Origin of the sequence: Ruegeria intermedia, assembly GCF_900129345.1 — a bacterium.
Lineage (GTDB): Bacteria > Pseudomonadota > Alphaproteobacteria > Rhodobacterales > Rhodobacteraceae > Ruegeria > Ruegeria intermedia.
This window is the reverse complement of the sequence record NZ_FQVK01000011.1, coordinates 1-56,073: the sequence shown is the minus strand read 5'-3', so window position 1 is coordinate 56,073 and position 56,073 is coordinate 1. Positions and strand designations below refer to the sequence as shown.

The window sequence follows — 56,073 nt, the reverse complement described above, 5'->3', positions numbered from 1 at the left end:
ACCGGTCTGCTGATCGGCGCGGGCGTCGTGTTCGCCTATGCGGTGTTCGGCGGCATGAAGGGCGTGACCTACACCCAGGTCGCCCAATACTGCGTGCTGATCACCGCATACACCATTCCTGCGATCTTCATCTCGCTGCAGCTGACCGGCAACCCGATCCCGGCCCTGGGCCTGTTCGGAGACACCGCCGGCGGTGAGCCGCTGCTGACCAAGCTGGATGCCATCGTGGCCGAGCTGGGCTTTGCCGAATACACGACCCATCACGCGAACACGCTGAACATGGTTCTGTTCACCCTGTCGCTGATGATCGGTACCGCTGGCCTGCCCCACGTCATCATGCGCTTCTTCACCGTTCCCAAAGTGTCGGACGCCCGCTGGTCGGCCGGTTGGGCGCTGGTGTTCATCGCGCTGCTGTACCTGACCGCCCCCGCGGTTGGCGCCATGGCCCGTCTGAACATCACCGACATGATGTGGCCCAACGGCGGCATCGAAGGCGGCGCCGTCACCGTCGATCAGATCGACAATGACGCGCGCTATGACTGGATGGCCACATGGCAGAAAACCGGCCTGCTGGACTGGGAAGACAAGAACGGCGACGGCAAGATCCAGTACTACAACGATCAGAACGCCGAAATGCAGGCGCTTGCCGAAGAAAAAGGCTGGGTCGGCAACGAGTTGACCAAGTTCAACCGCGATATCCTGGTTCTGGCCAACCCCGAAATCGCCAACCTGCCGGGTTGGGTGATCGGTCTGGTCGCGGCCGGTGGTCTGGCGGCGGCTCTGTCGACCGCTGCGGGCCTGTTGCTGGCGATCTCGTCGGCGGTGTCGCATGACCTGATCAAGGGCTCGATCAACCCGAACATCTCGGAAAAGGGCGAGCTTCTGGCGGCGCGGATCGCAATGGCCGTGGCCATCGTGGTTGCCACCTATCTGGGCCTCAACCCTCCGGGCTTTGCGGCGCAGACCGTGGCGTTGGCCTTCGGTCTGGCGGCGGCCTCGATCTTCCCGGCGCTGATGATGGGGATCTTCTCGACCCGCATCAACAACACCGGCGCGGTCGCGGGCATGCTGGCTGGTCTGACCGTCACCCTGGTCTACATCTTCCTGCACAAGGGCTGGCTGTTCATTCCGGGCACCAACTCGTTCACCGATGCAGACCCGCTGCTGGGTCCGATCAAATCGACCTCGTTCGGTGCGATCGGCGCCATGGTCAACTTCGCCGTCGCCTATGTGGTGGCCGGCATGACCAAGGAAACCCCGCAGGAGATCAAGGATCTGGTCGAAAGCGTGCGCATTCCCCGTGGTGCGGGCGCGGCTCAGGACCACTGAGCCGGATGCGGTCCGCGATGATCCATCACGGGCCGTTTCCCTCGACCAACTTTTCCCGCCCGGCTGAACCCCGGGCGGGGCTTTTCATTCAAGCGAACGGGCGAACCCATGGCGCTTTCACCTGATCAGATCACCCGATTCCTGAAATCCGTGCACCCCTACGACGCGCTGCCGGTCGAGGAACTGGCCGACATCGCCGCCCGGATCGAAGCGCGCGAGATCGCAAAGGGCACCGTCATCTATCACCGCGGCACGCGGTTGCCCGGCCTGTTCATCATCTACGAAGGCCAGGTCGAGATCACCGACGAAAACGGCGCGGTTGTTTCCCATCTGGGCCTGCGCAACTCGTTCGGCGAGCGTGGTCTGATGCGCGACGGGCGCGCGGTGACCACGGCCACGGCTGACGCGCCCTCGGTTCTGCTGATCATCCCCTCCGACCTGTTTTCCGATCTGCTCAAGCGTCACGTCGTTGTCGCCAAATTCTTCAACCGGGCCCGCCCGGCGCGGCCCGAACAGCAATCGCTGGCCACCACGCGGGTCGAGACTCTGATGGCGCGCAAGCCGGCCACCTGCACCCCGGAAACGAGCGTTCAGGACGCCGCGTGCCTGATGCGCGACCGGGGCATTTCGTCGGTCTGCATCACCCAGCGCGGCGCGTTGCGCGGCATTGCCACGGTTCGGGACCTGTCGGGCAAGGTCGTGGCGGGCGCCCTGCCCCCGACGACCCCGGTGTCACAGATCATGACCCCGGACCCGCTGACCCTGTCGCCCGGCGACATCGGCTCGGACGTGCTGCACGCGATGCTGGAACGCGGCATCGGCCATATTCCCATCACCGAGGGCGGGCGTCTGGTCGGAATCGTCACCCAGACCGACCTGACCCGGTTCCAGGCCGTCAGCTCGGCCGAACTGGTCGGCCGCATCGCGCAAGCCGGGTCGGCGACCGAGATGGCCGCGGTCACGGCCGAGATCCCGAACCTGTTGGTTCAACTGGTGGCGGCGGGCAACCGGCACGAGATCGTCACCCGCCTGATCACCGACATTGCCGACGCCGCAACGCGCCGGTTGCTGGCGCTGGCCGAACGCGACCTCGGCCCGGCGCCCGTGCCCTATCTGTGGCTGGCCTGCGGCTCGCAAGGCCGGCAGGAGCAGACGGGCGTATCCGATCAGGACAATTGCCTGATGCTGGATGACAGCGTCACCGATGCCGACCTGCCCTATTTCGAGGCGCTGGCCAAATTCGTGTCCGACGGGCTGGATAGCTGCGGGTATTTCCATTGCCCCGGCGACATGATGGCGACCAATCCGCGCTGGCGGCAGCCGGTCCGGGTCTGGCGCGACTATTTCAACGGCTGGATCGCCAAGCCCAACCCCGAGGCGCAGATGCTGGCCTCGGTCATGTTCGACCTGCGCCCCATCGGTGGCCGGTTCGAGCTGTTTTCCGACCTGCAGGCCGAAACCCTGCGCGCGGCGCGGGCGAATTCGATCTTCGTCGCGCACATGATCTCGAATTCTCTGAAGCACACGCCGCCGCTGGGCCTGCTGCGCGGGATCGCCACGATCCGCTCGGGCGAGCATCGCAACACGCTGGACCTCAAGCACAACGGCGTGGTTCCCGTGGTCGATCTGGGCCGCATCTACAGCCTGCAGGGTGAATTGACCGGGGTGAACACCCGCGCGCGCCTCAAGGCCGCCGAGGCCGCGGGCGTGCTGAGCCCGTCAGGCGCGCGGGACCTGCTGGATGCCTATGACCTGATCGCGGAAACCCGGTTGAACCATCAGGTCAAACAGATCAGGAATGGCGACAAGCCCGACAACTATCTTGCGCCGTCGGAACTGTCGGACTTTGAGCGAAGTCATCTTCGGGACGCGTTTGTCGTGGTAAAGACGATGCAATCCGCGGTCGGGCACGGCAAAGGGATGCTGGGGTAAAGACCCAGGCCAGGAAGAACGGAAGAGGAAGATGTTTCTTGAGCTGATCGGCACGATTTTCGCGGGTTTTGCCATCGCGGGCCTCGTGATGGGGCTGAACCGGCTGACCGGTGGCCGCCTGCCGAAATGGTCGGCTCCGGTTGCGGCCGGTTTGGGCATGATCGCGGTCACGATCATCAGCGAGTATTCCTGGTACGACCGCACCCGTGACGCCCTGCCCGAGGGCCTGACCGTCGTGCAAGAGGTCGAAAGCCGCGCGCTCTATCGCCCCTGGACCTATGCGGTGCCCTATGTCGACCGGTTTGCGGCCGTCGATACGGCCTCGCTGCGGACCAATGCGCAGGTGCCGGATCAGCGCCTGATCGACCTGTACTTCTTTGGCCGCTGGGCGCCGGTATCCAAGATGCCAATCGCGGTGAACTGCGCCGAGCACAGCCGGGCAAGTCTGGCGGATGGGGCCGAGTTCTCGGATGACGGGCGTCTGGTCGGTGCCGATTGGGTGCCCGTTGGCCCGGATGATCCCGTCGTGTCTGCCACCTGCGGAGCCTGACCATGCTGACCCGCCTGAGCCTGCGCCTGAGAATTTTTCTGTTCTTCTGCCTGCTTGCCGCGGGAGGCATCGCCATCACCGTGATCGCCCTGTGGCTGGGGCTGCGCCGGGCCGACACCGCGGACATGGCCAGCGCCTTCGTGTTCAGCGGCCTGCTGATCTCGTTTGGCTTTCTGGGGCTGGTCGCCGGTGTCTGGCTGCTGTTCGACGACAACGTGGCCAAACCGATCGAACGCCTGTCGGCGCAGCTGCGCGCACGTGCACATGCGGGAGTGGATACCGATCTCGACCTGCAGGCGGCACGCTATTTGGGTGATCTGGCCCCCGCCGCCGCCAGCCTTGCCGAACGACTGGCCAGCACCGCCCTGTCCACGGCCGAGGCTGTGGCTGCTGAAACCGCGCATCTCGCGTCAGAGAAGGAACGTCTGACCGAGCTTTTGTCCGAGATCCCTGTCGCGATGCTGCTCGCGGGGCCAAACCACCAGATCGTTCTGTATGATGCGCAGGCCGCCGAGGTTCTGGCGCAGATTGCCCATCCCCGCCTGAACGCCTCGCTGTTCGACTATCTCGAGCGGAAACCCTTGCTGGACGCCTACGAGAAGCTGGCGAAAGCCGGCATGGATGTCTATTGCACCCTGGCCAGCGTGGACGGGCGGCAGACCTATACCGCACGCATGAAGCCGCTGGGCGACGCGCCGGGCTACATGCTGATCTTCGAGGACAGCGTCGCCCGCATCCCGCCCGAGGCCGCGCGCCCTCTGGTCTATGATTTCGACCTTCTGGACACCCCCGGCGACGAGGCCTTTGAAAACCGCCCCCTGTCGCAACTGTGCTTTGTGGTCTTCGACACCGAAACCACCGGGTTGCTGCCGCACAAGGACGAGATCGTGCAGATCGGCGCCGTCCGTGTCGTCAAGGGGCGCATCGTCGAGGGCGAGCAGTTCGACACGCTGGTCAATCCGGGCATTCCGATCCCACCCGCTTCGACCAAGGTTCACAAGGTCAGTGACCACATGGTGCAGGACGCGCCAGATATCGTGACCGCCGGCCGCAAGTTCCACCATTTTGCCCGCGACGCGGTGATCGTTGCGCACAACGCCCCCTTCGACATGGCGTTTCTGCGCCGTCACGCCAAGCGGATGCAGGTCGAGTGGGATCACCCGATTCTTGACACGGTTCTGCTGTCGGCGGTTCTGTTCGGCGCCAGCGAAACCCATACGCTCGACGCATTGTGCGAAAGGCTTGGCGTGGAAATCCCCGAGACGCTCCGTCATACGGCCTTGGGGGATGCGGTTGCGACCGCTGAAGCGTTGGTGCGCATGCTGCCGATGCTGGCCGCGCGCGGCATGCGGACCTTCGGGGACGTGATCGCGGAAACCCGCAAGCACGGTCGGCTGCTGGAAGACCTGAACTGACCCGACCTGTCGAACGCGAGACAGCTTTTCGTGGACAAATTCGCCGTGGCATGGCACCCCGTGCCCGGCCACCAAACGAGCGCGCGATGACCGAAAGAACATTCAAACCCGGACCCGATCAAAGCATGGCCTTCCGCGAGGCCTTGGGGTGCTTTGGCACTGGTGTGACGGTCGTCACGACCAACACCCCGAACGGGCCGTCGGCCATCACCGTCAACTCGTTTGCATCAGTGTCGCTGGATCCACCATTGGTCCTGTGGTGTCTGGCAAAAGAATCGAACCGTTACCGGGCCTTTCAAGCGGCGCAACACTACGCAATCCATGTCATGGCCGAGGATCAGCAGGATCTGGCCCTTCGTTTTGCCTGCAATGGCCTCGATTTCTCGCATGCAGACTGGTCCCCGGATCACAAGGGTCGGCCGCAGCTGAGCCAGTGTCTGGCCCGATTTGACTGCACATTGTCTGCCCGCCACGAGGCCGGGGATCATCTGATTCTCGTGGGAGAGGTCGAACAGGTCATGTACCGCACCGGCAAGGGCTTGATCTTCAAGCGCGGACAGTTCGGCGGTTTTGCCGACCTCTTGTAATCACTCGTCCAATGACCCGTGGACGGCAAAGGCCTCCAACTCGGCCTCTTGCGGCGTGATCACGCGAAAAGCCTCGTGAACGCCGGACTCGGTCAGGCTGCGGGCGACGGTCAGCAGGGTGTTGGGGGGATGATCGTCGCACATCTCGGACATATGGGCCAGCTCGGCCCGGGCCACGTCCAGCGCCACCTCGACCGAGGGCGCGCCGTAAAGGCGCACGAAATGCTCGGCCAGGTTAGTGGCCAGCCGCTCCATCTCGGCCGGTTCGATCTGCGTCACCGCCACGAAGGTCACGCGCCCGAAGGTTTCAAGCCCCAGCCACCCATTGGCAAAGGCCTGGCGCGCCTTGCCGGCCAGGTCGGCCTCGCCCCAGTTCGAAAACTCGAACCCGCCCGAGATGCACCACTCGCCCGTTCGGGCTGGAGAGTGGAAGACGTTCAGGTCGCTTTCGTCGAAATGGATGGCGCGGGCCAGGTTCAATGGGCGTCCTCCAGCAGATGGGTCAAGGGAACGATCTGCGTGTCCGCCCCGTTCCGCAACAGCATGCCGAACCGCTCATCGGCCCCGAGAAACACGCCGCGATCACCATAGGGCTCTCCCACCCCCTGCAGCAAGCCCATCCATTCCCCGTGCAGGGGTGCGTTGCCATCCTCGGACCAGCGGTTCAGCCAGGTCAGCATGTGGCGCGACCAGCTTTCGACCAGCTGCACCGGGGACACGTCCGCGCAGCCTTCGTCATACAGGGCCGTCACATCGGGCGACTTGCCGGGCTCGTCCCCGGTTTGCAGCAAGGCCAGTTCCCAGCCGACGACCAGCCAGTCGGGCTCGGTTTCCGGATCCGAGGTCGACGCGGCCACACGAAACCGGCCGCACCGGGCCCCGTTGACGAAAATCGGACCATCCCAGCCCAGATGCACCGCCACCTCGGGCGGAGCCAGCGCGCCCAGCGCGTTCTGGAACCCGACGGTGCACAGCGGCAGCATGGTCATGGCGTCCTGCAGTGGCACCTCGGGCGCAAAGACGATGGCCGCGCGCAGGCGATCCGCCTGGATGTTGTAGACGACGCTGCCCGCATCGCAGCCCAGCGCCGCCATGGCCTGCGCATGGTCGAACGGGTCTTCCCCACCCTGCACCGGGTGCCCGGACAGCAACGGGGGAAAGACCGGCTGCGTCATGCCTTGCCCGCGGCGATCAGATCGCGGGCGATCTTGCGGAAGGCCTCGGCCTGCGGGCTGTCGGGTTTGCTGACCACGATCGGCGCCCCGCCATCGGCGGCCACGCGGATATCCAGATGCAGCGGGATTTCTCCCAGCAACGGCACACCCAGTTCGGCAGCTTCGGCGGCGACGCCTCCATGACCGAACACATGTTCCTCGTGCCCGCAGTTCGAGCAGATATGCGTGGACATGTTCTCGATCATGCCGACGATCGGCGTTTTCAACTGGCGGAACATGTCGATGCCCTTGCGCGCGTCAATCAGGGCCACGTCCTGCGGGGTCGAGACTACGATGGCCCCATCCACCTTGAACTTCTGGCTCAGCGTCAGTTGCACGTCACCGGTGCCGGGCGGCAGGTCGACGATCAACACGTCCAGCGCGCCCCACTGCACCTGGTTCATCATCTGCTGCAGCGCGCCCATCAGCATAGGCCCACGCCAGACCACCGCTTGACCTTCGTTGGTCATCAACCCCATCGACATCATGGTGACGCCGTGATTGCGCAGCGGCAGGATGGTTTTGCCATCGGGGCTGGCGGGTCGACCGGACACGCCCAGCATGCGCGGCTGCGATGGGCCGTACACATCGGCATCCAGAAGGCCGACCCGTCGCCCCTCGGCCGCGAGCGCACAGGCCAAGTTGGCCGAAACGGTCGACTTTCCGACCCCGCCCTTGCCCGAGGCCACGGCGATGATCCGGTCGACCCCCGGCACCGCCTGCGGCCCGGTCTGCGAGGGCTTGGGCTTGGGTTTTAAATCCGGCGGCGCCTTGTCGGAATGCGCTGTCAGCAGGGCCGAGACCTTAGCCACCCCGTCGACCATCTGCGCCGCCTTTTCGGCAGTGGCGCGCACCGGCTCCATCTTGTCGGCATTCCTGGGGTCGATCTCGAGAACGAAGCGCACGGTGTCGCCCTCGACATTCAGCGCGCGGACCACGCCCGCGCTGACGATGTCCTGCCCCGAAACCGGGTCGGTGATCTTCTTCAGGTTCGCCAGAACCGCGTCGCGGATGCTCATGCGTCGCCATCCTTGATCTGGCCGGTCACCACGTGTTCGACATCCAGACCGTCGATCGTCAGGACCATCTTGGCCTCAAAGCTTTTGCCCGTCGGATCGCCCGCCTTGCGCAGCGCGTCTTCGATGGCCTGCTGGCTGGTCACGCCAACCTGTTTGAGGAATTTGCGCATCGACATGTTGTAATCGCCGCTCATCGCCGTTGTCTCCGTCTTGTTCGTTCATTTGACGCATTCGCCCTGTCGCCGTTAGGCTGGGCCATGCGCTTTGTTCTTTTGTGCCTGAGCCTGACGCTCTTCGCCAGCCCCTCTTGGTCGCAGGAGGAGATTGGTCTGGCCGCGCCGGACGATGTCGCACGCTCGGGTCTTTTGAAACATATTCTTCCGCGCTTCTCGCTCAAGACCGGAATCCGCGTTGTCGCGGATGATGCGGGCGCGATGGTTCTGGCGGGCGGGCCACCGGGACAGCCGGTGTTTCAGCGCGGCGGCGACATCTATCACCTGCGCATTCAGGACGACCCGCGGCAGGCCCGCTTTCAAGACTGGCTGTTGTCCGACGTGGGCAAGCGCACCGTCGAAAGCTTTGCACCGGCCGAGGGCGACCCGTTCTCGGCCAGTTTCGAAACGGTTGCTGCGCCCGAGTCGGATGCCATCGAAGGCGATGCGGTGCTGGGCGAAAAGCTGTCGCTGACCCATTGCGGGCGCTGTCATGTGATCGGGCCGCAGAACCGGATGAACGGGTTGGGCTCGACGCCGTCCTTCGCGGTGCTGCGCGCGATGCCGGACTGGTCGAACCGGTTCCAGGCATTCTTTGCCCTGAACCCACACCCATCCTTTACCCAGATCGAAGGGATCACTGCGCCCTTCGACCCCGAACGCCCCCCGCCCATTCACCCGCTGAGGCTGACGCAGGACGAGCTTGAGGCGATCCTCGCCTATGTCTCGGTCATCCGCGCGGCTGATCTGGGGGCACCGCTCAAGCTTCAGTGATCCTTGCGCTTGCTGAAGTAGTCATCGGTGGTGACCACCTTGGGCTTAGGCTTTGAGGCAAATGGGTTGTACTGGCTGTGGAACTGCGCCTGCACACGGCAATCGTCACACATCTGGATCATCTTCGCCTGCTCGGACGAGGCGAACATCGGGTGGCTGCCCGCCAGCTTCTCCATGATCCGCTCGACCGTCGATTTCACCCCGAACAGAGCACCGCATTCAATGCAGGCAAAGGGCTCTTCTTCGTTCAGAACACGCGGCGACAGCGCACGGTCGGACAGGTCCAGTTCGGGCACCAGGGTGATCGCGCTTTCGGGACAGATGGTCTTGCACAGCCCGCATTGCAGGCAGGCATCCTGTTGAAAGTTCAGCTGTGGCATGTCGGGGTTGTCGATCAATGCGCCTGACGGGCACAGCGACACGCAACTCAGGCACAGGGTGCAGGCCTCGGTGTCCACCACCACCGCGCCATAGGGTGCGTGTTCCGACAGAGGCAGCGGCTGAGACGCATCGGGGCGCAGCGCCTGCGCCGCCAACCGCGTAATCTGGCGCCGGTTGCCCAGCGGCAGAACCGGCTGGGCCAGTGGCTGCGGCACGTCCTGCGCAAAGAGCAGATCGGCCAGCGCATCGGGATCGGATTCGTCGATCACTCCGACGACGTCCGCGCCGGCGATTGCCAGCGCCAGCGGCAGTTCGCGCTCCAACGCATCCCGCTCGGTCGTCGGGGCCAGCAGGATGTCGACTCGGGCAAAGCCATGAGCCAAGGCAGCCAGCATCTCGGCATGTCCAAAGCCGGACACCACCCCCTGTTCCAGAGGGATCACATCGGCAGGCAGCCCGCGTCCGAACCGCGCGGCCAGCCGGATCATCTCGGCCCCGTGGGCATCATGCACCAACAGGCGCGGGGCGCTCCCTCCGGCCCGACGGAAGGTCGCCGCCAGGGTCTGCATCCGCGCCAGCAGGGCCGCCACCGGCGGATCCTCGTAGCTGATCGCGGTCGAGGGGCACAGGGCCGCGCATTCACCGCAGCCCGCGCAGGCCATCGGGTCGATGGCCACGTGATCTCCGACCGGGGTGATGGCCCCGGTGGGGCAGATGTCCAGACAGTTGGAACAGCCCACCTGCCCGGCCCGCGAATGGGCGCACAGGGTTTCTTCGAGCCGGACATACAGCGGCTTTTCGAAGGTCCCGACCAGCTGCGCCGCGTCAAAGGCCAACCGGGCAACCGCCACCGCATCACGCGGATCGGCGCGCAGGTAGCCTTCGCGCTTGTCCGGGGCCGTCACGAAGGGCGTACCCCCCGCCAGATCGATCAGCACATCGCAGGCCGACACCGCACCGTCGCGCGGCGGGGTCCAGGCAAACGCACCGCGCCCCGCCGGATCAATCTGCTGCAACGCATCCAGCCGCAGGGTGAACCCGCCCAGCGCCCCCGAGACCGACCGGACCCGCGCGCGCACCACGTCAAAGGCCCGGCTGTCAGGCTGCGCATCTTCGGTGACGACCACTGTCACCGCCATCGTGTCCGACAGCCGGTGGGCCAGCTCAAACGCAACCTCCCCCGGCCCGATGATGCAGGCGGTGCCTTCGCTGATGACATCCACGCTGGGCGTGATCGGCTGCTGCAACAATGCCTCGGCCGCCAGCGCCGCCATCTTGGGCATCGCCGCGCGCCCCTGCTCGGACCAGCCGGCCCGGTCGCGTAGATCGACAAAGCCGGGGTGATCCACGCCCAGTTCCTCGGCCAGTTCGCGGAACACTTGGGCCTCTTGCCCACAGGCGATGACGATCTGGTCATCCGACTGCAGCAGCTTGGCCGCAGCGGTCAGTTCGGTGGTGCACAGCGCCGTGTGAACCCTGCTGCATTCAGCACCGCAGGCAGCCGATATCCCCTGCCCGTCCAGGGCCAGACTTCCGGCGCAATCGCACAAGACCAATTTGGTGACCATGTTCCCCCCGCATCTCTCCCTTGCCCCCAACCTTAGACCCAAACGCCGCCCATGCAACGTGTGGCGGCCGGTTCTGGTCAGAAACTCTGTGTCGCCCGCCAAAGTCGGCTGATCGCCGCCGCGACCCATTTGCGACGACTTTTTTCCAGATCACGACCATTTCAGGCCGCCGCGGGCTTGGCACATGGCCCTTTTGTGTACCATAGTGAACCTAAGGGAAAGCAGGGCAGAGCTTTTCCGGGGAGGATCAAAGTGGCCGAGGCTGCAAAACAGATCGAAATGCCGGTTGGCGTCGTCGTGCGCAAGACACCGGGGGTCACGCGCTGGGCCCGGTGGAATTGGCGCGCGGTCGCGGTGCTGCCCGGCGCCCCTCCCGCTGACTGGGTCGAACTGCGCCGCGAGGGCGATGCGGTCGAATACCACGCCGCCACCCTGCCCTTGAAACTCTGGTCCGATGAAACCGAGGCCTATATGGCCAATCTCTCGGACAGCCAGCCATCGCTGTATCTTGTCCTGCGGGACGATGCCGAAGGGGATCGCCCGCTGAACGCGTTTCTGATCACCGCTTCACCTTATGAAGGCCAGGACTATGCCGATACCGGTGAAGAGATCGTGGAAAAGATCCCGATGACCGAAGGCCTGATTGCCTGGGTGCGCGATTTCACTCTGGCCCATCACCGCGATGAGGTGTTCATCAAACGCCGCCGCGACAAGAAACGGGTGGATCTTGTGGAAGACGGCAAGGGCGATGCGCGCATCCGCCAGACCTCGGACGTCTACCGCGCCCCGCGGAGGGCCGTGCAATGAGCGCCCGACAGGATTTCTGGTCTCGCCGCAAGGCCGCCGTGCAGGCCGAAGCGCATGCCGAACAAGAGGCCCTGACCGCGCAGGAGATCGCCGCGCAGCAGGCCGAACTGGAAAATAAGACCGACGCCGAGATTTTGGCCGAGCTTGACCTGCCCGACCCGGACCTGCTGCAGGCGGGCGACGATGTTTCGGGCTTCATGGCCAAGGCCGTGCCGGACCGTCTGCGCCGCCGCGCGTTGCGGCGCTTGTGGCGGTTGAACCCTGTGCTGGCGAATGTAGATGGGCTGGTCGATTACGGCGAGGATTACACCGACGCCGCCTGCGTGGTCGAAAACCTGCAGACGGCGTATCAGGTGGGCAAAGGCATGTTGCGCCATATCGAGGCGTTGGCCGAGCAGACGGAAGCCGAAGGACACCCGGTCGAGGCCGAAGCCGAGCCGGCAACCGAAACGCCCGAGCCTGAAGCCGAGCCCGCGCCCCCTGTCGAAGTGGCAGATGCCATCCAACCGGATGAGGATGAACGCCCCCCGGCCCCGCGGCGCATGAAATTCGAATTCGAAGGATGACCCAATGAACATTCGCGACCCGCAGACGTTCGAAATTTCCCCCGAGGACCGTCTGCGCGCGGATTTCTACAACTTTCTGGGCCTTCTGCTGGCTACGCCACCGGACCAGACCCTGCTGAGCCAGATCGCCGCGCTGTCAGGGGACGAGACCGATCTGGGCCAGGCCATTCAGGCCATGGCCCGCGTGGCCAAAGTGACCAAGCCTGAAGCGGCCGAGCGCGAGTTCAACGCATTGTTCATCGGGCTGGGGCGCGGAGAACTGCTGCCTTATGCCAGCTTCTACCTGACCGGGTTCCTGAACGAGAAACCGCTGGCGCAGCTGCGCAACGACATGGCAGCGCGGGGCATCACCCGGGCGGCAAACGTGTTCGAACCCGAAGACAACATCGCCTCGTTGATGGAGATGATGGGCGGCATGATCGTCGGCCGTTTCGGCGGCCCGGCCACGCTGGAAGATCAAAAGACGTTCTGGAACAAGCACATCGGTCCCTGGGCCGAGCACTTTTTCTCGGACCTGGAAGCAGCCGAGCATTCGGTTCTCTATGCCTCGGTCGGCACCGCCGGCCGGGTCTTCATGGAGATCGAACGCGAGGCCTTCCGCATGACGACGCACTAGGCGGTCGTCATTCGCTGGCGCCCCGACGGGCGCTGAACCGCAAATGGGAAAGGAGGATCCCATGAGCAAGACCAAGGAGACCGGCGCCAGCCGCCGCGACTTCCTGAAACTGGCGGGCACCGCGGCCCCGGCAGCCGTTGCAGCGGCCAGCCTGGGAACCGAGGCCGAAGCGGCCGAGCAACCCTCGGACGAGACCCGCATTCAGGACACGGCGCATACCCGCGCCTATTTCAACAGCGCGCGCTTCTAGGGCGCCCCGGCGACGCCCGGCATCGGTCCGGACGTGGTCACACTCGGCTGACGGTTGCGATTGGCCCTGACGTCGATTTCGAAACACCAAGCCAGCCATTATCAACATGGCCAGCAAGGGAGGAAGGAAATGCTTAGGAAAAAGACCAACGGGGTTGCGAGACGCCCCCAGCGGACAAGTATCCTGTCCCGGATCGGCGAAAAAAGCGTCGATCGCCGCGCGTTCTTGCGTGGCTCGGGCTTGACGATCGGCGGCCTGGCCGCGATCAGCACCACGGGTGGAACCGTGTCGCCCGCCAGCGCCCAGACCGCAGCCAACACGGCTGTCGAGAACATCAAATCCGTCTGCACGCATTGCTCGGTCGGCTGTACCGTGGTTGCCGAGGTGCAGAACGGCGTGTGGATCGGGCAGGAACCCGGTTGGGACAGCCCGTTCAACCTGGGCGCCCATTGCGCCAAGGGGGCTTCGGTCCGGGAACACGCCCATGGCGAACGCCGCCTGAAATACCCGATGAAGAAAGAGGGTGGCGAGTGGAAGCGCATCAGCTGGGAACAGGCGATCGACGAGATCGGCGACGGCATGATGAGCATCCGCGAGGAAAGCGGGCCTGACAGCGTCTATTGGCTGGGCTCGGCCAAGCACAACAACGAGCAGGCCTATCTGTTCCGCAAGTTCGCGGCCTACTGGGGCACCAACAACGTGGACCACCAGGCGCGGATCTGCCACTCGACCACCGTTGCGGGTGTTGCGAATACATGGGGCTACGGCGCCATGACCAACAGCTACAACGACATCCACAATTCCAAGGCGATCTTCATCATCGGCGGCAACCCGGCCGAGGCGCACCCCGTCTCGCTGCTGCATGTTCTGCGCGCGAAAGAGCAGAACAACGCCCCGCTGATCGTCTGCGACCCGCGGTTCACCCGCACCGCGGCCCATGCCGACGAATATGTCCGCTTCCGCCCCGGCACCGACGTGGCGCTGATCTGGGGCATCCTGTGGCACATTTTCGACAACGGCTGGGAGGACAAGGAGTTCATCCGCACCCGTGTCTGGGGCATGGACCAGATCCGCGAAGAGGTCGCCAACTGGACCCCCGAAGAGACCGAGCGCGTCACCGGCGTGCCGGGATCGCAGCTGAAACGCGTGGCACGGACGCTGGCCAACAACCGTCCCGGCACCGTGATCTGGTGCATGGGCGGCACCCAGCACACCAACGGCAACAACAACACGCGCGCCTATTGCGTGCTGCAGCTTGCCCTGGGCAACATGGGCACCTCGGGCGGCGGTACGAACATCTTCCGCGGCCATGACAACGTGCAGGGCGCGACCGACCTTGGCGTGCTGTCCCACACCCTGCCCGGCTATTACGGCCTGTCGGCCGGGGCCTGGGGCCATTGGGCGCGGGTCTGGGGCGAGGATCTGGACTGGCTGAAAGGACAGTTCGACACGATCAAGGACAAGGACGGCAAGGACAAGCCGCTGATGAACGAGCGTGGCATTCCGGTGTCGCGCTGGATCGACGGTGTGCTGGAAGATCCCGAGAACATGGATCAGCCCAACAACGTCCGCGCCATGGTTCTGTGGGGCCACGCGCCCAACTCGCAGACCCGGATGGTCGAAATGAAGACGGCGATGGAAAAGCTGGACATGCTGGTCGTGATCGACCCATATCCCACCGTTTCCGCCGTGCTGCATGACCGGACTGATGGCGTTTATCTGCTGCCGGCGTGTACACAGTTCGAAACCCGTGGCTCGGTCACGGCGTCGAACCGTTCGCTGCAGTGGCGCGACAAGGTGGTCGATCCGCTGTTCGAAAGCCTGCCGGACGAGGTCATCATGGCCAAGTTCGCCAACAAGTTCGGCTGGGCGGATCGGTTCTTCCGCAATATCGAGATGGAGGACCCCGAAACCCCGAATGTCGAGAGCATCACGCGCGAGTTCAACGCGGGGCTGTGGACGATCGGCTATACCGGTCAGTCGCCAGAGCGGATCAAGAGCCATATGGCCAACCAGCACACGTTCGACAGAACGACGCTGCAGGCCGTGGGCGGTCCGAATGACGGCGAATACTACGGTCTGCCGTGGCCGTGCTGGGGCACCGCCGAGATGGGGCATCCGGGGACGCCAAACCTCTATGACATGTCCAAACCGGTGGCCGAGGGTGGCCTGACCTTCCGTGCACGTTTCGGCGTCGAGCGTGACGGTCAGAACCTGCTGGCCGAAGGGGTCTACAGCGTCGGCTCGGAAATCCAGGACGGATACCCCGAGTTCACGATGCAGATGCTGATGGATCTGGGCTGGGATGGCGACCTGACGGCCGAGGAACGCGCGGCCATCGACGCCGTGGCCGGGCCCAAGACCAACTGGAAGACCGACCTGTCGGGCGGCATCCAGCGGGTGGCCATCAAACATGGCTGTGCACCCTTCGGAAACGCCAAGGCCCGCACCGTGGTCTGGACCTTCCCGGATCCGATCCCGCTGCACCGCGAGCCACTGTACACGCCGCGGCGCGATCTGGTGGCCGACTATCCCACCTACGAGGACCGCCAGGCCTATCGCCTTCCGACCTTGTATGCTTCGATCCAGAAGAACGACTTTTCAAAGGATTACCCGATAATCCTGACGTCAGGTCGTCTGGTCGAATATGAAGGTGGCGGTGACGAGACACGGTCGAACCCGTGGCTGGCCGAGCTGCAGCAGGACATGTTCGTCGAGATCAATCCGCGTGACGCCAACAACCTTGGCATTCGCGACGGATCGCAGGTCTGGGTCGAAGGTCCCGAGGGTGGCAAGGTCAAGGTGATGGCGATGCTGACCGAAAGGGTCGGTGCCGGCGTGGCCTTCATGCCCTTCCACTTTGGCGGCCATTTCCAGGGCGCGGACCTGAGGGAGAAATACCCGAAAGGCGCCGACCCGTACGTGCTGGGTGAAAGCACCAACACCGCCCAGACCTATGGCTATGATTCAGTGACCCAGATGCAGGAGACCAAAGCGACTCTCTGCAAGATCTGGGCAGCGTAAGGAGGACGACAATGGCTAGAGCAAAGTTTCTCTGCGACGCTGAACGCTGCATCGAGTGCAACGCCTGCGTGACTGCGTGCAAGAACGAACACGAGGTTCCGTGGGGTATCAACCGCCGCCGGGTGGTGACGATCAATGACGGCAAACCGGGTGAACGTTCGATCTCGGTCGCCTGCATGCATTGTTCGGATGCGCCCTGCATGGCTGTGTGCCCGGTCGACTGCTTCTATCAGAACGAAGAAGGCGTCGTCCTGCACTCCAAGGACCTGTGCATCGGCTGCGGCTATTGCTTCTATGCGTGCCCGTTCGGCGCGCCGCAATACCCGCAGGCCGGCAACTTCGGATCGCGCGGCAAGATGGACAAATGTACCTTCTGCGCCGGCGGCCCTGAGGAAACGCACTCGACCGCAGAGTTCGCCAAATACGGCCGCAACCGGATCGCCGAGGGCAAACTGCCCATCTGCGCCGAGATGTGTTCGACCAAGGCCCTGCTCGCCGGTGACGGTGACGTGGTCTCGGCCATCTACCGCGAACGCGTCGTGGCGCGCGGGTTCGGCTCGGGCGCCTGGGGTTGGGGCACGGCCTACGACCAGAAGGACGGCTGAGACCTCAGCCTGACAACACGGGTGACCCGCGCAGGTGGGTCATCCGATTTTGGATTGATACCGAGGTTTTCGATGCTGCGCATTCTACTGGCCTTGACGTTGACACTTGGGATCGCGCAGGGCGCGCTTGCACAGGACACGACCGGCACGGACGAACCAGCCGCTGCCCCGCGCGCGCAGACCGGTGGCGCCACGACGCTCGAGGATATTCTGGCCCGACAACGCGGCGAGAAGGTCGACAACACCTATCGCGCACAGAATACCGGGCAAGGCAATGCCGAAGGGCTGCTGGGTCAGTTGGGCACGCGCGGCGTCGCCTCGGACAGCGATGTGTATCGCGCCATCCGCTATGGCTCGGCCGATGTCACCGTGTCGACCAAGGGGCCGGCTGCCGGCGTGCTGATCCAGGATGGCGGCATGTGGTGGTGGACTTTTCGCACCGGTCCGCTGCGCGAATACGGAACCTATGTTCTGGGCGGAATGCTGGTCGTTCTGCTGCTGTTTTTCCTGATCCGAGGGCGCATCCGCATCGATGGCGAAAAAACGGGCCGCACGGTCACCCGGTTTTCAGGATATGAAAGATTCGGGCACTGGCTGTTTGCCGGCTCGTTCCTGATCCTTGGGCTGACCGGCCTGCTGACGCTCTACGGTCGCGATTTCCTGATCCCACTGTTCGGCAAGGAAGGGTTCGCCACCATCGCGCAGGGCAGCAAGTGGCTGCACAACAACATCGCCTGGGCCTTTATGCTGGGGTTGGTCATCGTGACGGTGAACTGGATTGCCTACAACCTCCCCGACCGGACCGACCTGAAATGGCTGGCGGCGGGCGGCGGATTGTTCACCAAAGGCAGCCACCCCCCGGCCAGGAAATTCAACGCTGGTCAAAAGATCATTTTCTGGCTGTGCATCCTGCTTGGCGTCTCGATCAGCCTGTCGGGTCTGTCGCTGCTGTTCCCGTTCGAGCTTCCGATGTTCGCCAAGACGTTTTCAATCGCCAACGCGACCGGGTTGCCGCAGCTGCTGGGGCTGGACCTGCCCACGCAGATGTCTCCGCAGGAAGAGATGCAATATGCCCAGGTCTGGCATGTCATGGTCGCCTATGCCTTCATCGCCATCATCCTGGCGCATATCTACCTCGGCTCGGTCGGTATGGAAGGCGCGTTTGACGCCATGGGCACCGGCGAGGTCGAAGAGCAATGGGCGCGCGAGCACCATTCGCTGTGGCTGGAAGAGGTAAAGGCGCAACAGGCCAGCGACGGCGCAGCCTCGCCTGCCGAATAGATGCGCGGGCTGGCTTTGGCGCTGGCCCTGCTGCCGCTGCCGCTGGCGGCGGATTTCTACACGCTCAAGGGCCATGGCGGACCGATCATGGACATCGCCGCCGCCCCGGACGGGCGCATTGCCACCGCCAGTTTCGACAATTCCGTGGGCCTGTGGTCCGGGCAGCAGCCGGACTGGCTGGAAGGTCACGAGGCTGCCGTGAACGCGGTTGTGTTCAACGGCACCTCGATCTATTCGGCCGGCGACGACTTTACCCTGCGCCGTTGGCCCGGTGGTCAGGTCGTGGGTCAGCACAAGGGCAAGGTCGTCGGGCTCGCGGCCTCAAAGAAACTCGTTGCGACTGCCAGTTGGGACGGGACCATCGGCCTGTGGCCCACCGAGGGCGGGGCCGCCATGCTGCTGGGCCCCACGGGCAGCGGTGTCAATGCGGTGGCCTTCGCGCCGGACGGGCGGACGCTGTATTCCGCCGGGGTCGACGGCAGTTTGCGGATCTGGGACGTGACCACAGGCACCGAAACCGCGCGACTGGTCGAGCATGGTTTCGGCATCAACGAACTGGTCCTGAACGCGCAAGACGGTTGGATCGCCTATGGCGCGGTCGATGGCGTGACCCGCATTCTGGACCTGACCACCGGGGCCGAGCGTGATTTCACGCTGGACCGCCGCCCGATCCTGGCGCTCGCCCTCAGCCCGGATCGGTCGCTGCTGGCGGTGGGCGATGGCGAGGGCTACATCATGGTCATCGACACTCAGGACTGGCGGATCGCGCAGGATTTCCGGGCAACGCTGCGCGGCCCGGTCTGGGCACTGGCCTTTTCGCCCGATGGTGAAAACCTGCACGCAGGCGGGCTGGATCAGGCCATGTACAGCTGGCCGGTGGCCGCCTTGGGGTCGCAGGAACGTATGGCCGGCCAAGAGCCGAGTTTTCTGAAAGACCCCGACGAAATGCAAAACGGAGAACGCCAGTTCGCCCGGAAATGCTCGATCTGCCACAGCCTGACGCCGGACGATCAGCGCCGGGCCGGGCCGACCCTGCATGGCGTATTCGGGCGTCAGGCCGGGACACTGCCCGGCTACATCTACTCGGAAACGCTGCAAGGGTCTGATATCGTTTGGAACGAACAGACGATAAACGCTCTTTTCGACCAAGGGCCGGACCACTACATTCCGGGGTCGAAGATGCCGATGCAGCGGATCACGCAGGCGCAGGACCGCGCCGACCTGATCGAATTCCTGCGCAGCGCCACGGCGCCCGCGGACTAAGCCGGAGGATAAGATGAAAGCCTTTCTTGCCGCTGTTGCCACGATGGCTGTCGTGACGGCCGCCGCTCCGTTCGTGCTGACCCAGATGGGCCTGTCTTCGGCCGAACGCGGCGCGGCCGTGCGGCTGGACTGAATGACCGACTTCCTGACCACGCGCGAGCTGGCCGACCTGCTGCGCATCGGCGAGCGCAAGGCCTATGACCTGGCCGCATCGGGCGAGGTGCCCTGCGTGCGCGCCATGGGCAAGCTGCTGTTTCCTCGGGCCGAGGTGCTGGCTTGGCTGAATGCGTCGCGCTCGGGTCCGCAGACGGCCGAGCCGCCCCTGCCCCCGATCGTCGCCGGCAGCCACGATCCGCTGCTGGACTGGGCGTTGCGCGAAAGCGGCTCGGGGCTGGCCACCTATTACGACGGATCGTTCGACGGGCTGCGGCGGCTGGCCGACCGCGCGGCGCAGGCCGCGGTTCTGCATATTCACGAACCCGGCGGGTTCAACACCGGCGCGCTGCGCGACACGCTGGGCGAAGCGCCCGTGGTTCTGGTGCAGATCGCCCATCGCCAGCGCGGCCTGCTGTTGTCGCCCGGCACGCAAGACATCGGCGGGTTTGCCGACCTGAAGGGCCGCCGGGTTCTACTGCGACAGGACAGCGCCGCCAGCCAGCATCTGTTCGACCGGCAACTGGCCGAACACGACCTGAGCCGCGACGACCTTAACACCCTGCCCAATTGCGCCCGCACCGAAGAAGAACTGGCCATCGCCCTGCACGACGGCAAGGCAGAGGCCGGGTTCGGGCTGGGGGCGCTGGCCCGCCTTTATGGGCTGGGCTTCGTGCCGACTCATTCCGAACGCCTGGATCTGGCGATCTGGCGTCGGGCGTATTTCGACCCGCCCTTGCAAAAGCTGCTGTCCTTTCTGCGCTCGGACGGGTTTGCCGCCCGCGCGGCCGAGATGGGCGGCTATGACCTGACCGATCTGGGCGCGATCCACCACAACGGCGCCAGCGGCTGAGGGCCGGTCACCTGGCGTTGGGAAAGAACAGCTGCTGCCCCTCCAACCGATAGGACGCGATGGCCGCCTGACCATCCGGTCCGGTGAGCCAGTCGATGAACCTCTGGCCCGCGCCAGCACGAACGCCGGAATGTTTTTCCGGGTTCACGAGGATCACGCCGTATTGGTTGAACAGACGCGGATCCCCCTCGACCAGAATCGCCAGGTCGCCCTTGTTGGCAAAAGCCAGCCATGTTGCCCGGTCGGTCAGCGCATAGGCCCCCATCCCCGCCGCCAGGTTCAGCGTGGCGCCCATGCCCGAGCCGGTCTCGCGGTACCAGGTGCCCGAGTCAGCGGTCGGGTCGAGGCCGGCGCTTTGCCACAGGCGCAATTCGGCCTGATGGGTGCCGCTGTCATCCGCGCGCGAGGCGAAGGGCGCCCCGGCATTCGCGATGGCGACCAGGGCAGCGGCGGCATCGGTCATGCCCTTGATGTGCGCCGGGTCGGATCCGGGGCCGACGATGACGAAATCGTTGTACATCACGTCGCGGCGCTCGATTCCCCAGCCTTCGGCCACGAAGGCCTCCTCGGCCGGTTTGGCATGCACCAGCAGAACGTCGCCATCGCCGTTCCTGGCATTGCGGATCGCCTGCCCCGTTCCCACGGCCACCACGCGCACCTCGATTCCGGTTTCGGCCTCGAAACCCGGCAGGATGAAGTCCAGAAGGCCCGAGTTCTGCGTCGAGGTCGTGGATTGCACGATGATGAACGGCTCGTCGGCCGCCACAAAGTTGGCGACAAGTCCGAACAGGACCAGGGCGCTTGTGAGGGCTGCGCGAAACATGGATTGCCTCCAGTTTTTTTAAGTGACCAACCAGCCCGCCAGATACTGGCGCGAGGCCTGGCATTTCGGCGCCTCAAGCACCTGTCTGGCGGCGCCGTGTTCGACGACGCGCCCGCCTTGCATCATCACGATGTCCGCCGCCAGACGCCGGGCCTGCCCGACGTCGTGCGTGACCATCACGATCCGCACCCCACGGTCTGACGCGCGCAGGATCATCGCCTCGATCGCCTGCGTGGCGCTGGGGTCTAGCGCGCTGGTGGGCTCGTCCAGAAAAAGCGTCTCGGGGTCCAGCGCCAGCGCGCGCAGGATGGCCAGACGCTGCGCCTCGCCCCCCGACAGAGACCGCGCCGATTGCCGGGCCTTGCCGTCCAGCCCGCCTTCGGCCAGCAGGTCGGCAATCCGCGCCTTGCGCGCAGAACGGCCCAGCCGCTTGCGTTTCAAAACGAAATCCAGATTGGCCGCAACCGATCGGCGCAGCAGAACCGGCTGCTGGAACACCATGGCTTGCCGGGCCTTGTGATCGGCGGTCAGGTCCAGACCGTCCTGCAGGACCCGACCCCTGTCGGCCTGGATCAGCCCATGCAGACAGCGCAACAGCAGGCTTTTGCCCGCTCCGTTCGGCCCCAGGATCAGCGTCGGCCCGGGCCCGTCCAGCGACAGCCGGGGAACATCCAGCAGGACCCGCCCCTTGCGTTCGATAGCAAGGCCCGAAATTTCCAGCCGGTTCGGCATGTCGGGCATCAGGTCACGCATGGCGCAGCCCTTCCTGTTCGGCCCGCAGGGTCAGGGCGCTGACCATGGCATTCACGGCCACTGCAATCCCGATCAGGATCGCACCAAGCGCCAGCGCCAGGGCCAGGTTGCCCTTCGAGGTCTCGAGCGCGATCGTCGTCGTCATCACACGGGTCACGTGATTGATGTTGCCGCCCACGATGATCACCGCGCCGACCTCGGCAATCGCTCGACCGAACCCGGCCAGCAGCGCGGTGACCAGCGCCAGCCGCGCGTCCCACAACAGGGTCGGAACCGACGCCAGCCGCGACACCCCCAGCGACCGCAGCTGTTCCGAATATTCCTCGGCCAGCAATTCCACCACCTGCCGCGTCAGCGCCGCGATGATCGGCGTGACCAGCACGGTCTGGGCAATGATCATCGCGGTCGGCGTGTACAAAAGCTCGAGCACGCCGAGCGGGCCGGACCGTGACAGCATCAGATAGACCAGCAGACCGACGACGACGGGCGGAAACCCCATCAGCGCGTTCATCAGAATGATCAGCGCCCGCCGCCCGGGAAACCGCGCCACGGCCAGAGCGGCCCCGACCGGCATCCCGATCACGGCCGAAATCAGCACCGCACAGACCGACACCTGCAGAGACAAGACCACGATCGCCCACAGGTCGGGGTCTCCTGTCAGGACAAGCTGCGCTGCGCGACTGAATTCTGATGCAAAGTTTTGCACTTTCTCCAACCCGGTCTGAGTTTCGTAGAAAACTCGGGGAATTACAGAAGAATACTAGCGCAAATGGCGCTTCGGCCCCACAGAAATCCGACATTCACAACGACAAACGCGGCCCCGCCAAGGGCCGCGTTTTCATCCCGAGCGTTCGGCGGATCAGTTCAGAGCCGCATCCGTGATCTGGTGGGTCCAGGCACCTTCGGGCTTTTTGGTGATCACCGGATCCGAGCCGCCGGCCAGCAAGGTGTTCACCGTGCGCTCGAAATCGGCCGGGTCCAGAGCGCCGTTCGAGCCCGCGGTCAGCTTGGCGATCTCGCGCATCATGCGCTTCTGATGTTCCTCGGTCTGGGCGCCGGTGGCATCGTTTTCCAGCACGATCTCGGCGGCCTCGTCCGGGTTCTCCTCGGCGTACTTCCAGCCCTTCATCGAGGCGCGCACGAAGCGGACCATCTTGTCGACGAAGGCCGGGTCGCTCAGGTTGTCCTCGAGCACATAGAGCCCGTCTTCCAGCGTGGCCACGCCCTGGTCTTCATACTTGAAGGTCACCAGCTCGTCGGGGCTGACGCCGGCGTCGATCACCTGCCAGTATTCATTGTAGGTCATGGTGCTGATGCAATCGGCCTGACGCTGCAGCAGCGGGTCAACGTTGAAGCCCTGCTTCAGAACCTCGACGCCGTTCTCGCTCTTGCCGCTGGTGTCGATGCCCAGCTGGCTCATCCAGCTCATGAACGGGAATTCGTTGCCGAAGAACCAGACGCCCAGCGTGCGGTTCTTCAGATCCTCGGGCGAGGAAATGCCCGCATCCTTCCAGCAGGTCAGCATCATGCCCGAGCGTTTGAACGGCTGCGCGATATTGACCAGCGGCAGGCCCTTTTCGCGCGCGGCCAGCGCGGCGGGCATCCATTCCACGGTGACGTCGGCGCCACCGCCCGCGATCACCTGCGTGGGCGCGATGTCGGGGCCACCGGGCAAAATGGTGACGTCCAGCCCCTCTTCTTCGTAGAACCCCTTGTCCTTCGCGACGTAGTAGCCCGCGAACTGGGCCTGGGTGACCCATTTCAACTGCAGCGTCACCTCATCCGCCGCAAAGGCCGATCCGGCGGTCAGGGCCAGGGCCGTGATTGCCCCGCTGATAAACTTCTTCATCTTCATTTCTCCTAGTTGTTGTTGCGCCCCGTTTTCGGGGTCTTTTGAATGATTTATCCCCGCTGCGAAGGGTGCCAGAAGGTCACCAGTTTCTCGATCATGGCGACCAGACCGTAAAACGCGGTCCCGGCCAGCGCCGCGACCACGATTTCCGCCCAGACCATGTCCAGCGACAATTGCCCGACACTGGTCGAGATCCGGAACCCCATGCCCAAAGTGGGCGAGCCGAAGAACTCTGCCACGATAGCGCCGATCAGGGCCAGCGTGGTGGAAATTTTCAACCCGTTGAAAATGAACGGCATGGCCGCAGGCAAACGCAGCTTCAGAAAGCTTTGCCAATAGGTTGCGGCATAGGTCTCCATCAGGTCGCGCTGCATCGCAGTGGCCTCGCGCAGGCCGGCCACCGTGTTGACCAACATCGGGAAAAAGACCATCACCACGACCACGGCCGCCTTCGAGTGCCAGTCGAACCCGAACCACATCACCAGAATCGGCGCGGTCCCCACGATCGGCAGCGCGGCCACGAAATTGCCCACCGGCAGCAGGCCCAGGCGCAGGAAGTCCCACCGGTCCACGGCGATTGCCATCAGGAAGGCGGCGCCGCATCCGATGACATAGCCGCTGAGCGCGCCCTTGATGATGGTCTGCACGAAATCGGCCCACAGGATCGGCAGGCTGTCCCAGAACCGGTCCCAGATCACCGAAGGCGCGGGCAGGATGACCAGAGGCACCTCGAGCCCGCGCACCAGCAGTTCCCACACCCCGATGACGGTCAGGCCGAAGATCAGCGGCGCCAGAATACGCACCGCCCGCGTGTCGGCATAGGGTCCGCTGGCCAGGCGGGTGTTCAGCCACCAACCGGCCAGCCATAGAAGGATTGCCAGACCGACCATCATCTTTGCGCCATCCCCATGCGTTTCAACACCGCGCGTTCAATCAGCCCCAGCAGGCCCACCAGACAGGCCGCCAGAATGGCCGCGGCAAACAGCGCCGACCAGATCTGCACCGTTTGGCCGTAATAGCTGCCGGCCAGCAGACGCGCGCCCAGCCCCGCCACGGCGCCGGTCGGCAATTCGCCGACGATGGCCCCCACCAGCGACGCGGCGATCCCGATCTTGAGCGAAGCGAACAGATAGGGCATCGAGGCCGGCAGGCGCAGTTTCCAGAACACTTGGCTGTTGCTGGCATTGTAGGTGCGCAGCAGGTCCAACTGCATCGCGTCAGGGCTGCGCAGGCCCTTGACCATGCCCACGACCACTGGGAAGAAACTCAGATAGGCCGAGATCACCGCCTTGGGGATGATCCCCTGAATGCCGATAGAATACAGCACCACGATGATCATCGGCGCCAGCGCGATGATGGGGATGGTCTGGCTGACGATAGCCCAGGGCATGACCGACAGGTCCATCACCCGGCTGTGCACGATCCCCACCGCCAGCAGGATGCCCAGCCCCGTACCGATGGCAAAGCCCAAGATCGTCGCGCTGAGCGTCACCCAGCCGTGATAGACCAGCGACCGTTTCGAGGTGATCTTCTTCTGAACCGTGGTCTCCCACAGCTCGATCGCGACCTGATGCGGCGCGGGCAGACGCGGCCGGTCCTGCGCCCAGGTCGCCGGAATGGCAAAGCTGTTGCGCAGCGCCAGACCGATTTCCCCCATATCGCGGCGGTCTTTGGCCGAGGGTGGAACCACTTCGGCCCCGGCGCGTTCCTGTTCGGTCAGAACGCCCTTGATGTTCATCGGAATGCAGGCCGCGTACCAGATGACGACGATGGCCAGCAAAACGGTCAAAACGGCAACAAGCTGCTTCATGCGTGCCACTCCATCCGCACCACGGGGACGGTCTCGGGCGGCGTTGCGGCCTCGGCCCCGGTTTCGACAAAGCCCTCGCGGCGATAGAACCGTTGCGCGGCGGCATTCGGTTGATGGGCCGTCAGCCACAGAAAGCTGCGCCCCTGTTTTGCCCGGTCCAGCAGGCGCTTGCCGATGCCCTGCCCGGTCCGCAGGCAATACAGCGCGCCGACCTTCTGCGCCTCGGGATCGACCGACATGTAGCAATCGACGGGTTCACCCACGACCCACATCTCGCGGTCCGGGAAAGCCTGCGCGATCAGCGCCTCCAATTCCTGCCGGGGCAGTTCATCCGTCATCCACTCGGTCTGGCGGACCCAAGCCGAGACCACCGCCGCGCAGGCCGGCACATCCGCCTCGGTCGCGCGTCTGATGTCATCCCGGCCCATCACACATCGTCCTCATGCCCGGCGCGCAGCCCTTCGCGCACGCGATGCGCGACCTCGATGAATTCGGGCGTGTCGCGGATGTCCAGCGGCCGTTCCTTGGGCAGAGGGCTGTCGATCACATCGGTGATCCGCCCGGGGCGCGGGCTCATCACCACGATCTTGGTGCTCAGATACACCGCCTCGGGGATCGAGTGGGTGACAAACCCGATCGTCTTGCCGGTGCGCGCCCACAGCGCCAGAAGCTGTTCGTTCAGGTGATCGCGCACGATCTCGTCCAACGCGCCGAAAGGCTCGTCCATCAACAGGATATCGGCGTCGAAAGCCAGTGCCCGGGCGATGCTGGCCCGTTGCTGCATTCCACCCGACAACTGCCACGGAAACTTCTCACCAAACCCTGCAAGATCAACAAGTTCCAGAACGTTCTTTACACGCTCTTCCTGTTCCTGCGCCGAATATCCCATGATCTCGAGCGGCAGTTTGATGTTCTTGGCGATGGTCCGCCACGGGTACAGGCCCGCCGCTTGGAACACATAGCCATAGGCCCGGTTCCGGCGGGCCTCGTCCGGGGTCATTCCGTTGACGGTCAGCGTGCCGCCCGTAGGCGTTTCCAGCGCAGCGACACAGCGCAGAAAGGTCGTCTTGCCACAGCCCGAAGGGCCAATGAAACTGACGAATTCGCCCTTGTCGATGGCCAGGTTCACGTCCTTGAGGGCGTGCACGGGTCCGTCATTGGTTTGGAAGGTCAGGTCGAGGTTCTTTGCCTCGATCACTGAACCCATAACTTCAGAATTCATCTTTGCTTCACCCATTGCCTTCAACGCCGCCCGCCAAAAAACCCTTCATCAGCGGGCTAAGTAAATTCTGCGATACTAGGTATCTTCTTGTCTCGATTTCTTTCTTCTCGTCCTGATATACCTGTTCGGCGCTGGATTTGCCCACCAGCACATCACGCAGTCGAAAACAGTACTTTCTCAGTGCTGATGCGTTCCCGGTCAACTCGGCCAAGAGACCGACGGTATACCTATACCGTTGAACTGATGCGGTCTTTCCATCTGTTTTCAGTTTGGAAGCCCAAAACCCAGACCGAGTTCCCTCAAGGATTATCGCATCAATTGAGCCGTGCGCGACATGGTTTCTCACATCAAAAATTTCTTCTGCAGCATAACAAAAGAAGTTGAAGCACAAAAAACCGTCCCTAAACATCGGCACCGTTCGCAAGCGTGGAGTGGTCCAGCAAGCTTCTACGACGAATTCCACTTTGGTCTTGGTCTTCTTTTTTTTGGTTGTTTCGCGCTCTGGCTCTTCTCCAACAAGCGTTGCTTTTTTCGGGAAGCGACTTGTTAGTTTTCGGGCCAATTCATTGTTCCTGCGCGCAAACTCGAAAATGAACTTGTCCATCTCAAGTTCGAACGCAGATACCTCCGAAATAAAGTAACCGATTGGACTATAGTCCTTTGCGCATTCCAAGAAACGTTTCGTTTCGATGTCGTCAGGCACTCAAACCCCCGTCGCCGGGATGCCCGACCTCTCAACCGGGCGCGGGGCGGTCAGCTCTTTCCAGGTGCTCAGCGCTTTGTTCACGGTGGTGTTGGCCTCGCGCGCGACGAATTTGCCGTGGCCTTCCTGCGTTCGGATCTCGCCATCGTGCACCGCGACCTGTCCACGGGTCAGGGTAAAGCGCGGCAGGCCCTTGACCGCGTGCCCCTCGAACACGTTGTAGTCGATCGCCGACTGCTGCGTCGCCGCGCTGATGGTCTTGGTCTTTTCAGGGTCCCACACCACCAGATCGGCATCTGCGCCGACCAGAACGGCGCCTTTTTTCGGATAGCAATTCAATATCTTGGCAATGTTTGTTGAAGTCACGGCCACGAATTCGTTCGGCGTCAGCCGCCCGGTTGCCACGCCGTGGGTCCACAGCATCGGCATCCGATCCTCAAGGCCGCCCGTCCCGTTGGGGATCTTGGTGAAATCGCCCACGCCGAACCGCTTCTGCTCGGTCGTGAAGGCGCAGTGATCGGTGGCCACCACGCTCAGCGAGCCCGACTGAAGCCCCGCCCACAGGCTGTCCTGATGCTGCTTGTTGCGGAACGGCGGGCTCATCACCCGGCGCGCGGCGTGGTCCCAATCGGGATGCGCATATTCGCTGTCGTCGAGCGTCAGGTGCTGGATCAGAGGCTCGCCCCAGACGCGCTTGCCCTGCATCCGGGCCCGGCGGATGGCCTCATGCGCCTCTTCGCAGGAGGTGTGCACCACGTAGAGCGGCACCCCGGCCATGTCGGCGATCATGATGGCGCGGTTGGTGGCCTCGCCCTCGACCTGCGGCGGGCGCGAATAGGCATGGGCCTCGGGGCCGGTATTGCCTTCGGCCAGCAGCTTGGCCTGCAACTCGGCCACCACGTCGCCGTTTTCGGCATGGACCATCGCGATCCCGCCCAGCTCGGCCAGCCGCTTGAACGAGGCAAACAGCTCGTCGTCATTGACCATCAGGGCGCCCTTGTAGGCCATGAAATGCTTGAAGGTGTTGATGCCGCGCTGTTCGATCACGGTTTTCAGATCGTCGAACACCTGTTCGCCCCACCAGGTCACGGCCATGTGGAAGGAATAGTCGCAATTGGCGCGGGTCGATTTGTTGTCCCAGCGTTTGAGCGCATCCAGCAGGCTTTCGCCCGGGTTCGGCAGCGCGAAATCCACCACCATGGTCGTGCCGCCGGCCAGCGCCGCGCGGGTGCCGCTTTCGAAGTCATCGCTGGAATAGGTTCCCATGAACGGCATTTCCAGATGCGTGTGCGGGTCGATCCCGCCGGGCATGACGTAGCAGCCGGTCGCGTCCAGTTGCTCGTCCCCCTTCAGATCCGGCCCGATCTCGGTGATCACGCCGCCTTCGATCTTGACATCGGCCTTGTAGGTCAGATCCGCGGTGACGACGGTTCCGTTCTTGATGACTGTGCTCATGTTCAACTCCCTGCGGGCGCGTCTGTTGCGCCTCTGTTGGTTTTCCGGCGGATTGGGGGCGCGGCCCCGGCTACTCCACGATCTCGGCGGTTTCGACGACCGCGTGGAACAGGACATCCGCCCCGGCGGTTGCCCATTCCTTGCTGATTTCCTCGGCCTCGTTGTGGCTCAGGCCATCCACGCATGGGCACATCACCATCGCGGTCGGCGCCACGCGGTTGATCCAGCAGGCATCGTGCCCCGCACCCGAGATGATGTTGGTGTGCGAATAGCCCAGCCGCTCGGCCGCGTTGCGCACGGCGGCGACGCAGGTTTCGTCGAATTTCACCGGGTCGAACCCGCCGACCTTCTCGAACTCGACCTGCAGGCCCATCTCATCCACGATGTCCTCGGCGGCGACACGCAGGCGGTTCTCCATGTCCTTGATGACATCCAACTCGGGCGAGCGGAAATCGACCGTGAAAACCACCTTGCCCGGGATCACGTTGCGCGAGTTCGGATAGACGTCGATATGCCCGGCAGCCCCCACCGCATGGGGCGCGTGCGACCAGGCGATCTCGTCCACCTTTTCGAGAATGCGCGCCATCGCCAGCCCGGCATTCTTGCGCATCGGCATCGGGGTCGATCCGGTATGCGCGTCCTTGCCGGTCACGGTCACCTGGGTCCAGCTGAGGCCCTGCCCATGGGTGACGACGCCGATATCCTTGCCCTCGGCCTCGAGGATCGGGCCCTGTTCGATATGCAGCTCAAAGAAGGCATGCATCTTGCGGGCCCCGACCTCTTCGTCGCCGCGCCAGCCGATGCGCTGCAATTCGTCGCCGAACTTCTTGCCCTCGGCGTCTTCGCGGTCATAGGCCCAGTCCTGCGTGTGAATCCCTGCGAACACGCCCGACGCCAGCATGGCGGGGGCGAAGCGCGTGCCCTCCTCGTTGGTCCAGTTGGTGGCCACGATCGGGTGTTTGGTCTTGATGCCCAGATCGTTCAGGGTGCGAATGATCTCGAGCGCACCCAGAACCCCCAGCACCCCGTCATACTTGCCGCCGGTCGGCTGCGTATCCAGGTGCGAGCCGACATAGACCGGCAGCGCATCGGGGTCGGTGCCGGGGCGCATGGCGAACATGTTGCCCATCTGGTCAAGGCCCATGGTGCACCCGGCTTCTTCGCACCATTTCTGGAACAGCGCGCGGCCCTCGGCGTCTTCGTCGGTCAGGGTCTGACGGTTGTTGCCGCCGGCAACGCCCGGGCCGATCTTGGCCATCTCCATCAGGCTGTCCCACAACCTGTCGCCATTGATCCTGAGATTCTGCGCCGGAGCTGCCATGTTCGTCTTCCCTGTTGCTTGCGATTTGGCTCGCTTTTGGTGTCTTGATTTGACCATCTGGTCAAACTCACGCTATCACGGGTTCGACACCAGTCAAGAAATTGCATCGCACCGATGAAGAAATCGGCATATTCAACACCTGCTTGTTCGAAAAAGAGACGTTCTGCATACATGCCCAAAGACCGCGCCCCGACCCGAATTCAGAAAAAGAACCGCGCCGCGATTCTCGAGGCCGCGCTGAACGTGTTTTCGGCCCACGGCTTTCGCGGGGCGACCGTCGATCAGATCGCGGCCGAGGCCGGGCTGAGCAAGCCGAACCTTCTGTATTATTTCCCGTCCAAAGAGGCGATCCACACAGCGCTTCTGTCCGGCCTGCTGGACACCTGGCTGGCGCCGCTGCACGATCTTGACGAAAACGGCGAGCCGATGGAGGAGATCCTCTCGTACATCACACGCAAGCTGCAGATGAGCCGCGAGCTGCCGCGTGAAAGCCGCCTGTTCGCGAACGAGCTGGTGCAGGGCGCACCCCGTATCCATGACGCCCTGTCGAACGATCTGAAGGCGCTGGTCGATCAGAAGGCGGCCGTTCTGACGCACTGGATGGACCAGGGCAAAATCGCACGCCTGCACCCGCATCACCTGATCTTTTCGATCTGGGCGCTGACCCAGCATTACGCGGATTTCGATGTTCAGGTGCGCGCGATCCTGGGCGACGAAGATCCGTTCGAAGGGGCCGCACCCTTCATCGACACCCTGTACCGAAAACTGCTGACCCCATGAAAAAAGGGCCGCGGCGCGGCCCCTTTTGGTGATCTGACGCCGATCACTCGGCGGCCTTGGCCATCGGGTTGTTCGGGTGGGTCGTCCAGTTGGCATAGTCCGGCTGCACCACTTTGCCGGTGCGCGGATCGACCTCACCCGCAGCCATCGGCACCATCGAGATGCACCCCTCGACCGGGCAGACATCCACGCACAGGTTGCAGGCCACGCATTCCTCGTCCTTCACTTCGAACACGCGGTCGGGCGACATGGAAATCGCCTGGTGGCTGGTGTCCTCGCAGGCCGCATAGCAACGGCCGCATTTGATGCACTGATCCTGATCGATCTTGGCCTTGGCGACGTAATTCAGGTTCAGATACTGCCAGTCGGTCACGTTCGGGACGGCCCGCCCGACGATTTCCGAGACGTTGGAGTAGCCCTTTTCGTCCATCCACTGCGACAGGCCCGCCGTCAGTTCGTCGATGATCTTGAACCCATAGGTCATCGCCGCCGTGCATACCTGCACCGTGCCGCAGCCCAGCACCATGAACTCGGCCGCGTCGCGCCATGTGGTCACCCCGCCAATGCCCGAGATCGGCAGACCGTGGGTCGCCTCGGCGCGGGCGATCTCGGAGACCATCGACAGGGCAATGGGCTTGACCGCCGGGCCGCAATACCCGCCATGACTGCCTTTGCCGTCGATCGAGGGCTCGGGGCTGAACGTGTCCAGATTGACACTGGTGATCGAGTTGATCGTGTTGATCAGCGACACCGCATCGGCCCCGCCATTCTTGGCCGCAGCCGCCGGCTTGCGGATGTCGGTGATGTTGGGCGTCAGCTTCACGATCACCGGGCGGTCATAGTATTTCTTGCACCAGCGGGTGACCATTTCGATGTATTCGGGCACCTGCCCCACGGCCGAGCCCATGCCGCGCTCGCTCATCCCGTGCGGGCAGCCGAAGTTCAGCTCGATCCCGTCGGCGCCGGTTTCAGCGACGCGCGGCAAGATGGCTTTCCACGCCTCCTCTTCGCACGGCACCATGATCGAGGCGATCAGGGCGCGATCCGGGTAATCCGCCTTGACGCGGGCCATCTCCTCGAGGTTCACCTCGAGCGGCCGGTCGGTGATCAGTTCGATGTTGTTGAGGCCCAGCAGACGCCGGTCGGCCCCGTAGATCGCCCCGTACCGGGGGCCGTTCACGTTGACCACCGGCGGCCCTTCGGACCCCAGCGTTTTCCACACGACGCCACCCCATCCGGCCTCGAAGGCGCGGCGGACGTTGTATTCCTTGTCGGTCGGCGGCGCCGAGGCCAGCCAATAGGGGTTGGGGCTTTCGATGCCCAGAAAGTTCGTCTTCAAATCAGCCATTTATCCGGCCTCCCTGATGCGAAGATGCATCTTCGTCTTGTCACACAAATTCACGCGCCGACGCCTCCCTCAGGCGCTCAGGCTGGCGTGAATGTCCATCGCGGCATCGCGGCCCTCGGCCACGGCGGTCACGGTCAGATCCTCGCCGCCCGCGGCACAGTCTCCGCCGGCCCAGACCCCCGGAACCGAGGTGCGCCCGGTTGCGTCAACGGCGATCTTGTTGCCGTCAAGCGCCAGCCCCTCGGGCGCGCCGTTCAGCGTCTGGCCGATGGCCTTCAACACCTGATCGGCGGCCAGACGGATGGTCTCGCCCGTGCCGGTCAGCTTGCCATCGATCGTGGCAGTATACTCCAATTCGATCTCGGCCGCTGCCCCGTTGCCGTGGATGGCGACGGGCTGGACGTTGCACAGGATGCATACCCCTTTCGAGGCCGCCAGGTCCTGTTCGTATCTGCTGGCGCTCATCGCCGCGCGCCCGCGCCGATAGGCGATGGTCACGTTCTCGGCGCCCAGCAGCTTGCACTTGACCGCGGCATCGACCGCCGTCATCCCGCCGCCGATCACCACCACGTTCCGACCGACCGGAACTTGCGCCAAATCTTCGGCCTGCCGGACCTCGGCGATGAAATCGACGGCGTCGCGCACGCCCGGCAGGTCTTCGCCTTGGGCCCGCAGCGCGTTCACCCCGGTCAGACCGATCGACAGAAACACCGCATCATAGTCGTTGCGCAGGCTGTCCAGCGTGACCGTTTGGCCCAGCGCCTCGCCGGTTCGGATGGTTATACCGCCGATCTTCAGCAGCCAGTCCACCTCGGCTTGGGCAAAGTCATTGGTCGCCTTGTAGGCGGCGATCCCGTATTCGTTCAGCCCGCCGGGTTTGGGCTTGGCCTCAAAGATCACCACGTCATGGCCCAGCATCGCCAGACGATGCGCACAGGCCAGCCCCGCCGGCCCTGCCCCGATCACGGCCACAGTCTTGCCGGTGGGGGCCGCGCGCGTGAACGGGTGCACACCGGCCTGCATCAGCGTGTCGGTCGCATACCGCTGCAAGCGCCCGATCTCGACCGGCTTGCCCTCGGCCGTTTCGCGCACGCAGGCTTCCTCGCACAGCGTTTCGGTCGGACACACACGGGCGCACATACCGCCCAGGATGTTCTGATCGAGGATCGTCTTGGCCGCCGACTCCGGTTGTCCTGCCTGAATCTGCCGGATGAACAGCGGAATATCGATGTCGGTCGGACAGGCCGTCACGCACGGCGCGTCATAGCAGAAATAACACCGATCGGCGGCCACGGCGGCCTCGTGCGGCGCCAGAGGCGGATGCAGATCGGTGAAATTCGAGGTCAGCTCATCGCTGGAAAGCCGCCCGGCGACGATGCCGGGTGCCATCTGGCCCTGTGCCATCACTCTACTCCCTGTAGATATGTTTGTTATTGAGACCAGCTTGCCACAAACAAAAATTTTATCAATTGGTAAAATTTGCCAAATGGTCAAAAAAGCGAAAACCGGGCCGAATGACCCGGTTCTTTGGTGGTATTTGCCCGTTTTTCAGGCGAAACCGGCATCAGACCATGCCGGACAGGTGCCCTGATTTCATCCAGACGCGGGCGCCATCCGGTCCTGCCCGCAATTCGGTGCGCGTTCCGGGCGGCAGCCGCAGCCAATCCCACCGGGCAAATTCCTCGCCTTGTTCGGTGAAGCCGCCGTCGATCACGAAGACCTCGGCCCCACCGGGTGCGTCAATCGGCACGACCTGACCGGGCGGCCAACTGCGCATTTCGACCGTTTCATGGTCGTCCTTGAACAGCGGCACGTGGTCCGCACCGTTGATCGAGCGGCGCACGGTGGTGCGGTCGTTCGGGTCGAACTGGTGCAGTTTGACCAGGATCGTCGCGCCCTGGCTGGCCGATGGCGTATGCGACGAGGCCGGCGGGTTGCGGACATAGCTGCCCACCGGGAAATCTCCGGTCTCGTCCTGGAACACGCCGTCCAGAACCAGGTATTCCTCGCCCCCGTCATGGGTGTGGGCGGCAAAGGCGCTACCGGGGGCAAAGCGCACGATGGTGGTGGCACGCGCCACCTCGTCGCCGATCCGGTCCAGCATCTTGCGCTCGACCCCCGTGGCGGGCGAGGCCACCCACTCGGTCTGGTCGAAGTGAACCGCCACCCGTTGGGTGAAATCCGCATTGATCCGCATGTCGCGCTCCTGTCTGATCGTCTCCATCAACATGGGCGCGCCGGGCCCGATTTCAAACACGCGGCGTCAACGGTTTTGACGCAGGCTCAGCGATGCTATAGGTCGAAACCAACAGCAAGGGGTGCGCAAAGGCCCCGATCGGAAGGCGCAAATGCAGGCAGACCGGCAGAAATTCAACATCCTGATCATCGGGCAGAACAACCGCCTGCAATACGAAGCCGTCCTGTTCGCCGCCTCGCTGCGCCATTCCGCGCCCGGATTTTCGGGTCGCCTGTTCGTGGGCGTTCCGCAACCCGGCCCGCGCTGGAGCCAGGACCCGAGCATCCGCAACGAGGATGTTCTGAAGGCGCTGAAACAGCTTGATGCCGAGATTCTGCCCTTTTCGTCCGAGGCGTTCGGCGAAAGCTATCCCTATGGCAACAAGATCGAGGCGCTGGCCGCCCTGCCCGAGGGTGAGCCCTTTGTGTTCTTCGACACCGACACGCTGATCACCGGCGACCTGGCCGCGGTGCCGTTCGATTTCGACCGGCCCGGCGCATCGCAGAAGGTCGAGGGCACCTGGCCCAAGCCCACCCTGTACGGGCCGGGGTTCGACGGCATCTGGCGGGCGCTCTATGACCGGTTCGGGCTGGATTTCCAAAGCTCGATCGACCCCTCCCAACCGGCGGAATACTGGCGGCGGTATCTGTATTTCAATGCGGGCTATTTCTTCTACAAATGCCCCCGCCAATTCGGCGCACGGTTTCTGGACTATGCCCGCACCATCCGGGATGAAGAGATCCCCGCCCTGACCGGCCAGAACCTGGACCCGTGGCTGGACCAGGCGGCGCTGCCGCTGGTCATCCACGCGCTTGGCGGCGGGCGCGATGTTCTGCCCGCGGGCCTGCTGGATGGCTCGGTCAGCTGCCACTATCGCCTGTTCCCGCTGCTCTATGCCCGCGAGAGCGACCGGGTGGTCGAGGTGTTGGAAACCGTTGCCGCGCCCAACAAGGTCAAGAAGGTGCTCAAGAACTATGATCCGCTGAAACGGCTGGTCTATCAGGGCAAAGGTTCCAAGATCCGCGCCATGTTCGACCGGGACAACCTGCCCCAGCGCGAGCAGGCCATCCGCAAGGTCATCAAGAACAAGGGGCTGTGGCTGCGCTGACGCGGACATTGTGCCGGGCCCGGCAATCGACTAGAGATTCTGCAACGCTTATACCCAACAGGAGAGTGACGGATGTCCGACGGCCCCACCTATGGTTTTGATACGCTGCAAATTCACGCGGGCGCCCGCCCCGACCCGGCGACCGGCGCGCGCCAGACCCCGATCTATCAGACCACGGCCTATGTGTTCCGCGATGCCGATCACGCGGCCGCTTTGTTCAACCTGCAAGAGGTCGGCTATATCTACTCGCGCCTGACCAACCCCACGGTGGCAGTTCTGCAAGAGCGTGTTGCGACGCTGGAAGGTGGCGTTGGCGCGGTGTGCTGCTCTTCGGGTCACGCGGCGCAGATCATGGCGCTGTTCCCGCTGATGGGTCCGGGTTGCAACGTGGTCGCCTCGACCCGGCTGTATGGTGGGACGGTCACGCAGTTCAGCCAGACCATCAAGCGCTTTGGCTGGTCGGCCAAGTTCGTCGATACCGATGATCTGGATGCGGTGAAGGCCGCCATCGACGACGATACCCGCGCGGTGTTCTGCGAATCCATCGCCAACCCGGGCGGTTACGTCACCGACATCCGCGCGCTGGCCGATGTCGCCGACGCCGCCGGCATTCCGCTGATCGTCGACAACACCGCAGCCACGCCCTATCTGTGCCGCCCGATCGAGCATGGCGCCACGCTGGTCGTGCATTCCACCACCAAATACCTGACCGGCAACGGCACCGTCACCGGCGGCTGCATCGTGGATTCGGGCAAGTTCGACTGGTCCGCCAATGACAAGTTCCCCTCGCTCAGCGCGCCGGAGCCTGCCTATCACGGCCTCAAGTTCCACGAAACCTTTGGCCCGCTGGCCTTCACTTTCCACGGTATCGCCGTGGGCCTGCGCGACCTGGGCATGACGATGAACCCGCAGGCAGCGCATTACACGCTGATGGGGATCGAGACGCTGAGCCTGCGCATGCAGCGCCATGTCGAAAACGCCGAGAAGATCGCCGCCTGGCTCGAGAAAGACGACCGCGTGGACTATGTGACCTATGCGGGCCTGCCCTCGTCGCCCTATTACGAGCGGGTCAAGAAATATTACCCCAAGGGCGCCGGGGCCCTGTTCACCTTTGCGGTCAAGGGCGGCTATGACGCCTGCGTCAAGCTGGTGAACGCGCTGGAAATCTTCAGCCACGTCGCCAATCTGGGCGATGCGCGGTCGCTGATCATCCATTCGGCCTCGACCACGCACCGGCAGTTGACCCCCGAACAGCAAGAGGCCGCCGGTGCCGGGCCGAACGTGGTGCGGGTGTCGATCGGGATCGAGGATGCCGACGACCTGATCGCCGATCTCGATCAGGCGCTGTCCAAAGCCTGCGCCTGAACCGAAATGCCGGGGCACAGGATCAACGCGTTGGGCCAGCCCGTGGGCCTGCCGGTTGCGGGCGAGTTCCCGCGCCCGGCCCCGCCGCGCGCGCCCATGCAGGGGCGGTTCTGCCGCGTGGTGCCCCTGGATGTGAATGCGCATGCGCCCGGCCTGTTCCGGGCGTTTGCCGCGGATACCGACGGCCGCAACTGGACCTACCTGCCCTACGGCCCGTTCGACTCGCAAGCCGAGTTCGCCGCCTGGCTGGCCCAGACCTGCACGGGGGACGATCCGCTGTTCCATACGGTTCTGGACCAGGGCGGCCAGCCCGTCGGGATGGCGTCCTACCTGCGTATCGACCGCAATGCCGGCGCGATCGAGGTGGGACACATCCATTTCTCGCCGCTGATGCAGCGTACTCCGGTCGCGACCGAAACGATGTTCCTGATGATGCGCCGCGTGTTCGACGAGTTGGGCTATCGCCGCTACGAATGGAAATGCGATGCGCTGAATGCCCCGTCGCGCCGGGCCGCCGAACGGCTGGGTTTTGTCTTCGAAGGCGAATTTCGGCAAGCCACCCATTACAAGGCGCGCAACCGCGACACGGCGTGGTTTTCGATCATCGATACGGACTGGCCACGCATCCGTCAGGCGTTCGAGACCTGGCTGTCACCCGAGAATTTCGACGCCACGGGCCAACAGCGGAAACCGCTGATGGCCTGCTGCGAAAGCTGACGTCACTCGGAAATATCGAACTCCATCGACACGGTGACCGAAACCGAAACCTCGCCACCGGCGACCGGGACCCCGCTCGAATCGGCCATGGCCATCTCGCGCATCTGCATCACCGGCCGAACGCCGCCGCTCTGCTCGTCGATCGACTGAACCGGCCCCAGGGCAACGCCGGCGGCCTGCGCCAGTTGCCGGGCTTTCTCGATCGCGTCGGCCACGGCCTCGGCCCGCGCTTCGGCCTGCAGCGGTTCAGGCTCCTGCAGGCCAAAGCTCAGGCCACCGAAATCATTTGCACCATCGTCGATGACCCCGTCCAGAATCGCGCCCAACGCGCCCAGATCGCGTACCCGCACGAACACCCGGTTCGAGGCCACGAAGCCGGTAATCCGTGGGGTGCCGTCGCCCGAATAGCCCCGCCCGCTCCAGACCGGCGATACCGACAGGTCGCGCGTCTGCACGTCACGCGGCGCGATGCCCATGTCGTCCAGCCGGGCCAGAACCTTCGCGACGGCGGCGGATGTCGCGCGCATCGCGGCCGAGGCCGCCTTGTCCTCGTTCGTGACCCCCAGCACGATGGTGGCCATGTCGGGCGCGGCCTCGGCCGTTCCGGTCGCGGACACACGGATGCGACGTTCTTCCGCATGGGCGGCGCCGGCCGCGGTCGCCGCCAGCATTGCGGCCAAAAAAGCAAATGTCTTCAAGGTGATCCCTCCGGTTTCCTGTTTCAGACAATGGGCCGGCAGACCCTTGCCGAGCAAGGGGAGAATCCGGCTTTGCCTTTCCCTCGGCAGGTTCCTGCTCTAACCTCGTTGGGCGAACGCATGGGCGTTTGCTTTGGTTCTGGCAATTACGGCATCTTCGGATCATGACACCCGCCTTCGCGTTGTCCCTTTCGGAAAACGGCATCACGCTTCTGCACCAGTCCGATGGCGAATGGTTCGAGATCGGATCCGTCACGCTGGACGATCCGGATTTTTCCGACAACCTGACCGAGTTGCGCAAACGGGCCTTTGCCCTGGCCAACGACCTGAGCTGCATCGTCGTGATCCCGGCCGAGCATGTCCGCTATCTGACGGTTCCCGCCGATGACGCCGGTGCAGACGACCCGACCGCGCGGATCGAGGCCGAACTGGCCGCGACGACGCCCTATGCAGCAAGCGAGCTGCTCCATGATCTTCAGCGTCGGGACGGTGTTCTGCAAGTGGCCGCAATCGCCCGCGAAACTGTGGACGAGGCGCGAAGATTTACCGTTCAATACGGGTTCGTGCCCTTGTGTTTTGCAGCCCCTCCACAGGGCGAAACCTGGCCCGGATCCTTCGAATTTCGTTTCGACGACGCACCCGGCCATGCGACGGCGGAACCCACGTCGGCTGCAACCGACCTGTCCGCGCCACTAGATGGCAGGGAACCGACCGAGCCGGAACCGGCACCGGCGCCCCCGGTCGAAGTGACCGCCGCGGCGCCCTCGGTCGCAATCCACCCCGTTGCTGATCCGGACGGCGCGGCGACGTTTCACCCGCAGAACACCCTGGACGGACCCATGGCACGCAGCTTGTGGAGCGTCCGCCACCTGCGCCGCGCGGTGCCGGTGACCGTCGTTGCGGTACTGGCCGGCGTGGCATTTGGCATTCTGAACCGCTCGGGGGACGCCCCGGGCCCTGAAATCCCCGCGCCTGTGGTTGCCGAAGCCCCCGTGCCGGCCCAACCCGACGATCAGGCCCCTCAGACCGTCGCGTCCGAGATCAGGCCAGCGGAGCCGGTCGAGCAGGCGGCGACCACGGGACCCGGACGTGCACCCGTCGAACTGCCCGCGGTTCCGGCCGAAACCGACCCCGAGGCCCTGGCCGATCTGGCCTCGGCGCCGGTTGAAACCCCGGACGCGCCCACATCTGGGCCGGCCTCGATCGACGCCGCCGTTCTGGATGCGCTGACGGTCGCCCCGTCGCCGGTCGAACAGGTCCAGCGCGACCCCGAAAGCCAGGAGGTGTTCCAAGAGGTCACCGGCCTGACCATCGTTGCGCCGGACGCCCCGCCGACACCGCCACTGGAGGACCCGGACGAGCTCTATCTTGCATCCATCGACTCGACCGACCTGTCACAGGATGCGATTGCACTGCCTGATGTTCTGAGTTTCGCATCCGACGCGCCGGTCGATCAGGTCAGCCCTCCCGCGGCGCCGGGCACGCGGTTCGCGCTGGACGCGCGCGGGTTGGTGACGCCGACCCCCGAGGGGACGCTGAACCAGGATGGCGTCATGGTGTATCTGGGACGGCCAGCACGGGTGCCACCGGCGGTGCCCGTCCGTTTCGAGACCGCCCCGACGGCCACCCAGGCCGACGAACGGCTGGCCGGCCTTCGCCCCAAGGCGCGCCCGGCCGATCTGATTGACAGGTTCGAGCGGGAACAGCTTGGTGGGCGGTCATTGACCGAACTGGCCAGCATACGCCCCAAGGCCCGCCCCAAGTCCGTCCAGGACCGGGCGCAGACCGATCACACCCCCACCGCACAGGCGGTGGTCCGGGTCCCGCGCCCACGGGCGCGCCCATCGACGGTTGCCGCCCTGGCCGCGCAACGGCAAAAGCCCGGCAGCGCCCCGCTGGGTTCGGTCGCTTCGGTGAAAAAGTCGGATGACGATGACGGATCGTTCCAGCCGAAATCCGTGGCGCCGAAGATCCCCAGCACCGCATCGGTTGCCCGGCAGGCGACGATGGACAACGCGATCAACCTCAGACGCCTGAACCTGATCGGGGTCTATGGCACCCCGGCCAACCGCCGCGCCCTGGTCCGGCTGCCCAGCGGCCGGTACAAGAAGCTGAAGGTCGGAGACCGGATCGACGGCGGCAAGGTCGTCGCGATCGGCGACAGCGAGCTTCGCTATCAGAAGAAGGGGCGCAACCTGAAGCTGACAATGCCCAAGGGGTGAGAAATCGGGAAATCCGGAACCCTCGGCGGGTTCCGGAAGGCCTGCCGCCTTAAATCAGGCGGCCGAGATTTCGCCGGACTCGATCTGTTCGCGCTCGATCGATTCGAACAGGGCCTTGAAGTTGCCCTCGCCGAACCCGTCGTCGCCCTTGCGCTGGATGAACTCGAAGAAGATCGGGCCGATCACGGTTTTCGAAAAGATCTGCAACAGGATCTTGGTCTCGCCGCCATCGACGACCCCTTCTCCGTCGATCAGGATGCCGTGCTTCTTCATCCGGTCCACCGGCTCGTCATGGTCTTTCACGCGGTCGAAGGACATCTGGTAATAGGCATCGTTGGGGCCGGGCATGAACTTCAGGCCGCGTTCAGCGATCGCATCGGTCGAGTCATAGATGTTCTCGGTGCCGACGGCGATGTGCTGGATGCCTTCGCCCTTGTATTTCTTGAGGTAAGACACGATCTGCCCGGTCTCGCCGCGGTCTTCGTTGATCGGAATGCGGATGCGCCCGCAGGGCGAGGTCAGCGCGCGGCTGAACAGACCGGTGTATTTGCCCTGGATGTCGAAAAAGCGGATTTCACGGAAATTGAACAGGTCGCCGTAGAACTTGAACCACTTGTCCATGTTGCCCTTGTAGACATTGTGGGTCAGGTGATCGAGGTAGTAGAAGCCGACGCCGCGCGGCTTGGACTGCTTCAACCACTCGAATTCCGCGTTGTAGGGCGAGGTTTCGTAATACTGGTCGATGAAATAGATCAGCGACCCGCCGATGCCCTTGATCGCGGGCACGTCCATGGTTTTGTCGGCGCCGTCATAGGGCTCGGCCCCCTTCGACACCGCATGGTCATACGCCTTTTGCGCATCCACTACGCGCCACCCCATCGACGGAGCGCAGGGGCCGTGCTCGACCACGAATTTCGCGGCAAAGCTGTCGGGATCAGCGTTCAGGATGTAGGTGATGTCGCCCTGCTGCCACAGTTCGATTGCCGGCTTGTCCTTGTGGCGGGCAACCATTTCGAAACCCATTTTCGCGAAAAGATCTCGCAGCTCCTGCGGCTCGGGATGGGCGAATTCGACGAATTCGAAGCCGTCGGTCCCGGCGGGGTTTTCTGCGCTGATGACGGATTTCGGGGCATTGTGGGGGAAAGGACCCATGGCGTGTCTCCTCGACGAAAGGAATTTCTTTGCTGATTCAAGAATACGCATTTTTCCACACTGTTTTTGCGCATATTTTTCATGTAAACTAATGGTTGATGCGTGAAGTTCGCGCGAAATCGAAAAAGGCTGAAAAAACCTCGCACATGCTGGACGCTATCGACACACGCCTGCTGGCTGCCCTGCAAAAGGATGCCCATCTGACGGCCCATCAGTTGGGCGAGTTGCTGAACCTGTCGCCCAGCCAGGCGGGGCGCCGTCGTCAGCGGCTGGAGGCCGAGGGCTATATCACCGGCTATGCGGCCAAGCTGGACCCCTTGAAACTGGGCCTGCACGTGCAGGGTTTCATCCAGGTTCACCTGGGCACGCACGGCCCCGAGCAATCAGCCAGCTTTGCCCGCATGGTCGATTCCCGCCCCGAGATCACCAGCGCTTGGACGATGACCGGCGAGGCGGATTACCTGCTGCACGTCTATTGTGCGGATCTTTCCGCGCTCAACGCCTTGCTGCACGAGGTGATCCTGCCGCATCCTGCCGTGGCACGGGTGCAAAGCCAGATCGTGATGGATCAGCTCAAGCGCGACGCCCCGCTGCCCACCTGACGGCCCCGAAAGGAACGAGATGAACGAATTTCTGTACCAGGCCTCGATCTATCTGGCGGCGGCGGTGATCGCGGTGCCCCTGTCGGCGCGGTTGGGGCTGGGGTCGGTTCTGGGCTACCTCGCCGCCGGCCTTGCCATCGGCCCGGTTCTGGGCCTGGTGGGGGCCGAAACCAAAGACCTGCAGCATGTGGCCGAATTCGGCGTGGTCATGATGCTGTTCCTGATCGGCCTCGAACTGGAACCCCGCGCCCTGTGGGACATGCGGCACAAGTTGCTGGGGCTGGGCGGGTTGCAGATTTCGATCTCGACCGCGGCCATCGCGGCCGTGACCTATTTCACCGGGCAACCCTGGACGGTCGCGCTGGCGGTCGGGTTGACCTTGTCGCTGTCATCGACGGCGATCGTGCTTCAGACCCTGTCCGAAAAGGGGTTGATGCGCACCAATGGTGGCCGGGCGACGTTCTCGGTTCTGCTGACGCAGGACATCGCGGTGATCCCTATCCTGGCCTTTCTGCCGCTGCTGGCCATGCCGGCCAGCATCTTCATCGAGGATGATGGCTCGATCACGCGCGGTGACGGCGGGCACGGCGACGCGCATCATACGCTGTCGCTGGTCGACGGCCTGCCCGGCTGGGCGGTGACGCTGGTGACATTGGGCGCGATCGCGGTCGTGATCCTGGTGGGCGTCTATCTGACCCGCCCCCTGTTCCGGTTCATCCACGCGACCCGCCTGCGCGAGATGTACACGGCGCTGGCCCTGATGATCGTGGTCGGGATCTCGTTCCTGATGACGCTGGTGGGCCTGTCGCCGGCGCTGGGGGCCTTTCTGGCGGGCGTCGTCCTGGCCAGTTCCGAGTTCCGGCACGAGATGGAAAGCGACCTGGAGCCGTTCAAGGGGTTGCTGCTGGGTCTGTTCTTCATCACCGTCGGGGCCGGAATCGACATCGGGTATTTCTTCAACGATCCCTTCGACCTGATCGGGCTGGCGCTGCTGGTGATCCTGGTCAAGGGAATCATCCTCTTCATCGTCGGGCGCGCCTTCAAGCTGCGTGGACGCGACCACTGGTTGTTCACGCTGGGCCTGGCACAGGCGGGTGAATTCGGCTTCGTGCTGCTGGCTTTTTCGACCAAGCAGAGCGTGATCCCGCCGGCCCTTGGACAAAAGCTGTTGATGATCATCGCCCTGACGATGCTGATCACGCCGCTGCTGTTCATCCTGTATGATGTCTTGTCGCGCCGCATCCGCGACCGGGCCCCTCAGGTCGAACCCGAGGACATCGACGAACAGGGGCCTGTCATCATCGCCGGGATCGGCCGGTTCGGCCAGATCGTCAACCGCCTGGTCCGCGCCAGCGGATTCAAGACGGTGGTTCTGGACCACAACATCGAGACCATCCAGCTGATGCGGCGCTTTGGCGTCAAGGGGTTTCTGGGTGACCCCACGCGGCCGGAACTGCTGCGGGCGGCGGGGCTGGAAAAGGCCTCGGTTCTGGTGGCCGCGATGGACAACCCCAAGGAAGTGACGCGGCTGGTCGCCTATGCCCGGCGGCAGCGCCCCGATCTGCACATCGTCGCGCGCGCCCACGACCGCACCCATGTGTACGAGCTGTACCAGGCCGGCGCCGATGATATCGTCCGCGAGCTGTTCGACAGTTCGCTGCGGGCGGGCCGCTATGTGCTGGAAAATATCGGGCTGAGCGAATACGAAGCCGCGCAGGCTCAACAGACATTCTATCACCACGACCGGCAGGCGATCCGCGAACTGGCCGAGCTGTGGGTTCCCGGCCAGCCGACGGCCGAGAACAAGAAATACATCGAAAAGGCGCGCGAACTGGAGAAGGACCTGGAAACCGCGCTGCTGGAGCTGGCCGAGAAGAAGGAAAAGAAATCCGCCTGATCCGGCGCGGGGCCGGATCAGATGGGCGTCATCCTTCCGACACGCCGGCCTCGGTAAAGGTGGCCATGCCCGAATGGCAGGCGACGGCGCTTTTCAGGATGTTGATCGCCAGCGCGCCCCCCGACCCTTCGCCCAGCCGCAGCCCGAGGTTCAGCAAGGGCTCCTTGTCCAGCTTGCCCAGCATGGCAGCGTGAGCGCCTTCGGCGCTTTGATGGCCGGCCACGGCGTGATCCAGCGCGCCGGGCGCCACACGATCCAAACAGGCGGCGGCCGCCGTACAGATGAACCCATCCAGAATGACAGGTATCCGCAGCACCCGTGCCGCCGCGATCGCCCCGGCCATGGCCGCGAGTTCCCGCCCACCCAGGCAGCGCAGGATCTCGAGCCCGTCACCAGAGCCCCCGTGCAGTGCAACCCCTTCGGCCACGACGCGCGTCTTGTTGGCAAGCCCGGCATCGTCCACACCGGTGCCACGCCCGGTCCAGTCGGCGGCCTCTCCGCCGAACAGGGCACAGGCTATCGCCGCCGCCGGGGTTGTATTGCCGATCCCCATTTCACCGACCACCAGCAGATCGGCGTCAGGATCGACCGCCCGCCACCCGGTGCGCAGCGCGTCCAGAAGTTCGGCCTCGGTCATGGCCGGGCCTTGCGTGAAATCCGCCGTCGGTCGATCGAGATCCAGCGCCTGCACCGTCATCCTGGCCCCGGCCGCCTTGGCCAGTTGGTTGATCGCGGCGCCACCATGTTCGAAATTCAGGACCATCTGCGCGGTGACTTCGGGCGGAAACGCCGAAACCCCCTGTGCCGTCACCCCGTGATTGCCGGCAAACACGATTACCTGCGGCGCCTCGATCCGCGGCTGCGCGTCGCCCCGCCAGCCGGCATACCAGATCGCCAGTTCCTCGAGCCGACCCAAAGCCCCCGGCGGCTTGGTCAATTGGCCGTTGCGGTCGGCAGCGCCCTGCAGCGCGTCCCCGTCCGGGCCGGGCGCAGTACGCAAAGCATCCCGGAAAGTGTTCAGATCATCGAGTTCGGGCAGCATTCAAAGCCTCGTTGCATCACAGTGGTCCTGCGTGTTTAACCGAACGCGAGGCTCCAACAACCCCTTGAAAGGCGCGCAGGTGCACAAAAACGACACACGGCTGTTTTCGCCCCGGGACATACCGCTGGCGCTGGTTCTTCTGACGCGGTTGCCCCAGCCCCGGCTGCCGGACGAGGTTTTCGCCCGCCAGGCGCAGGCGGTCTGGGCCTTTCCCCTTGCTGGGCTGATCGTTGGCCTGCTGGCCGGTCTGGTCGGCTGGGTGGCGTTTGGTGCCGGTCTGCCGCCCTGGGGCACGGCCACCCTGATCGCCGCAACCCTGACCATCGTGACCGGTGCCATGCACGAAGACGGGTTGGCCGACACCGCTGACGGACTGTGGGGCGGCTACGCGGCCGAGCGGCGGCTCGAGATCATGAAGGACAGCCACATCGGCACGTTCGGTGTGTTGGCGTTGGTTTTTTCGCAGTTCCTGCGGGTGGCGGCGATCGTCGCCCTTCTGACCGGCGGTGGGCTTGCGGGCCTCGTGGCCGCGGCGGTGGTCTCGCGCGCGATGATGCCGCCGGTGATGGCGGGGCTGCCCAATGCGCGCGGCGCGGGGCTGAGCCATCGGGTCGGAACGCCTCCGGGCTCGGCGGTGATCGCGGGGTTGGTTCTGGCCTGCTGTCTGGGCGTGGTCCTGGCGGGTTGGCCCGCAATCGCCGCGACGCTCTGCGCGGGCCTGTCGGCGGTGGCGGTCGCAGCCATTGCCAAGGCGAAGATCGGTGGCCAGACCGGCGACATCCTGGGCGCCACCCAGCAAGTGTCCGAAATCGTGTTTCTTCTGGTCCTGGCCGCGGCGGTCTAGGTCACGCCTCCGGTTTCGATCCGCAGGGTTGCGCCGCAATGCTTGCAGTGCACCGCATCCGGGTCATGCCGGAACAATCCGCAGCTGCGGCACCTGTACCGGACCTTTTGCGGCATGAAGACGGCCTGCGCCAGACGAACGAACAGCGCCACCCCGACCACCATGATGAACACCGAAAACAGCTTGCCGCCCGGCGTGGGCAGGGTGATGTCTCCGAACCCCGTGGTGGTCAGGGTTGCCATCGTGAAATACAGCGCGTCGATATAGGGGGTTTCGCTGCTGGACGGGATGAAGAACACAAGAACGGCGGTCGATGTGGCAAACACGAAGACCAGAAGGTTCACCGCCGCGATCACCGCATCTTCATGCGTGCGAAAGAACCTGCTGTCGCGCCGAAGATCCCGCAGCAGATGGTAGGAATGGATCAGTCGCAGCGCCCGCAGGACCCGCAGGAAGGCCAGGCTGCCGGTCAGAAACGGATCGAGGATGACCGACACGATCACCACCAGATCGGCCATCGTGTAGATCTTGAACAACAGCTTCCGGCGATCCTTGGCGATCCACAACCGGGCCAGGAAATCCAGCAGGATGATCAACCCAACCGCCCAGCTGACTGCGATCAGCCCCGGCCCGTGGGGCATGTTGGCCGTGGACACGAAGAACACGATCGAGGCGAAATCGAACAGGATGAGGAAATACCGAAACCACACCGAAACTGCCGCGCGACCGACATACAGTGCCCGAACCGCTTGTTTCATCACCGCCTCTCGATCAGTGCCATCCCCGAAAACCTAACCCGCAGCCGGTCGCCCGACCAAGGCGCACGCGTGAAAAAACCGCCCCGGAACCGGAGCGGTCACATCCGTCGGATCACATCGGATCAGGCTGCGCGCGAGGTCAAGGCCTCGTCAACCTGCTTGGCAGCGGCAATCTCGTCCGATCCCGAGACCGCCGCCACTTCGCGGGTCAGCCGGTCAAGCGCGGCCTCGTACAGCTGACGCTCGGAGTAGCTCTGTTCGCGTTGTTCGTCGGTCCGGTGCAGGTCGCGGACCACTTCGGCGATCGAGATCAGGTCCCCGGAATTGATTTTCTGTTCGTATTCCTGCGCCCGGCGCGACCACATGGCCCGTTTCACCTTGGCCTTGCCCTTCAGGGTCTTCATGGCCTGGCTGATCACGTCGGGCGAGCTCAGCGACCGCAGCCCCGACTCGGTGGCCTTGTTGGTCGGCACCCGCAGGGTCATCTTGTCCTTTTCGAACGAGATCACGAACAGTTCCAGCTTGAATCCCGCCACTTCCTGTTCTTCGATCGATATGATCTTCCCCACCCCATGGGCCGGGTAGACAACAAAATCGTTCGGGCGAAACTCGAGCTTCTTCGATTTTGACATGCACTTGTTTCCTTGGTTTCAGAGCGGGAACAAACGGCAAAAAACCCAGCCGGGGCCTGTCATGACCCCCGTCGGGTTGCCGGCTTTACTGATTTCAGCACTCCAAAGCGAACATACTTACGGAGTCATCCCCATCTCGGTCGATTTCCGGGTTTGATCATATCACAAAAATACGACATCTGGAAGCCGGCGCAGCAGCGACAGGCAAGATATCGAAGTTTTACAGGGTTTTGATGACCCGAGAGCCGCGATTGCGAGACCCGAATCGCCTAGCCGCCTTCGCCCGGGGCTTCCGAGAAATACTTCTCCATCTTGCCCTCTTCGCCGTCGTGCTTCTCGGCGTCGGGCAGCGGATCCTTCTTCGACACGATCACCGGCCAGATCTCGGCGTATTTCCGGTTGAATTCGACCCACTCTTCCATGCCCGGCTCGGTATCGGGGCGGATCGCGTCAGCGGGGCATTCCGGCTCGCACACGCCGCAGTCGATGCATTCGTCGGGATGGATGACCAGCGTGTTCTCGCCCTCGTAGAAGCAATCGACCGGACAAACCTCGACGCAGTCGGTGTATTTGCAGGCAATGCAGTTCTCGGTGACAACATAGGTCATGGTCGAATTCCCATATCGGTTTCGGCGACTAGCTAATTCAACCCGCCCCGGGCTTCAAGAGAAGATCACCCCCTTGGGGTGCGAGAAAGATCAAGCGCCCGCCGATCCTTCTTGGTCGGACGACCTTTTCCCTCGAAACCCGGATTTCCGGGCGGAGCGTTCTGCGCGGGCGTCAGGTCGGTGTACAGCGTCTGCGCCTCGGGCGCGGGGCCGCGACGCTCGCCCAGGATTTCCACGCGGACGACCCGGACCACCCGCCCCTGCGCAAAGGTCAGGACATCTCCGGGCCCGACGGTCTGCGCCGGTTTCTGGGCCCGGTCTCCGTTCACGCGCACATGGCCGGCACTGACCTGCCTGGCGGCCAGGCTGCGGGTCTTGAAGAACCGCGCCTGCCACAGCCACTTGTCGATCCGCAGCTTGGCCAGCGTCTGGGCCATGACGGATCAGTTGCCTTCCTTCAACCCCATCAGCGCCGCGGCGAAGGGGTTGTCGGGATCGATGGCCTTTTCCTTTTTCGGGGGGCGCGACGAGAAGGTCTTGGTCCCCTGCGGCTTGCCACCCTTCTTGCCTTGCGGTTTGCCACGACCCTCGCGCGGCTTGCCCTTGCCGCGCGGCTGCTGTGCATCCCGGCGCGGGCCGCGATGGCCCTGACGCTGACGGCCCCAGGTGAAGGTATAGAATACCTCGATCTCGGGCTCGTCCGAGGCCGGTTCGGCGGCCGGGGCCTCGTCGGGCGCCTCGGTGCTTTCGGTGGCCTCGGCTGACGCCTCGGCAGGTACGCCTGCCGCATCCGCCGGGACATCAGTCGCTTCGGGTCCGGTTTCCGCCGGCTGCGCGTCGGATTCGGCCGTTGGCTGAGGCTCGGCTGCAACCGGCCGGACCTTGACGCGCTCACCGCGCTCGGCCTTGTAGCCCAGCCCCTGCATCAGATCGGCGAATTGCTCCAACGTCATGCCGGTGATCGACAGCATGTCGGGCTTGGCCTCGAAGCCGCCCCGGCTGTCTTCGGCGCGCAGCATGTCGGCCAGACGCTCCAGCATGTCGATGCGGATCGCACGCTCGCCCGCGTTGCGGTAGCCGCACATGGTGTCATAGCCCTCGGGCGCGCCCTTGGCGACAGGGACCGTCACCAGGCCCGGCGGCGGAGCTTCGGGAAATTCCTGCAGGCCGTTGGCCAAGGCCCACAACACCAGACGAAGGCGCGTCGGTGCAGGCTTCAGCAGCAGCGGCATGAAAATGGTGAACTGGCCGAACCGGATGCCATGCTTGCGCAGCGCGCCGCGGGCGTCCTGGTCCAGATCCTTGACCTCTTGCGCGACACCGGCGCGCGGCAGGATGCCCAACGCCTCGACCATGCGGAAGGCAAAGCCCCGGGCAAGGCCCGTCAGCTCTTCGTCGCGCGACAGGTTCAGCAGCGGTTCGAACAGCGCTGCGATCTTGCGGTCGATGAAGTGCTGCAGGCGGCGCTGCACCTTCTGTTCGACCTCCGGCCCTGCGGCCTCGTCCACGAACACTTCGACCATCGGCTTGAGCGGTTCGGCCCCGGCAACCAGCTTGCCGACGGCATATTCGCCCCACATCAGGCCACCCTGTTCGGTAAAATCAATTTCGGTATCGGGCGCATTGTAGAAGCGGTCGGCACGCAGATGGAATTGCGGCGCGAGCGCTTGCAGCGAGGCCGATTTGAGCGCTTTCGCCTCGGTTCCCTGCGCGCTTTTGTCCGGGATGAACCGGAACCCTTCCAAACGACCAACGAATTCGCCTTCGACGGTCACTTCACCCTTGTCATTCACTTCGGCCAAAAGGGCCTCCTTCTGTTTGAGCCGGCGCAGCAGAACAGATGTACGCCGGTCCACAAATCTCTGCGTCAGACGTTCATGCAAAGCGTCCGACACCCTGTCTTCTACAGCGCGGGTTTCCGCGCGCCAATGGGATTCGTCGCGCACCCAGCCGTTTCGTTGCGCAACATATGTCCAGGTGCGAATATACGCCAACCTTTTGGACAACGCATCAATATCGCCGTCTGTTCGGTCGATCCGGCGGATCTGTCGCGCCAGGAAATCCTCGGGGATCGTGCCGCGTTCGTGCAGATGCCCGAAGATCGATTCGAGCAGGCTGGCGTGTTCGGCGTGGCTGATGCCGCGAAAATCGGGGATTCGGCAGACATCCCACAACAGGCGGATCGACGGGCCGTCACTGGCACGGGCCGCAACCTCGGGCACCTGGGCCAGCGATTTCAGCGCGTTCAGGTCGTCGGCGGGCCGGGCCTTGACCAAATGCTCGTTGTCCGGGCTGGCCTCGAGCGAGTCGATCAGCGCATCGACCGAGCCGAACCGCAAGGCCGCATTCCGCCAGTTCAGCTTTTTCATCGGCGTGAAGCGGCTGTCCATGATGGCCTGCGCCACGCCTTCGTCCAGCGGCGATGCCTCGCCCGTCACGCCGAAGGTGCCATCCGACATGCCGCGCCCGGCGCGCCCGGCGATCTGGGCCAGTTCGTTCGGAGCCAGCGGCCGCATACGCCGGCCATCGAATTTGGACAGGGACGAAAACGCCACATGGTTCACATCGAGGTTCAGACCCATACCGATGGCGTCGGTGGCGACCAGATAGTCGACCTCGCCATTCTGGTACAGCTCGACCTGCGCATTCCGCGTGCGCGGGCTGAGAGCGCCCATGACCACGGCCGCCCCACCCTTCTGCCGCCGCAGAAGTTCGGCAATGGCATAGACGTTCTCGACCGAGAACCCGACGATCGCGCTGCGCGGGGGCATGCGGCTGATCTTCTTGGACCCGGTATAGACCAGTTGCGACATCCGCTCGCGCCGGACGAACTGCGCCTGCGGAACCAGCGCCGCGATCGGGCCGCGCATCGTGTCGGCGCCCAGAAACAGCGTCTCGTGCGTGCCGCGCATTCTCAGCAGCCGGTCGGTAAAGACATGACCGCGCTCGGTGTCGGCGCACAGCTGGATTTCGTCGATGGCCACAAAATCGGCGCCCATCCCCTCGGGCATCGCCTCAACCGTGCAGACCCAGTATTGCGTGCGCGGCGGAACGATGCGTTCTTCGCCCGTCACAAGCGCCACCACCGAGGGGCCGCGGGTGGCGACGATCTTGTCATAGACCTCGCGCGCAAGCAGCCGCAGCGGCAGGCCGATGACACCGGTCCGGTGCCCCAGCATGCGTTCGATAGCATAGTGGGTTTTGCCTGTATTGGTCGGGCCAAGTACGGCCACGATTCGGGATGACCCGTTCACCTTTGCCCCCTGCCCGGACCTTAGAGCGCCTTGCCCGCGATCTGCGGTTTCAGCCGATTCACGGCATTGGTTACTTCTTCGTGATGAGGATGTATAGCCAGCGCGCGGGAATAGGCCTCATAGGCGCGGTCGGGCTGACCCAAAACCTCGAAGATCAGACCCAGCCCGTAAATTGCCTGATAATTGTTCGGGTTCAGGGTCAGGGCATGTTCAAGATCCGCCGCCGCCATGCCGAAGCGTTCCAATCCGAAGAAGACCGAGGCGCGCGCATGCCAGCCCTCGGCAAAATCGGGGGCGTGGTCGGTCAGGGCTGTCAGGTGATCCAGCGCGGCGTCGATGTCTCCCCGCTCCACCGCGTCGAGCGCCCGTTGCAACAGCAGATCCGCCGAGGCCGAGCCGGATTGCGACCACAGCGCCTGCAACTGCCGATCCAGGCCGATGGCCTGCTGCGGGGTCGCCTCGGCCAGTTGCCGCAGCAGTTCCGCCTCGTCGCGCAGGTCGGCCTGCTGCGCGCCGCCACTGGTGGAAAACGTGACTAGGACCGCAAATGCCGCAACGGTACCTTTGAGATTGTCGATTGCAATGCCCATAACAATGTTCAGTGTAGCGTTGCGACCGCGGATGTCCATTCACGGCGCACCAACAAATGAGGAAGACCATGAGCGACACTCTTGAAAAAGCCGCAGCCGCGCTGAACGAAAAACTGGCGGGTGGCGAATTTGATTCGTCGGCGAAATTCGCCATTGCCGATCTGGGCTCGATTGTGCTGGACGCGAATGGCGCGCGGGTCAGCGACGAGGACGCCGACGTCATTCTGAGCGCCGACGCGGACACGTTCGAACAGATCCTGAGCGGCGAGTTGAACCCCACGGGTGCGTTCATGGCCGGCAAGCTGAGCGTGGACGGCGACATGGGAATTGCCATGAAACTTGCCTCGGTGCTGGCCTGATGGAACTGTCGCCGGCCCCTTTCTTTGAAGACGTGGCCGGCGGACCCGCCGGCGGCGCCGCGCATTGGTTGACCACCAGCGACGGCACACGCATCCGCGTGGGCCACTGGCGCCCCGAGGGCGAGGCGACCGGGACGGTGATGATCTTTCCCGGCCGCACTGAATACATTGAAAAATATGGCAATGCGGCGGGCGAGTTCGTGCGGCGCGGCTTTGCCGTACTGGCCGTGGACTGGCGCGGACAGGGTCTGGCCGACAGGTTGCTGGAAGATCCGCGCATCGGCCATGTGGACAAGTTCACCGACTATCAGCAGGACGTACGCGAAACGCTGAAACTGGCCGAGCAGCTGGGCCTGCCGAAGCCCTGGCACGTGATCGGGCATTCGATGGGCGGCGCGATCGGGTTGCGCGCGGTTCTTGAGACCGGCCGGTTTGCCTCTTGTGCCTTCACCGGTCCGATGTGGGGCATTTTCTTCACGCCGCTGATGAAACCGCTCAGCCGCCTGACGGCCTATTGGGGGCCGCGATTCGGGCTGGGTGAACGCACGCCGCCCACGACCTCGCTGGACAGCTATGTGCTGACCCAGCCGTTCGAAGGCAACGTACTGACCCGCGATCCGGGAATGTACCGGATGATGCAGGATCAGTTGAAAGCGCATCCCGAACTGGCCCTGGGCGCGCCGTCCACCATCTGGCTGCGCGAGGCACTGGACGAATGCGCCTGGCTGATGGCGCAGACCGCGCCCGACCTTCCCTGCCTGACCTATCTGGGAAGCCACGAGCAGATCGTGGACCGAAAGGCGATCCGGGCGCGGATGGCGAACTGGCCCAGCGGTAAACTGGTCGAGATCCCCGACGGCGAACACGAGGTGATGATGGAACCGCCCGAGGTCCGCGGCCCCGTATTCGAGGAGATGGCCGCGCATTTCTCGGCCGCCGCCAACGGACAGACACCCGCGCTTGCGATGACGCGCTGACACCTCGGCTGCTTGTGATCCGCGCGCCCTGCGCCTAGATGTGATCCAACGCAGACAATCGAGGTGTTTCATGCACGAGCTTCCCTTCCCCGTCCGAGACGCAAATTCCGGTGGCGGCGCCGACAATCTTGGCAACCTGCCGGAATGGAACCTGGACGATCTGTACAAAGGGCAGGACGCGCCGGAACTGACCCGCGATCTTGAGTGGCTGGAGCAGGAATGCGCGGGTTTCGCCGCCGATTACGAAGGCAAGCTGGCCGATCTGGATGCGCAGGGCCTGCTGACCTGTGTCCAGCGCAACGAAAAGATCAACGCCGTCGCGGGGCGCATCATGTCTTTTGCCGGGCTGCGCTATTACCAGCTGACCACCGATGCCGAGCGCGCCAAGTTCCTGTCGGACATGCAGGAAAAGGTCACTCTGTTCACCACGCCGCTGGTGTTCTTCACGCTCGAGATCAACCGCATCGACGACGACGTGCTGGCCGCTCATTTCAAGGCCAACGCGGACCTGGCCCGGTACGAGCCCGTCTTCCGCCGCATCCGCGCGATGAAGCCCTACCAATTGTCGGACGAGCTGGAGAAATTCCTGCATGATCTGGGGGTGGTCGGCGACGCGTGGGAACGGCTGTTCGACGAAACCATCGCCGGGCTGACCTTTACCGTGAACGGCGAAGAGCTGAACATCGAAGGCACTCTGAACCTGCTGACCGAACAGGACCGGTCCAGGCGCGAGGCCGCGGCCCGCGAACTGGCCCGCGTATTTCAGGACAACGTCAAAACCTTTGCCCGCGTCCACAACACCCAGGCCAAGAAAAAGGAAATCATCGACCGCTGGCGCAAGATGCCAACCCCACAGACCGCGCGGCATCTGGCGAATGATGTCGAACCCGAGGTGGTCGAAGCCCTGCGCGAAGCAGTCGTGGCCGCCTATCCCAAACTTAGTCACCGCTACTACGAGCTCAAGCGCAAATGGCTGGGGCTGGATGTGATGCAGGTCTGGGACCGCAACGCGCCGCTGCCGATGGAAGACACCCGCACCGTATCGTGGGAAGACGCCGAGAAGACGGTGATGGAGGCCTATGCCGCCTTCGATCCCCGCATGGCCGGCATCGCGGCACCGTTCTTTTCGAAAGGCTGGATCGATGCGGCAGTGAAACCGGGCAAGGCCCCGGGTGCCTTTGCGCACCCCACCGTTACCGATGTGCACCCCTATGTGATGCTGAACTATCTGGGCAAACCGCGCGACGTGATGACGCTTGCGCACGAGTTGGGCCACGGCGTGCATCAGGTGCTGGCTGCCGGTCAGGGCGAGATGCTGTCCTCGACGCCCCTGACGCTGGCTGAGACCGCCAGCGTCTTCGGCGAGATGCTGACCTTCCGCAAGATGCTGGATCAGGCCGAAACGCCCGAGCAGCGCAAGGTTCTGCTGGCCGGCAAGGTCGAGGACATGATCAACACGGTGATCCGCCAGATCGCCTTCTACGACTTTGAATGCAAACTGCACGCCGCCCGCCGCGAGGGCGAACTGACGCCGGACGACATCAACGCCCTGTGGATGAGCGTTCAGGCCGAAAGCCTTGGCCCGGCGTTTGAATTCATGGACGGGTACGAGACCTTCTGGGCCTATGTTCCGCACTTTGTTCACTCGCCCTTCTACGTCTATGCCTATGCATTCGGCGACGGGTTGGTGAACGCGCTGTACTCGGTCTATGAAAGCGGCGCGGACGGGTTCGAAGACAAATATTTCGAGATGCTCCGCGCGGGCGGCTCCAAACACCACAAAGAGCTTCTGGCCCCGTTCGGGCTGGATGCCAGCGACCCGAAATTCTGGGACAAGGGCCTGTCGATGATCTCGGGCTTCATCGACGAGTTGGAGGCAATGGAAGAGTGACACCCAAGATCGGGCGCTGGGCCGCGCTGAAGGCGCAGCTGCGCCCGGTTCTGGCCCGCATCCGCCAGAAGGTTCCGCGCGGGTTGCGGTTCGTCGTGGGCATCCTGCTGATCATCGGCGGAATCTTCGGATTCCTGCCGGTGGTGGGGTTCTGGATGATCCCGCTGGGAATCATGGTCGCCGCGATGGACGTGCGGCTGTTGATACGCTGGTGGCGAACGCGTCAGCGCAGGCGGCCCCGCTGACCGGGCCCGTGCCGCCCTATTTCAGCTGGCTGTCTTTCGATCCGCGCCGATTGATCCCGCCTCGGGCCTTGTAGGTTCCGTCGCGCTCCTGTTGGCAGTCCAGGCACAGCTTGACGCCGGGAATGGCCTGACGCCGTTTTTCCGGGATCGGTTCCTCGCATTCCGCACAATGGGTCAGGCTGTCGCCCACGGGGCGTTTGCGCGCCTGCATCCGGGCAAGCTCGTCGGAAATCGACGCTTCGATCTGTTCGCTTACCGCGCCGTCACGCGCCCAGCCTCCGGCCATGGTCTCCTCCGTTTCAGCCGCCAGCCAGTCTAGGTCACACACTCATAAATCGCTATCGGCGTTTGAGGGTTTCTGATTCACTTCTGTGAAAGAGGAGAGCAGCATGTCTCAACGTCGCTATGAA

56 protein-coding genes (1 of these 56 only partly in view) are annotated in these 56,073 nt (G+C 64.0%); 27 read left to right on the top strand and 29 right to left on the bottom strand.

Going from position 1 to position 56,073, the window contains the following annotated elements:
* The 5 genes from F3H26_RS09640 to F3H26_RS09620 all read left to right on the top strand — a co-directional run.
* Positions 1-1,329, top strand: partial view of a sodium:solute symporter family protein gene (locus tag F3H26_RS09640; RefSeq protein ID WP_149775850.1) — the 3' portion only. 456 nt of this gene lie to the left of the window's left edge; the window shows 1,329 of its 1,785 coding nt (coding positions 457-1,785); its start codon lies beyond the left edge, outside the window; the stop codon is at positions 1,327-1,329.
* A gap of 108 nt (positions 1,330-1,437) precedes the next feature.
* Entirely contained in the window at positions 1,438-3,261 is a 1,824-nt protein-coding gene (locus F3H26_RS09635) for a DUF294 nucleotidyltransferase-like domain-containing protein (RefSeq protein ID WP_149775849.1), read from the top strand.
* 31 nt (positions 3,262-3,292) lie between these two features.
* A complete protein-coding gene (locus F3H26_RS09630) occupies positions 3,293-3,811 on the top strand; it encodes a hypothetical protein (RefSeq protein ID WP_149775848.1) in 519 nt (172 codons plus the stop codon).
* Positions 3,812-3,813: 2 nt separating this feature from the next.
* Positions 3,814-5,226: a 3'-5' exonuclease gene (locus F3H26_RS09625; RefSeq protein WP_149775847.1), complete on the top strand. Its 1,413-nt coding sequence runs from the start codon at positions 3,814-3,816 to the stop codon at positions 5,224-5,226.
* An 86-nt stretch (positions 5,227-5,312) separates the two neighbouring features.
* On the top strand, positions 5,313-5,813 hold the full coding sequence (locus F3H26_RS09620; RefSeq protein ID WP_149775846.1) for a flavin reductase family protein: 501 nt from the start codon (positions 5,313-5,315) through the stop codon (positions 5,811-5,813).
* On the opposite strand, the gene F3H26_RS09615 is transcribed toward F3H26_RS09620, so the two are convergent.
* Genes F3H26_RS09615 through F3H26_RS09600 form a run of 4 tightly spaced genes read right to left on the bottom strand, consistent with a single transcriptional unit; the run spans position 5,814 to position 8,240 of the window.
* Entirely contained in the window at positions 5,814-6,293 is a 480-nt protein-coding gene (locus F3H26_RS09615; protein ID WP_149775845.1) for a DUF6505 family protein, read from the bottom strand.
* Positions 6,290-6,988, bottom strand: coding sequence for a biotin/lipoate--protein ligase family protein (locus tag F3H26_RS09610; protein WP_149775844.1), 699 nt, complete (start codon positions 6,986-6,988; stop codon positions 6,290-6,292). The genes F3H26_RS09615 and F3H26_RS09610 overlap by 4 nt, the downstream gene beginning before the upstream one ends.
* On the bottom strand, positions 6,985-8,046 hold the full coding sequence (locus tag F3H26_RS09605) for an Mrp/NBP35 family ATP-binding protein (protein WP_149775843.1): 1,062 nt from the start codon (positions 8,044-8,046) through the stop codon (positions 6,985-6,987). Before F3H26_RS09605 ends, F3H26_RS09610 begins: the two co-directional genes overlap by 4 nt.
* A complete protein-coding gene (locus F3H26_RS09600; RefSeq protein ID WP_149775842.1) occupies positions 8,043-8,240 on the bottom strand; it encodes a DUF6494 family protein in 198 nt (65 codons plus the stop codon). Before F3H26_RS09600 ends, F3H26_RS09605 begins: the two co-directional genes overlap by 4 nt.
* A 63-nt stretch (positions 8,241-8,303) precedes the next feature.
* On the opposite strand from F3H26_RS09600, the gene F3H26_RS09595 reads away from it, so the two are divergent.
* On the top strand, positions 8,304-9,032 hold the full coding sequence (locus F3H26_RS09595) for a c-type cytochrome (protein WP_149775841.1): 729 nt from the start codon (positions 8,304-8,306) through the stop codon (positions 9,030-9,032).
* Here F3H26_RS09595 and F3H26_RS09590 read toward each other — a convergent pair.
* Entirely contained in the window at positions 9,026-10,981 is a 1,956-nt protein-coding gene (locus F3H26_RS09590; protein ID WP_149775840.1) for a 4Fe-4S binding protein, read from the bottom strand. The genes F3H26_RS09595 and F3H26_RS09590 overlap by 7 nt on opposite strands.
* 252 nt (positions 10,982-11,233) lie before the next feature.
* Between F3H26_RS09590 and F3H26_RS09585 the strand changes: the two genes are divergently transcribed.
* The 9 genes from F3H26_RS09585 to F3H26_RS09545 all read left to right on the top strand — a co-directional run bounded on the left by F3H26_RS09585 (position 11,234) and on the right by F3H26_RS09545 (position 20,399).
* Positions 11,234-11,788 (top strand): DUF3305 domain-containing protein, encoded by a 555-nt coding sequence (locus F3H26_RS09585; protein ID WP_149775839.1) that lies wholly within the window; start codon positions 11,234-11,236, stop codon positions 11,786-11,788.
* On the top strand, positions 11,785-12,354 hold the full coding sequence (locus tag F3H26_RS09580) for a DUF3306 domain-containing protein (RefSeq protein ID WP_149775838.1): 570 nt from the start codon (positions 11,785-11,787) through the stop codon (positions 12,352-12,354). Before F3H26_RS09585 ends, F3H26_RS09580 begins: the two co-directional genes overlap by 4 nt.
* 4 nt (positions 12,355-12,358) lie before the next feature.
* The gene (locus tag F3H26_RS09575; RefSeq protein ID WP_149775837.1) at positions 12,359-12,970 is read left to right on the top strand and encodes a TorD/DmsD family molecular chaperone; all 612 of its coding nucleotides are present in this window, start codon (positions 12,359-12,361) and stop codon (positions 12,968-12,970) included.
* A 61-nt stretch (positions 12,971-13,031) separates the two neighbouring features.
* Complete coding sequence (locus tag F3H26_RS09570) at positions 13,032-13,220, top strand: twin-arginine translocation signal domain-containing protein (RefSeq protein WP_149775836.1); 189 nt, start codon at positions 13,032-13,034, stop codon at positions 13,218-13,220.
* A gap of 129 nt (positions 13,221-13,349) precedes the next feature.
* Positions 13,350-16,244: a formate dehydrogenase subunit alpha gene (locus F3H26_RS09565; protein ID WP_149775835.1), complete on the top strand. Its 2,895-nt coding sequence runs from the start codon at positions 13,350-13,352 to the stop codon at positions 16,242-16,244.
* 11 nt (positions 16,245-16,255) lie between these two features.
* The gene (fdh3B, locus tag F3H26_RS09560) at positions 16,256-16,849 is read left to right on the top strand and encodes a formate dehydrogenase FDH3 subunit beta (RefSeq protein ID WP_005983764.1); all 594 of its coding nucleotides are present in this window, start codon (positions 16,256-16,258) and stop codon (positions 16,847-16,849) included.
* Between the two features lie 72 nt (positions 16,850-16,921).
* Positions 16,922-18,130, top strand: coding sequence for a formate dehydrogenase subunit gamma (locus F3H26_RS09555; RefSeq protein ID WP_149775834.1), 1,209 nt, complete (start codon positions 16,922-16,924; stop codon positions 18,128-18,130).
* Entirely contained in the window at positions 18,131-19,393 is a 1,263-nt protein-coding gene (locus F3H26_RS09550) for a c-type cytochrome (RefSeq protein WP_149775833.1), read from the top strand. It begins immediately after the preceding gene.
* 133 nt (positions 19,394-19,526) lie between these two features.
* Positions 19,527-20,399: a helix-turn-helix transcriptional regulator gene (locus F3H26_RS09545; protein WP_149775832.1), complete on the top strand. Its 873-nt coding sequence runs from the start codon at positions 19,527-19,529 to the stop codon at positions 20,397-20,399.
* Between the two features lie 7 nt (positions 20,400-20,406).
* Here the strand turns inward: F3H26_RS09545 and F3H26_RS09540 are convergent, their stop codons facing one another.
* The 11 genes from F3H26_RS09540 to F3H26_RS09490 form a co-directional block, all read right to left on the bottom strand.
* Positions 20,407-21,222 carry an extracellular solute-binding protein gene (locus F3H26_RS09540; protein ID WP_149775831.1) on the bottom strand — a complete coding sequence of 272 codons (816 nt, stop codon included), beginning with the start codon at positions 21,220-21,222 and terminating at the stop codon, positions 20,407-20,409.
* An 18-nt stretch (positions 21,223-21,240) separates the two neighbouring features.
* Entirely contained in the window at positions 21,241-21,975 is a 735-nt protein-coding gene (locus F3H26_RS09535; RefSeq protein ID WP_149775830.1) for an ATP-binding cassette domain-containing protein, read from the bottom strand.
* Positions 21,968-22,681: an ABC transporter permease gene (locus tag F3H26_RS09530; RefSeq protein ID WP_149775829.1), complete on the bottom strand. Its 714-nt coding sequence runs from the start codon at positions 22,679-22,681 to the stop codon at positions 21,968-21,970. The genes F3H26_RS09535 and F3H26_RS09530 overlap by 8 nt, the downstream gene beginning before the upstream one ends.
* Before the next feature lie 153 nt (positions 22,682-22,834).
* The gene (locus tag F3H26_RS09525; protein ID WP_149775828.1) at positions 22,835-23,824 is read right to left on the bottom strand and encodes an ABC transporter substrate-binding protein; all 990 of its coding nucleotides are present in this window, start codon (positions 23,822-23,824) and stop codon (positions 22,835-22,837) included.
* A 53-nt stretch (positions 23,825-23,877) separates the two neighbouring features.
* Positions 23,878-24,720 (bottom strand): ABC transporter permease, encoded by an 843-nt coding sequence (locus F3H26_RS09520; RefSeq protein ID WP_394349766.1) that lies wholly within the window; start codon positions 24,718-24,720, stop codon positions 23,878-23,880.
* Positions 24,717-25,637, bottom strand: a complete 921-nt coding sequence (locus tag F3H26_RS09515) for an ABC transporter permease (RefSeq protein WP_149775827.1) — start codon at positions 25,635-25,637, stop codon at positions 24,717-24,719. The genes F3H26_RS09520 and F3H26_RS09515 overlap by 4 nt, the downstream gene beginning before the upstream one ends.
* Complete coding sequence (locus tag F3H26_RS09510) at positions 25,634-26,065, bottom strand: GNAT family N-acetyltransferase (protein WP_149775826.1); 432 nt, start codon at positions 26,063-26,065, stop codon at positions 25,634-25,636. The genes F3H26_RS09515 and F3H26_RS09510 overlap by 4 nt, the downstream gene beginning before the upstream one ends.
* Entirely contained in the window at positions 26,065-26,859 is a 795-nt protein-coding gene (locus F3H26_RS09505; RefSeq protein WP_149775825.1) for an ABC transporter ATP-binding protein, read from the bottom strand. The genes F3H26_RS09510 and F3H26_RS09505 overlap by 1 nt, the downstream gene beginning before the upstream one ends.
* 7 nt (positions 26,860-26,866) lie before the next feature.
* The gene (locus F3H26_RS09500; RefSeq protein WP_149775824.1) at positions 26,867-27,562 is read right to left on the bottom strand and encodes a hypothetical protein; all 696 of its coding nucleotides are present in this window, start codon (positions 27,560-27,562) and stop codon (positions 26,867-26,869) included.
* Positions 27,563-29,017: a dihydropyrimidinase gene (hydA, locus tag F3H26_RS09495; protein ID WP_149775823.1), complete on the bottom strand. Its 1,455-nt coding sequence runs from the start codon at positions 29,015-29,017 to the stop codon at positions 27,563-27,565. It abuts the gene before it with no gap.
* A gap of 70 nt (positions 29,018-29,087) precedes the next feature.
* Entirely contained in the window at positions 29,088-30,338 is a 1,251-nt protein-coding gene (locus F3H26_RS09490; RefSeq protein ID WP_149775822.1) for a Zn-dependent hydrolase, read from the bottom strand.
* A gap of 171 nt (positions 30,339-30,509) precedes the next feature.
* Here F3H26_RS09490 and F3H26_RS09485 point away from each other — a divergent pair, with 171 nt between their 5' ends.
* Positions 30,510-31,118, top strand: a complete 609-nt coding sequence (locus tag F3H26_RS09485; RefSeq protein WP_149775821.1) for a TetR family transcriptional regulator C-terminal domain-containing protein — start codon at positions 30,510-30,512, stop codon at positions 31,116-31,118.
* A gap of 43 nt (positions 31,119-31,161) precedes the next feature.
* On the opposite strand, the gene preA is transcribed toward F3H26_RS09485, so the two are convergent.
* From preA to F3H26_RS09470, 3 genes are all read right to left on the bottom strand, one after another.
* Positions 31,162-32,466 (bottom strand): NAD-dependent dihydropyrimidine dehydrogenase subunit PreA, encoded by a 1,305-nt coding sequence (preA, locus tag F3H26_RS09480; protein WP_149775820.1) that lies wholly within the window; start codon positions 32,464-32,466, stop codon positions 31,162-31,164.
* 69 nt (positions 32,467-32,535) lie between these two features.
* On the bottom strand, positions 32,536-33,870 hold the full coding sequence (locus tag F3H26_RS09475; protein ID WP_149775819.1) for an NAD(P)-dependent oxidoreductase: 1,335 nt from the start codon (positions 33,868-33,870) through the stop codon (positions 32,536-32,538).
* A 160-nt stretch (positions 33,871-34,030) separates the two neighbouring features.
* A complete protein-coding gene (locus tag F3H26_RS09470; RefSeq protein ID WP_149775818.1) occupies positions 34,031-34,663 on the bottom strand; it encodes a cupin domain-containing protein in 633 nt (210 codons plus the stop codon).
* A gap of 151 nt (positions 34,664-34,814) precedes the next feature.
* Here F3H26_RS09470 and F3H26_RS09465 point away from each other — a divergent pair, with 151 nt between their 5' ends.
* The 3 genes from F3H26_RS09465 (at position 34,815) to F3H26_RS09455 (ending at position 37,892) form a co-directional block, all read left to right on the top strand.
* Positions 34,815-35,810: a hypothetical protein gene (locus tag F3H26_RS09465; protein ID WP_149775817.1), complete on the top strand. Its 996-nt coding sequence runs from the start codon at positions 34,815-34,817 to the stop codon at positions 35,808-35,810.
* Between the two features lie 72 nt (positions 35,811-35,882).
* Positions 35,883-37,175, top strand: a complete 1,293-nt coding sequence (locus F3H26_RS09460) for an O-acetylhomoserine aminocarboxypropyltransferase/cysteine synthase family protein (RefSeq protein WP_149775816.1) — start codon at positions 35,883-35,885, stop codon at positions 37,173-37,175.
* Positions 37,176-37,181: 6 nt separating this feature from the next.
* On the top strand, positions 37,182-37,892 hold the full coding sequence (locus F3H26_RS09455; protein ID WP_149775815.1) for a GNAT family N-acetyltransferase: 711 nt from the start codon (positions 37,182-37,184) through the stop codon (positions 37,890-37,892).
* 2 nt (positions 37,893-37,894) lie between these two features.
* Here F3H26_RS09455 and F3H26_RS09450 read toward each other — a convergent pair whose 3' ends face one another.
* Positions 37,895-38,563, bottom strand: coding sequence for an SIMPL domain-containing protein (locus F3H26_RS09450; RefSeq protein ID WP_223162473.1), 669 nt, complete (start codon positions 38,561-38,563; stop codon positions 37,895-37,897).
* A gap of 191 nt (positions 38,564-38,754) precedes the next feature.
* Between F3H26_RS09450 and F3H26_RS09445 the strand changes: the two genes are divergently transcribed.
* Complete coding sequence (locus F3H26_RS09445) at positions 38,755-40,812, top strand: hypothetical protein (protein WP_149775813.1); 2,058 nt, start codon at positions 38,755-38,757, stop codon at positions 40,810-40,812.
* Positions 40,813-40,866: 54 nt separating this feature from the next.
* On the opposite strand, the gene hppD is transcribed toward F3H26_RS09445, so the two are convergent.
* Positions 40,867-41,964 carry a 4-hydroxyphenylpyruvate dioxygenase gene (gene hppD / locus F3H26_RS09440; RefSeq protein WP_149775812.1) on the bottom strand — a complete coding sequence of 366 codons (1,098 nt, stop codon included), beginning with the start codon at positions 41,962-41,964 and terminating at the stop codon, positions 40,867-40,869.
* A 146-nt stretch (positions 41,965-42,110) separates the two neighbouring features.
* On the opposite strand from hppD, the gene F3H26_RS09435 reads away from it, so the two are divergent.
* Both F3H26_RS09435 and F3H26_RS09430 read left to right on the top strand, forming a co-directional pair.
* Positions 42,111-42,566 (top strand): Lrp/AsnC family transcriptional regulator, encoded by a 456-nt coding sequence (locus F3H26_RS09435; RefSeq protein WP_149775899.1) that lies wholly within the window; start codon positions 42,111-42,113, stop codon positions 42,564-42,566.
* 19 nt (positions 42,567-42,585) lie between these two features.
* Positions 42,586-44,463: a cation:proton antiporter domain-containing protein gene (locus F3H26_RS09430; RefSeq protein ID WP_149775811.1), complete on the top strand. Its 1,878-nt coding sequence runs from the start codon at positions 42,586-42,588 to the stop codon at positions 44,461-44,463.
* A 28-nt stretch (positions 44,464-44,491) separates the two neighbouring features.
* Here the strand turns inward: F3H26_RS09430 and cobT are convergent, their stop codons facing one another.
* Positions 44,492-45,505, bottom strand: coding sequence for a nicotinate-nucleotide--dimethylbenzimidazole phosphoribosyltransferase (gene cobT / locus F3H26_RS09425; protein WP_149775810.1), 1,014 nt, complete (start codon positions 45,503-45,505; stop codon positions 44,492-44,494).
* Positions 45,506-45,584: 79 nt separating this feature from the next.
* On the opposite strand from cobT, the gene cobS reads away from it, so the two are divergent.
* Complete coding sequence (cobS, locus tag F3H26_RS09420; protein ID WP_149775809.1) at positions 45,585-46,349, top strand: adenosylcobinamide-GDP ribazoletransferase; 765 nt, start codon at positions 45,585-45,587, stop codon at positions 46,347-46,349.
* Here the strand turns inward: cobS and F3H26_RS09415 are convergent.
* The 6 genes from F3H26_RS09415 to F3H26_RS09390 form a co-directional block, all read right to left on the bottom strand.
* Complete coding sequence (locus tag F3H26_RS09415; RefSeq protein WP_149775808.1) at positions 46,346-47,107, bottom strand: potassium channel family protein; 762 nt, start codon at positions 47,105-47,107, stop codon at positions 46,346-46,348. The genes cobS and F3H26_RS09415 overlap by 4 nt on opposite strands.
* A gap of 122 nt (positions 47,108-47,229) precedes the next feature.
* Positions 47,230-47,739 carry a CarD family transcriptional regulator gene (locus F3H26_RS09410; protein WP_149775807.1) on the bottom strand — a complete coding sequence of 170 codons (510 nt, stop codon included), beginning with the start codon at positions 47,737-47,739 and terminating at the stop codon, positions 47,230-47,232.
* A gap of 269 nt (positions 47,740-48,008) precedes the next feature.
* Positions 48,009-48,347 (bottom strand): ferredoxin FdxA, encoded by a 339-nt coding sequence (gene fdxA / locus F3H26_RS09405; RefSeq protein WP_149775806.1) that lies wholly within the window; start codon positions 48,345-48,347, stop codon positions 48,009-48,011.
* Positions 48,348-48,412: 65 nt separating this feature from the next.
* A complete protein-coding gene (locus F3H26_RS09400; RefSeq protein WP_149775805.1) occupies positions 48,413-48,784 on the bottom strand; it encodes an RNA-binding S4 domain-containing protein in 372 nt (123 codons plus the stop codon).
* 6 nt (positions 48,785-48,790) lie between these two features.
* Positions 48,791-51,601 (bottom strand): helicase-related protein, encoded by a 2,811-nt coding sequence (locus F3H26_RS09395; RefSeq protein ID WP_149775804.1) that lies wholly within the window; start codon positions 51,599-51,601, stop codon positions 48,791-48,793.
* Between the two features lie 20 nt (positions 51,602-51,621).
* Positions 51,622-52,191, bottom strand: coding sequence for a tetratricopeptide repeat protein (locus F3H26_RS09390; protein ID WP_223162472.1), 570 nt, complete (start codon positions 52,189-52,191; stop codon positions 51,622-51,624).
* A 68-nt stretch (positions 52,192-52,259) separates the two neighbouring features.
* Here F3H26_RS09390 and F3H26_RS09385 point away from each other — a divergent pair, with 68 nt between their 5' ends.
* The 4 genes from F3H26_RS09385 (at position 52,260) to F3H26_RS09370 (ending at position 55,663) form a co-directional block, all read left to right on the top strand.
* Positions 52,260-52,550 (top strand): SCP2 sterol-binding domain-containing protein, encoded by a 291-nt coding sequence (locus F3H26_RS09385; protein WP_149775802.1) that lies wholly within the window; start codon positions 52,260-52,262, stop codon positions 52,548-52,550.
* Complete coding sequence (locus tag F3H26_RS09380) at positions 52,550-53,527, top strand: alpha/beta hydrolase (protein ID WP_149775801.1); 978 nt, start codon at positions 52,550-52,552, stop codon at positions 53,525-53,527. Before F3H26_RS09385 ends, F3H26_RS09380 begins: the two co-directional genes overlap by 1 nt.
* 70 nt (positions 53,528-53,597) lie before the next feature.
* Positions 53,598-55,418 (top strand): M3 family oligoendopeptidase, encoded by a 1,821-nt coding sequence (locus F3H26_RS09375; RefSeq protein ID WP_149775800.1) that lies wholly within the window; start codon positions 53,598-53,600, stop codon positions 55,416-55,418.
* Positions 55,415-55,663, top strand: coding sequence for a hypothetical protein (locus tag F3H26_RS09370; RefSeq protein WP_149775799.1), 249 nt, complete (start codon positions 55,415-55,417; stop codon positions 55,661-55,663). The genes F3H26_RS09375 and F3H26_RS09370 overlap by 4 nt, the downstream gene beginning before the upstream one ends.
* A 16-nt stretch (positions 55,664-55,679) precedes the next feature.
* Here F3H26_RS09370 and F3H26_RS09365 read toward each other — a convergent pair whose 3' ends face one another.
* Positions 55,680-55,949, bottom strand: coding sequence for a DksA/TraR family C4-type zinc finger protein (locus F3H26_RS09365; protein ID WP_149775798.1), 270 nt, complete (start codon positions 55,947-55,949; stop codon positions 55,680-55,682).
* Between the last annotated feature and the right edge of the window lie 124 nt (positions 55,950-56,073).

What these genes read in the sequence shown, in the direction of transcription:
- F3H26_RS09620 (WP_149775846.1), top strand. Translation starts at nt 5,313, where the DNA reads ATGACCGAAAGAACATTCAAACCCGGACCCGATCAAAGCATGGCCTTC.
- F3H26_RS09515 (WP_149775827.1), bottom strand. Translation starts at nt 25,637, where the DNA reads ATGAAGCAGCTTGTTGCCGTTTTGACCGTTTTGCTGGCCATCGTCGTC.
- F3H26_RS09550 (WP_149775833.1), top strand. Translation starts at nt 18,131, where the DNA reads ATGCGCGGGCTGGCTTTGGCGCTGGCCCTGCTGCCGCTGCCGCTGGCG.
- F3H26_RS09630 (WP_149775848.1), top strand. Translation starts at nt 3,293, where the DNA reads ATGTTTCTTGAGCTGATCGGCACGATTTTCGCGGGTTTTGCCATCGCG.
- F3H26_RS09610 (WP_149775844.1), bottom strand. Translation starts at nt 6,988, where the DNA reads ATGACGCAGCCGGTCTTTCCCCCGTTGCTGTCCGGGCACCCGGTGCAG.
- F3H26_RS09520 (WP_394349766.1), bottom strand. Translation starts at nt 24,720, where the DNA reads ATGATGGTCGGTCTGGCAATCCTTCTATGGCTGGCCGGTTGGTGGCTG.
- F3H26_RS09390 (WP_223162472.1), bottom strand. Translation starts at nt 52,191, where the DNA reads ATGGGCATTGCAATCGACAATCTCAAAGGTACCGTTGCGGCATTTGCG.
- F3H26_RS09525 (WP_149775828.1), bottom strand. Translation starts at nt 23,824, where the DNA reads ATGAAGAAGTTTATCAGCGGGGCAATCACGGCCCTGGCCCTGACCGCC.
- F3H26_RS09540 (WP_149775831.1), bottom strand. Translation starts at nt 21,222, where the DNA reads ATGTTTCGCGCAGCCCTCACAAGCGCCCTGGTCCTGTTCGGACTTGTC.
- F3H26_RS09430 (WP_149775811.1), top strand. Translation starts at nt 42,586, where the DNA reads ATGAACGAATTTCTGTACCAGGCCTCGATCTATCTGGCGGCGGCGGTG.
- F3H26_RS09505 (WP_149775825.1), bottom strand. Translation starts at nt 26,859, where the DNA reads ATGAATTCTGAAGTTATGGGTTCAGTGATCGAGGCAAAGAACCTCGAC.
- F3H26_RS09365 (WP_149775798.1), bottom strand. Translation starts at nt 55,949, where the DNA reads ATGGCCGGAGGCTGGGCGCGTGACGGCGCGGTAAGCGAACAGATCGAA.
- F3H26_RS09415 (WP_149775808.1), bottom strand. Translation starts at nt 47,107, where the DNA reads ATGAAACAAGCGGTTCGGGCACTGTATGTCGGTCGCGCGGCAGTTTCG.
- preA (WP_149775820.1), bottom strand. Translation starts at nt 32,466, where the DNA reads ATGGCTGATTTGAAGACGAACTTTCTGGGCATCGAAAGCCCCAACCCC.
- hppD (WP_149775812.1), bottom strand. Translation starts at nt 41,964, where the DNA reads ATGGGTCCTTTCCCCCACAATGCCCCGAAATCCGTCATCAGCGCAGAA.
- cobT (WP_149775810.1), bottom strand. Translation starts at nt 45,505, where the DNA reads ATGCTGCCCGAACTCGATGATCTGAACACTTTCCGGGATGCTTTGCGT.
- F3H26_RS09600 (WP_149775842.1), bottom strand. Translation starts at nt 8,240, where the DNA reads ATGAGCGGCGATTACAACATGTCGATGCGCAAATTCCTCAAACAGGTT.
- F3H26_RS09375 (WP_149775800.1), top strand. Translation starts at nt 53,598, where the DNA reads ATGCACGAGCTTCCCTTCCCCGTCCGAGACGCAAATTCCGGTGGCGGC.
- F3H26_RS09400 (WP_149775805.1), bottom strand. Translation starts at nt 48,784, where the DNA reads ATGGCCCAGACGCTGGCCAAGCTGCGGATCGACAAGTGGCTGTGGCAG.
- F3H26_RS09465 (WP_149775817.1), top strand. Translation starts at nt 34,815, where the DNA reads ATGCAGGCAGACCGGCAGAAATTCAACATCCTGATCATCGGGCAGAAC.
- F3H26_RS09455 (WP_149775815.1), top strand. Translation starts at nt 37,182, where the DNA reads ATGCCGGGGCACAGGATCAACGCGTTGGGCCAGCCCGTGGGCCTGCCG.
- F3H26_RS09410 (WP_149775807.1), bottom strand. Translation starts at nt 47,739, where the DNA reads ATGTCAAAATCGAAGAAGCTCGAGTTTCGCCCGAACGATTTTGTTGTC.
- F3H26_RS09435 (WP_149775899.1), top strand. Translation starts at nt 42,111, where the DNA reads ATGCTGGACGCTATCGACACACGCCTGCTGGCTGCCCTGCAAAAGGAT.
- F3H26_RS09535 (WP_149775830.1), bottom strand. Translation starts at nt 21,975, where the DNA reads ATGCGTGACCTGATGCCCGACATGCCGAACCGGCTGGAAATTTCGGGC.
- F3H26_RS09470 (WP_149775818.1), bottom strand. Translation starts at nt 34,663, where the DNA reads ATGCGGATCAATGCGGATTTCACCCAACGGGTGGCGGTTCACTTCGAC.
- hydA (WP_149775823.1), bottom strand. Translation starts at nt 29,017, where the DNA reads ATGAGCACAGTCATCAAGAACGGAACCGTCGTCACCGCGGATCTGACC.
- F3H26_RS09380 (WP_149775801.1), top strand. Translation starts at nt 52,550, where the DNA reads ATGGAACTGTCGCCGGCCCCTTTCTTTGAAGACGTGGCCGGCGGACCC.
- F3H26_RS09385 (WP_149775802.1), top strand. Translation starts at nt 52,260, where the DNA reads ATGAGCGACACTCTTGAAAAAGCCGCAGCCGCGCTGAACGAAAAACTG.
- fdh3B (WP_005983764.1), top strand. Translation starts at nt 16,256, where the DNA reads ATGGCTAGAGCAAAGTTTCTCTGCGACGCTGAACGCTGCATCGAGTGC.
- F3H26_RS09545 (WP_149775832.1), top strand. Translation starts at nt 19,527, where the DNA reads ATGACCGACTTCCTGACCACGCGCGAGCTGGCCGACCTGCTGCGCATC.
- F3H26_RS09575 (WP_149775837.1), top strand. Translation starts at nt 12,359, where the DNA reads ATGAACATTCGCGACCCGCAGACGTTCGAAATTTCCCCCGAGGACCGT.
- F3H26_RS09605 (WP_149775843.1), bottom strand. Translation starts at nt 8,046, where the DNA reads ATGAGCATCCGCGACGCGGTTCTGGCGAACCTGAAGAAGATCACCGAC.
- F3H26_RS09570 (WP_149775836.1), top strand. Translation starts at nt 13,032, where the DNA reads ATGAGCAAGACCAAGGAGACCGGCGCCAGCCGCCGCGACTTCCTGAAA.
- F3H26_RS09460 (WP_149775816.1), top strand. Translation starts at nt 35,883, where the DNA reads ATGTCCGACGGCCCCACCTATGGTTTTGATACGCTGCAAATTCACGCG.
- F3H26_RS09475 (WP_149775819.1), bottom strand. Translation starts at nt 33,870, where the DNA reads ATGGCACAGGGCCAGATGGCACCCGGCATCGTCGCCGGGCGGCTTTCC.
- fdxA (WP_149775806.1), bottom strand. Translation starts at nt 48,347, where the DNA reads ATGACCTATGTTGTCACCGAGAACTGCATTGCCTGCAAATACACCGAC.
- F3H26_RS09450 (WP_223162473.1), bottom strand. Translation starts at nt 38,563, where the DNA reads ATGCTGGCGGCGACCGCGGCCGGCGCCGCCCATGCGGAAGAACGTCGC.
- F3H26_RS09595 (WP_149775841.1), top strand. Translation starts at nt 8,304, where the DNA reads ATGCGCTTTGTTCTTTTGTGCCTGAGCCTGACGCTCTTCGCCAGCCCC.
- F3H26_RS09445 (WP_149775813.1), top strand. Translation starts at nt 38,755, where the DNA reads ATGACACCCGCCTTCGCGTTGTCCCTTTCGGAAAACGGCATCACGCTT.
- F3H26_RS09485 (WP_149775821.1), top strand. Translation starts at nt 30,510, where the DNA reads ATGCCCAAAGACCGCGCCCCGACCCGAATTCAGAAAAAGAACCGCGCC.
- F3H26_RS09565 (WP_149775835.1), top strand. Translation starts at nt 13,350, where the DNA reads ATGCTTAGGAAAAAGACCAACGGGGTTGCGAGACGCCCCCAGCGGACA.
- F3H26_RS09590 (WP_149775840.1), bottom strand. Translation starts at nt 10,981, where the DNA reads ATGGTCACCAAATTGGTCTTGTGCGATTGCGCCGGAAGTCTGGCCCTG.
- F3H26_RS09490 (WP_149775822.1), bottom strand. Translation starts at nt 30,338, where the DNA reads ATGGCAGCTCCGGCGCAGAATCTCAGGATCAATGGCGACAGGTTGTGG.
- F3H26_RS09555 (WP_149775834.1), top strand. Translation starts at nt 16,922, where the DNA reads ATGCTGCGCATTCTACTGGCCTTGACGTTGACACTTGGGATCGCGCAG.
- F3H26_RS09580 (WP_149775838.1), top strand. Translation starts at nt 11,785, where the DNA reads ATGAGCGCCCGACAGGATTTCTGGTCTCGCCGCAAGGCCGCCGTGCAG.
- F3H26_RS09625 (WP_149775847.1), top strand. Translation starts at nt 3,814, where the DNA reads ATGCTGACCCGCCTGAGCCTGCGCCTGAGAATTTTTCTGTTCTTCTGC.
- F3H26_RS09510 (WP_149775826.1), bottom strand. Translation starts at nt 26,065, where the DNA reads ATGGGCCGGGATGACATCAGACGCGCGACCGAGGCGGATGTGCCGGCC.
- F3H26_RS09635 (WP_149775849.1), top strand. Translation starts at nt 1,438, where the DNA reads ATGGCGCTTTCACCTGATCAGATCACCCGATTCCTGAAATCCGTGCAC.